Source organism: Algoriphagus sp. 4150, assembly GCF_031457395.1.
Lineage (GTDB): Bacteria > Bacteroidota > Bacteroidia > Cytophagales > Cyclobacteriaceae > Algoriphagus.
This window is the reverse complement of the sequence record NZ_JAVDWS010000001.1, coordinates 1-57,671: the sequence shown is the minus strand read 5'-3', so window position 1 is coordinate 57,671 and position 57,671 is coordinate 1. Positions and strand designations below refer to the sequence as shown.

49 protein-coding genes, 1 tRNA gene and 1 pseudogene (1 of these 51 running past the window's edge) are annotated in these 57,671 nt (G+C 39.8%); 15 read left to right on the top strand and 36 right to left on the bottom strand.

All coding sequences use genetic code 11. From position 1 onward, the window contains the following. The 6 genes in view from J2X69_RS00255 to J2X69_RS00230 are tightly spaced (at most 13 nt apart) and all read right to left on the bottom strand, a layout consistent with a single transcriptional unit that may run on beyond the window. Positions 1 to 338: the beginning of a glycosyltransferase family 2 protein gene (locus tag J2X69_RS00255; RefSeq protein WP_310096667.1), read on the bottom strand. Its footprint begins 532 nt before the window's first position; 338 of the gene's 870 nt are visible here — the first part of the coding sequence; its start codon is at positions 336 to 338; its stop codon lies off the left edge, out of view. After that, positions 325 to 1,245 (bottom strand): glycosyltransferase family 2 protein, encoded by a 921-nt coding sequence (locus J2X69_RS00250; RefSeq protein ID WP_310096666.1) that lies wholly within the window; start codon positions 1,243 to 1,245, stop codon positions 325 to 327. The genes J2X69_RS00255 and J2X69_RS00250 overlap by 14 nt, the downstream gene beginning before the upstream one ends. Positions 1,246 to 1,247: 2 nt before the next feature. Then, positions 1,248 to 2,153, bottom strand: coding sequence for an NAD-dependent epimerase/dehydratase family protein (locus tag J2X69_RS00245; protein WP_310096665.1), 906 nt, complete (start codon positions 2,151 to 2,153; stop codon positions 1,248 to 1,250). Positions 2,154 to 2,157: 4 nt separating this feature from the next. Next, positions 2,158 to 3,135 (bottom strand): glycosyltransferase, encoded by a 978-nt coding sequence (locus J2X69_RS00240; RefSeq protein WP_310098425.1) that lies wholly within the window; start codon positions 3,133 to 3,135, stop codon positions 2,158 to 2,160. Positions 3,136 to 3,148: 13 nt separating this feature from the next. Continuing rightward, a complete protein-coding gene (locus tag J2X69_RS00235) occupies positions 3,149 to 3,892 on the bottom strand; it encodes a methyltransferase domain-containing protein (RefSeq protein WP_310096664.1) in 744 nt (247 codons plus the stop codon). Then, positions 3,885 to 5,123: an ABC transporter ATP-binding protein gene (locus J2X69_RS00230; RefSeq protein ID WP_310096663.1), complete on the bottom strand. Its 1,239-nt coding sequence runs from the start codon at positions 5,121 to 5,123 to the stop codon at positions 3,885 to 3,887. The genes J2X69_RS00235 and J2X69_RS00230 overlap by 8 nt, the downstream gene beginning before the upstream one ends. Before the next feature lie 1,477 nt (positions 5,124 to 6,600). On the opposite strand from J2X69_RS00230, the gene J2X69_RS00225 reads away from it, so the two are divergent. Together J2X69_RS00225 and J2X69_RS00220 are read left to right on the top strand one after the other, a co-directional pair. Further along, on the top strand, positions 6,601 to 9,234 hold the full coding sequence (locus tag J2X69_RS00225) for a valine--tRNA ligase (protein ID WP_310096662.1): 2,634 nt from the start codon (positions 6,601 to 6,603) through the stop codon (positions 9,232 to 9,234). A 451-nt stretch (positions 9,235 to 9,685) separates the two neighbouring features. Further along, the gene (locus tag J2X69_RS00220; protein WP_310096661.1) at positions 9,686 to 10,327 is read left to right on the top strand and encodes a hypothetical protein; all 642 of its coding nucleotides are present in this window, start codon (positions 9,686 to 9,688) and stop codon (positions 10,325 to 10,327) included. A gap of 1,073 nt (positions 10,328 to 11,400) precedes the next feature. On the opposite strand, the gene J2X69_RS00215 is transcribed toward J2X69_RS00220, so the two are convergent. Continuing rightward, positions 11,401 to 13,935 carry a phosphoenolpyruvate carboxylase gene (locus J2X69_RS00215; RefSeq protein ID WP_310096660.1) on the bottom strand — a complete coding sequence of 845 codons (2,535 nt, stop codon included), beginning with the start codon at positions 13,933 to 13,935 and terminating at the stop codon, positions 11,401 to 11,403. Between the two features lie 174 nt (positions 13,936 to 14,109). On the opposite strand from J2X69_RS00215, the gene J2X69_RS00210 reads away from it, so the two are divergent. Next, positions 14,110 to 15,249 (top strand): lactonase family protein, encoded by a 1,140-nt coding sequence (locus J2X69_RS00210; protein ID WP_310096659.1) that lies wholly within the window; start codon positions 14,110 to 14,112, stop codon positions 15,247 to 15,249. Here the strand turns inward: J2X69_RS00210 and J2X69_RS00205 are convergent. Beyond that, positions 15,246 to 16,328 (bottom strand): o-succinylbenzoate synthase, encoded by a 1,083-nt coding sequence (locus J2X69_RS00205; RefSeq protein WP_310096658.1) that lies wholly within the window; start codon positions 16,326 to 16,328, stop codon positions 15,246 to 15,248. The genes J2X69_RS00210 and J2X69_RS00205 overlap by 4 nt on opposite strands. Positions 16,329 to 16,487: 159 nt before the next feature. Between J2X69_RS00205 and J2X69_RS00200 the strand changes: the two genes are divergently transcribed. After that, positions 16,488 to 17,699, top strand: a complete 1,212-nt coding sequence (locus J2X69_RS00200; protein WP_310096656.1) for an S-adenosylmethionine:tRNA ribosyltransferase-isomerase — start codon at positions 16,488 to 16,490, stop codon at positions 17,697 to 17,699. A gap of 44 nt (positions 17,700 to 17,743) precedes the next feature. On the opposite strand, the gene J2X69_RS00195 is transcribed toward J2X69_RS00200, so the two are convergent. Beyond that, positions 17,744 to 18,004, bottom strand: a complete 261-nt coding sequence (locus J2X69_RS00195) for a hypothetical protein (protein ID WP_310096654.1) — start codon at positions 18,002 to 18,004, stop codon at positions 17,744 to 17,746. Positions 18,005 to 18,311: 307 nt separating this feature from the next. Here J2X69_RS00195 and J2X69_RS00190 point away from each other — a divergent pair. The 5 genes and pseudogenes from J2X69_RS00190 to J2X69_RS00170 all read left to right on the top strand — a co-directional run bounded on the left by J2X69_RS00190 (position 18,312) and on the right by J2X69_RS00170 (position 21,293). Continuing rightward, positions 18,312 to 18,400, top strand: a tRNA-Ser gene (locus J2X69_RS00190). A gap of 280 nt (positions 18,401 to 18,680) precedes the next feature. Beyond that, positions 18,681 to 18,908: pseudogene (locus J2X69_RS00185) on the top strand (tyrosine-type recombinase/integrase); the annotation flags it as partial. A gap of 71 nt (positions 18,909 to 18,979) precedes the next feature. Continuing rightward, complete coding sequence (locus J2X69_RS00180) at positions 18,980 to 19,210, top strand: hypothetical protein (protein WP_310096652.1); 231 nt, start codon at positions 18,980 to 18,982, stop codon at positions 19,208 to 19,210. 270 nt (positions 19,211 to 19,480) lie between these two features. Further along, a complete protein-coding gene (locus tag J2X69_RS00175) occupies positions 19,481 to 20,467 on the top strand; it encodes a type IV toxin-antitoxin system AbiEi family antitoxin (protein WP_310096650.1) in 987 nt (328 codons plus the stop codon). After that, positions 20,403 to 21,293 carry a hypothetical protein gene (locus tag J2X69_RS00170; protein WP_310096647.1) on the top strand — a complete coding sequence of 297 codons (891 nt, stop codon included), beginning with the start codon at positions 20,403 to 20,405 and terminating at the stop codon, positions 21,291 to 21,293. The genes J2X69_RS00175 and J2X69_RS00170 overlap by 65 nt, the downstream gene beginning before the upstream one ends. Positions 21,294 to 21,475: 182 nt before the next feature. On the opposite strand, the gene J2X69_RS00165 is transcribed toward J2X69_RS00170, so the two are convergent. The 3 genes from J2X69_RS00165 to J2X69_RS00155 all read right to left on the bottom strand — a co-directional run bounded on the left by J2X69_RS00165 (position 21,476) and on the right by J2X69_RS00155 (position 24,590). Then, positions 21,476 to 21,694 carry a hypothetical protein gene (locus J2X69_RS00165; protein ID WP_310096645.1) on the bottom strand — a complete coding sequence of 73 codons (219 nt, stop codon included), beginning with the start codon at positions 21,692 to 21,694 and terminating at the stop codon, positions 21,476 to 21,478. A gap of 473 nt (positions 21,695 to 22,167) precedes the next feature. Continuing rightward, entirely contained in the window at positions 22,168 to 23,019 is an 852-nt protein-coding gene (locus J2X69_RS00160) for an RteC domain-containing protein (protein ID WP_310096643.1), read from the bottom strand. Further along, positions 23,016 to 24,590, bottom strand: coding sequence for a terpene synthase family protein (locus tag J2X69_RS00155; RefSeq protein WP_310096640.1), 1,575 nt, complete (start codon positions 24,588 to 24,590; stop codon positions 23,016 to 23,018). The genes J2X69_RS00160 and J2X69_RS00155 overlap by 4 nt, the downstream gene beginning before the upstream one ends. Before the next feature lie 305 nt (positions 24,591 to 24,895). On the opposite strand from J2X69_RS00155, the gene J2X69_RS00150 reads away from it, so the two are divergent. Together J2X69_RS00150 and J2X69_RS00145 are read left to right on the top strand one after the other, a co-directional pair. Continuing rightward, entirely contained in the window at positions 24,896 to 25,312 is a 417-nt protein-coding gene (locus J2X69_RS00150) for a MauE/DoxX family redox-associated membrane protein (protein WP_310096638.1), read from the top strand. 1,567 nt (positions 25,313 to 26,879) lie between these two features. Further along, positions 26,880 to 27,134 (top strand): DUF6520 family protein, encoded by a 255-nt coding sequence (locus tag J2X69_RS00145; RefSeq protein WP_310096635.1) that lies wholly within the window; start codon positions 26,880 to 26,882, stop codon positions 27,132 to 27,134. 58 nt (positions 27,135 to 27,192) lie between these two features. Here J2X69_RS00145 and J2X69_RS00140 read toward each other — a convergent pair whose 3' ends face one another. From J2X69_RS00140 to J2X69_RS00125, 4 genes are all read right to left on the bottom strand, one after another. Beyond that, positions 27,193 to 28,569: a RagB/SusD family nutrient uptake outer membrane protein gene (locus J2X69_RS00140; RefSeq protein ID WP_310096633.1), complete on the bottom strand. Its 1,377-nt coding sequence runs from the start codon at positions 28,567 to 28,569 to the stop codon at positions 27,193 to 27,195. A 102-nt stretch (positions 28,570 to 28,671) separates the two neighbouring features. Then, on the bottom strand, positions 28,672 to 31,854 hold the full coding sequence (locus J2X69_RS00135) for a SusC/RagA family TonB-linked outer membrane protein (RefSeq protein WP_310096631.1): 3,183 nt from the start codon (positions 31,852 to 31,854) through the stop codon (positions 28,672 to 28,674). 13 nt (positions 31,855 to 31,867) lie between these two features. After that, a complete protein-coding gene (locus J2X69_RS00130) occupies positions 31,868 to 33,583 on the bottom strand; it encodes a thioredoxin family protein (RefSeq protein WP_310096629.1) in 1,716 nt (571 codons plus the stop codon). A 478-nt stretch (positions 33,584 to 34,061) separates the two neighbouring features. Then, complete coding sequence (locus tag J2X69_RS00125) at positions 34,062 to 34,268, bottom strand: hypothetical protein (RefSeq protein ID WP_310096627.1); 207 nt, start codon at positions 34,266 to 34,268, stop codon at positions 34,062 to 34,064. Between the two features lie 346 nt (positions 34,269 to 34,614). Between J2X69_RS00125 and J2X69_RS00120 the strand changes: the two genes are divergently transcribed. The 3 genes from J2X69_RS00120 to J2X69_RS00110 all read left to right on the top strand — a co-directional run bounded on the left by J2X69_RS00120 (position 34,615) and on the right by J2X69_RS00110 (position 37,038). Continuing rightward, the gene (locus J2X69_RS00120) at positions 34,615 to 35,175 is read left to right on the top strand and encodes a hypothetical protein (RefSeq protein WP_310096625.1); all 561 of its coding nucleotides are present in this window, start codon (positions 34,615 to 34,617) and stop codon (positions 35,173 to 35,175) included. 172 nt (positions 35,176 to 35,347) lie between these two features. After that, a complete protein-coding gene (locus J2X69_RS00115) occupies positions 35,348 to 35,929 on the top strand; it encodes a hypothetical protein (protein WP_310096623.1) in 582 nt (193 codons plus the stop codon). Further along, positions 35,926 to 37,038 (top strand): cysteine desulfurase family protein, encoded by a 1,113-nt coding sequence (locus J2X69_RS00110; protein WP_310096621.1) that lies wholly within the window; start codon positions 35,926 to 35,928, stop codon positions 37,036 to 37,038. The genes J2X69_RS00115 and J2X69_RS00110 overlap by 4 nt, the downstream gene beginning before the upstream one ends. Before the next feature lie 166 nt (positions 37,039 to 37,204). Here the strand turns inward: J2X69_RS00110 and J2X69_RS00105 are convergent, their stop codons facing one another. The 12 genes from J2X69_RS00105 to J2X69_RS00050 all read right to left on the bottom strand — a co-directional run bounded on the left by J2X69_RS00105 (position 37,205) and on the right by J2X69_RS00050 (position 50,767). Then, positions 37,205 to 38,119, bottom strand: a complete 915-nt coding sequence (locus J2X69_RS00105) for a hypothetical protein (protein ID WP_310096619.1) — start codon at positions 38,117 to 38,119, stop codon at positions 37,205 to 37,207. 4 nt (positions 38,120 to 38,123) lie between these two features. Next, a complete protein-coding gene (locus J2X69_RS00100; RefSeq protein WP_310096617.1) occupies positions 38,124 to 39,236 on the bottom strand; it encodes a hypothetical protein in 1,113 nt (370 codons plus the stop codon). Positions 39,237 to 39,238: 2 nt separating this feature from the next. Further along, a complete protein-coding gene (locus J2X69_RS00095) occupies positions 39,239 to 40,930 on the bottom strand; it encodes a hypothetical protein (RefSeq protein ID WP_310096615.1) in 1,692 nt (563 codons plus the stop codon). Continuing rightward, positions 40,881 to 42,005, bottom strand: coding sequence for a phosphoadenosine phosphosulfate reductase family protein (locus J2X69_RS00090; RefSeq protein WP_310096613.1), 1,125 nt, complete (start codon positions 42,003 to 42,005; stop codon positions 40,881 to 40,883). The genes J2X69_RS00095 and J2X69_RS00090 overlap by 50 nt, the downstream gene beginning before the upstream one ends. Further along, positions 42,002 to 45,220 carry a hypothetical protein gene (locus tag J2X69_RS00085; RefSeq protein WP_310096611.1) on the bottom strand — a complete coding sequence of 1,073 codons (3,219 nt, stop codon included), beginning with the start codon at positions 45,218 to 45,220 and terminating at the stop codon, positions 42,002 to 42,004. Before J2X69_RS00085 ends, J2X69_RS00090 begins: the two co-directional genes overlap by 4 nt. Continuing rightward, entirely contained in the window at positions 45,213 to 46,073 is an 861-nt protein-coding gene (locus tag J2X69_RS00080; RefSeq protein ID WP_310096609.1) for a DUF4007 family protein, read from the bottom strand. The genes J2X69_RS00085 and J2X69_RS00080 overlap by 8 nt, the downstream gene beginning before the upstream one ends. 133 nt (positions 46,074 to 46,206) lie before the next feature. Further along, the gene (locus J2X69_RS00075; RefSeq protein WP_310096607.1) at positions 46,207 to 46,779 is read right to left on the bottom strand and encodes a hypothetical protein; all 573 of its coding nucleotides are present in this window, start codon (positions 46,777 to 46,779) and stop codon (positions 46,207 to 46,209) included. Positions 46,780 to 46,973: 194 nt separating this feature from the next. After that, complete coding sequence (locus J2X69_RS00070) at positions 46,974 to 47,876, bottom strand: hypothetical protein (protein ID WP_310096605.1); 903 nt, start codon at positions 47,874 to 47,876, stop codon at positions 46,974 to 46,976. Positions 47,877 to 47,999: 123 nt separating this feature from the next. After that, positions 48,000 to 48,647, bottom strand: coding sequence for a hypothetical protein (locus J2X69_RS00065; protein WP_310096602.1), 648 nt, complete (start codon positions 48,645 to 48,647; stop codon positions 48,000 to 48,002). Continuing rightward, entirely contained in the window at positions 48,619 to 49,248 is a 630-nt protein-coding gene (locus tag J2X69_RS00060; RefSeq protein ID WP_310096600.1) for a hypothetical protein, read from the bottom strand. The genes J2X69_RS00065 and J2X69_RS00060 overlap by 29 nt, the downstream gene beginning before the upstream one ends. Before the next feature lie 183 nt (positions 49,249 to 49,431). Beyond that, the gene (locus J2X69_RS00055; RefSeq protein ID WP_310096597.1) at positions 49,432 to 50,355 is read right to left on the bottom strand and encodes a hypothetical protein; all 924 of its coding nucleotides are present in this window, start codon (positions 50,353 to 50,355) and stop codon (positions 49,432 to 49,434) included. Then, a complete protein-coding gene (locus J2X69_RS00050; protein ID WP_310096595.1) occupies positions 50,342 to 50,767 on the bottom strand; it encodes a hypothetical protein in 426 nt (141 codons plus the stop codon). Before J2X69_RS00050 ends, J2X69_RS00055 begins: the two co-directional genes overlap by 14 nt. A gap of 601 nt (positions 50,768 to 51,368) precedes the next feature. Between J2X69_RS00050 and J2X69_RS00045 the strand changes: the two genes are divergently transcribed. Next, a complete protein-coding gene (locus J2X69_RS00045; protein WP_310096593.1) occupies positions 51,369 to 51,617 on the top strand; it encodes a hypothetical protein in 249 nt (82 codons plus the stop codon). Positions 51,618 to 51,763: 146 nt separating this feature from the next. Here the strand turns inward: J2X69_RS00045 and J2X69_RS00040 are convergent, their stop codons facing one another. The 8 genes from J2X69_RS00040 to J2X69_RS00005 form a co-directional block, all read right to left on the bottom strand. Beyond that, the gene (locus J2X69_RS00040; RefSeq protein ID WP_310096591.1) at positions 51,764 to 52,261 is read right to left on the bottom strand and encodes a ClbS/DfsB family four-helix bundle protein; all 498 of its coding nucleotides are present in this window, start codon (positions 52,259 to 52,261) and stop codon (positions 51,764 to 51,766) included. A 122-nt stretch (positions 52,262 to 52,383) separates the two neighbouring features. Then, positions 52,384 to 52,851 carry an OsmC family protein gene (locus J2X69_RS00035; protein ID WP_310096588.1) on the bottom strand — a complete coding sequence of 156 codons (468 nt, stop codon included), beginning with the start codon at positions 52,849 to 52,851 and terminating at the stop codon, positions 52,384 to 52,386. 9 nt (positions 52,852 to 52,860) lie between these two features. Next, positions 52,861 to 53,580, bottom strand: a complete 720-nt coding sequence (locus J2X69_RS00030) for a peroxiredoxin (RefSeq protein ID WP_310096586.1) — start codon at positions 53,578 to 53,580, stop codon at positions 52,861 to 52,863. A 583-nt stretch (positions 53,581 to 54,163) separates the two neighbouring features. Next, a complete protein-coding gene (locus J2X69_RS00025; protein ID WP_310096584.1) occupies positions 54,164 to 54,616 on the bottom strand; it encodes a hypothetical protein in 453 nt (150 codons plus the stop codon). Positions 54,617 to 54,643: 27 nt separating this feature from the next. Next, positions 54,644 to 54,820 carry a hypothetical protein gene (locus J2X69_RS00020; protein ID WP_310096581.1) on the bottom strand — a complete coding sequence of 59 codons (177 nt, stop codon included), beginning with the start codon at positions 54,818 to 54,820 and terminating at the stop codon, positions 54,644 to 54,646. A 545-nt stretch (positions 54,821 to 55,365) separates the two neighbouring features. After that, entirely contained in the window at positions 55,366 to 56,208 is an 843-nt protein-coding gene (locus J2X69_RS00015; RefSeq protein ID WP_310096579.1) for an alpha/beta hydrolase, read from the bottom strand. A 602-nt stretch (positions 56,209 to 56,810) separates the two neighbouring features. Further along, a complete protein-coding gene (locus J2X69_RS00010) occupies positions 56,811 to 57,041 on the bottom strand; it encodes a hypothetical protein (RefSeq protein ID WP_310096577.1) in 231 nt (76 codons plus the stop codon). 5 nt (positions 57,042 to 57,046) lie between these two features. Next, on the bottom strand, positions 57,047 to 57,583 hold the full coding sequence (locus J2X69_RS00005) for a redoxin domain-containing protein (protein WP_310096575.1): 537 nt from the start codon (positions 57,581 to 57,583) through the stop codon (positions 57,047 to 57,049). Between the last annotated feature and the right edge of the window lie 88 nt (positions 57,584 to 57,671).

The window sequence follows — 57,671 nt, the reverse complement described above, 5'->3', positions numbered from 1 at the left end:
ACATGAACCTTAGTTGTAATGCAAACTAAGTCCCAAAAATCAAAAAGCCAATTCGTTTCAACCAAATCATCACTATCCAAAAAAACCAGATATTTACCATTTGCCATTGATGCCCCATAGTTTCTTGCAGCAGAAACACCTTTGTTTTCTTGATAAAAATAGAAAATCCTATTATCCTTCAAATATGGCTTTATCACCTCCTTAGTATCATCTCCACTCCCATCATCCACTACAATCAACTCCCAATCTTCATAGGTCTGGTTCAGCACACTTTGAATTGCATTGGGCAATACATGTGAACGGTTGTAAGTTGGAATGATTACACTAATCGTGGGCATAGGTGTTTTTTATTCTATCCAACGCTTTTTTCTTGAAAAACCAGTTCAAAAAATAATTAGAATAGAAATACCCCCTTCTAATCCAATGGTTTGTATAATTTTTACTTTTTTGTCTCCAAATTCTGGTATATAGCTCATTTACTTCAAAGCCTTCAAGATGTTTCAAACCTATATTATCTATTTGAACCCCAATCATTTTTATATGAGTCATCCAGCTTCTTTGTGTAATACTATTTTTAGAATGTCTTCTAATTACAGCTACTGGATTTTGCCATTCGGCGGCATAAAAATTACCTATTCGCATTAATCTATTCCAAAGCTCAGAGTCTTCGTGAAGCTTTAACCTTTCATCAAAGCATTTTCCTTTTTTCAAAAAATGCGTTTTAATGGTTATACTATTTGTATGGAATAAAACTGCTTGATTTTCAATTTTCTTCTGATAAAAGCCCATAGGGTCCTGAGGCTTTCCCCGAAGGGGATTTGGATCCGATTTAATTCCATACCGTTTTTCAGCATTGCCAAGATCTTCCTCCAAAATGGCACAAGAGTAAGCTACATCTACATCAGGATAGTTTTCAAAGATCATCTTATCTTTTTGAAAGCGATGAGGTAAATACCAATCATCTGCATCTAAAAAGGCGATAAAATCGCAATTTGATTTTTCGATTCCCAGATTCCTACTGGCACTTATTCCTTCATTCTTCCCCTCTGAATGTTGAAATACTGATATTTTAGCATATTGATCCTTCAATCTCATACAAACCTCTAAGCTGTGATCCGGCGATCCGTCATCAATAAGTAAAACCTCAGCTACCTCAGGTAGGTGAACAGCTGATTCTACAGCTTGTTCAATGAATTCCGCCACGTTATAAATAGGAATTATAACAGAAACCTTGAATTCATTCATTCTTAATCAGATTTGTAAATATTATTAATTCCAGTTTCTAAACTAGTCTTCATTTTCCAACCAGTTTTTGTTTTCATTTTTTCAGATGATATATTTACAGGCACATCAATTTTTGAAGCATCTCCTATCTTGTTGTCAATGGATGCATATTGACCGGTCACTTTGAAAATAGTATCAAGAATGTTTTGGATGGTATGAGTCTGTCCAGAAGATAAGTTGTAAACTCCCTCAGTTTGATTATGGATTAATAGTATTACTGCATTCACAAAATCATCAACAAACAAATAATCTTTTGAGGTGGTCAACGATACCCAAATATCGGTTGATCTATTTCTAACAACATTATTTACCAAGGTGCTAATCAAACCCTGCTTACCGATGTCGTGATTTTTCTTACCGTAGATATTTGATGGTCTTAAAATCAAGGCTTTAATTCCAAATAAATGCTTGTAGTATAATATATAATCTTCCATGGTAGATTTGACTATTCCATAGGAAGAAATTGGAGATTTCGGATGGTCTTCAACTATTGGCTTTCCATTACCAACTCCATAAACTGCCCCACCTGAAGAGCAGAAAAGTAGATATTTTTCAGTATTTTCCTTTAAAAAATTTAATACAGGAATCAGTGGTAATAGGTTTGATTTAATGTCATGGGATGGGTCTATATAAGATGACTTAGGGTTAGTGGTTGATACAAAATGATAAATATGGTCTGCCCATTCCAAATGAACTCTAAGCGTCTCAAAATCTTCTATATAACCTCTTGCAGCTTCAATTCCTTCTGATTTCTTAACTTTCTCGGCAGAAGGAGAATAAATACGCACATGATAAATTCTTTTTGATAAATTTTCTGCTAAAGCACTTCCCAAAAAACCGGTTCCACCTAAAATCAAGACTTTTATCATAATGTTACAGCCCAATTTGTTTTTTTATAAACCACAGATGCACCTTAGGCTCGAAAAATCTGAAAACAAACGGACCCTTTAAAAAAATTAAATAAGAAAACACACCTTCTTTCTGCCTATCCGAGCATATAACTTTCCATTTCCTATACAGAAATCTACTTAAATATATCTTATCAAAACCAAGTTTGATGACTTTTTGATAAAAGACCATAAAAAAAGAAGCCACTCGTTTCATTTCTTCACTGCTGCTTTTATCAATTTCCCTTTTAAATATTTTTAAATAAATGTTTTCTTGATCCTTGTTTATCTTTATTCCCAAATGATCCAAATATTCAGTTTTAGCATTAAAAGATGAGTTTTTATTCCCTTCCACAAAAACTTTGGTGTATTGCAGATCATGTTTTCTATATAAAATTCCCACATCCTTGAGATTTGCCAATTCCCCCTTGAAAGAGAGATTCACCCATAGACCAAAATCTTCCGCATGAAAATACTTCATATCATATTTTAGATCATTTTGAATTAATGTATCTCTACGGATCATCACAACTGGATGAATAAAAGGAGAACCGAAAAACAAAAATGTTCTAATTTGGAAATCTTTTTCAGGCAACTCTATTTTTTGCTCTGTGCCAAGAACCAGTCCCTGCATCCCACAAATTACCACCTTCGGATTTTTTTCCAAGAAAATCACTTGCTTTGAAAATCGTTCCGGCAGAGAAATATCATCTTGATCCATCCTGGCAATGTATTTTCCCTGAGCTGCATCAAGTCCTCTATTCAGACTACCTATCAAGCCCAAGTTAACTTCATTCTCGATGTAGCGAATCCTTTCATCATCGAATAGCCCGATTACTGATTTAGAATCGTCAGGAGAAGCATCATTGACCAAGATCAATTCAAAGTGGGAGTAACTCTGGTCAAGAATACTTTGGATAGCTTCTTTCAAGTATTTTTCTCCTTTATAAATGGGAAGTACCACGGACACCAAAGGATTATTTTTGCTTTCTTCCAAAATAGCGTAGACTTTTAATTATTCCTTTAATATAAAATCCAAGCCCTACTCTACCTGATCTGATGCGCCGGATTTGATTCTCTAAATTTTCAATTCGCCGAATCTTCTGATCCCAGAAATCCGGCAATACAATATCGATGCAATTAGCTTTAGGGATATCCAACTCATTCTTAGAGAACAGCAATATATTTTGTCTGTACCATGGCTCTATCTTTTGGTCTTTCCAAAATACCAGTCGAAATGGATCATACACATGGTATCCATGTCTCTTGAACTTTGCTTCCCAATAGCTTGGCCATTGTTCATTGATATGATTTTGACCACCTTGTCCCGGAATAGCAGCAGAAAAAATCACGGTATCCGCATGCCTACAAATACTCTCTACAAAAATATCGGCTGAGGAGGCTTTCAAATGCTCCGCAACTTCCACGGAAATAGCCAAATCAAATTTTCTTTTCAGATCAAATGGTTTTTCCAAGTCACAGGATTTAAAATCATCAGAATCAATATGTTTATAGAGTAAATCCCTATCAACATAATCCCCATCTATTCCCATTAAATCCTTTACCCCAAATTGAGAAAATATATTCAGCCATGTTCCAATTCCACACCCTACATCCAAGACTGATCTTGGTTTTATCCATTTTATGATTTCGGGAATAATGATACTGGAAGCTTCAGTATTGTGAACCTTTTCATTATGTACGTATGCCGTATTATTCATAAACCTCTTCAATGAATTTCCAATCAAAAAATTTATCAATCGATCCTATATTCTTGGGGTCTGGTTTTTGGGTATATTTCTTATTTGAAACATACTCAAATATCAATGTATCCAGCTTTACATCATAATCACCTATTGAATCCCCCAGCCATACAGAAATTTTATATATCCCAGAATGCAATTCCGGATTATTCACAACTGCTTCAAATATCCCTTTTTTAGTTTTATTTGGTATTGATTTCGATTTATGAAACCTTGGATTTGATCCAAAAACAGGACTGCCAAACTGATTGTAGACAACAATCCCTATTGAAGGTTCATTTAAAAGAAAAGGACTCTCAAAAACTACACGAAATTTTAATTCATTGTCACTTTGAAATAACTTTACCTCCAAAATAGATGGTTTCACTAAATCAGAAGTAAAGGTTATTTCTGATTTTAATGCCAATTTGCCCATATATCTTTCAAGACCACCCTGTACATCTCCTTTTATATCAACTGTTCCTCTATCTAAAACTAAGACAGACTGGCATAGTGAATTAATTGCATCCATTTGATGACTCACAAAAAGCACCGTCCTTCCTTGATTTTTACTTACATCTTCCATCTTCCCTAAGCACTTTTGTTGGAATTCATAATCCCCCACAGCAAGTACCTCATCGATAATCAAAATCTCGGGCTCCAGATGGGCGGCCACGGAAAAGCCCAATCGTACTTTCATTCCGGATGAGTAGAACTTGACCGGTGTGTCGATAAATTTCTCCACTCCGGAAAAATCGATGATCTCATCCAGCTTGGAATCAATTTCTTTGCGGGTCATTCCAAGAATGGTCCCGTTCATATAGATATTTTCTCTTCCTGAGAGCTCTGGATGAAAACCGGTTCCTACCTCAAGAAGGGAAGCCACTCGACCATGAATTTCTATTCTGCCTGAAGTAGGCTCGGTAATTTGAGAAAGTATCTTTAGCAGGGTAGATTTTCCCGCTCCGTTTTTGCCGATGATTCCAAGCACTTCCCCCTCTTTCACTTCAAAGTTGACATCCTTTAATGCCCAAAAAACTGATTCATCCTCTACTCCAAATCGACTCATCTCACGAAGTCGCTTTAGATTCTGCCAAGGGGATTTAATCAGATTAGCCACTTGACCCGCTAGAGTTTCGGCTTGTTTTTCTTTTAGTCCAATTCGGTAGCGTTTAGAAAGGTTCTCTACTTTTATTACTGTTTTAGACATTACCGGTTAGGGAGGAAAGGGATAGGGGGGGGTAAAGGTTAAGGGTTTAAAAGATTAAGGGTTAATAGGTTAAAGATTAAGAGTTTAAAGGGTTAATAGGTTAAAGGTTAAAAATGGGTACGGGACTTACTTCTTGTCTCTAGAATCTTGCTTCTTGATACTTTTTGCTTTACTCTAATGTAAATGAGATTGCTTCTTCGTTCGTACCTCACTTATCGCAATGACGAACCTTGACTCTAGAATCTTGATACTTGATACTGTAAGGGTTAAGGGGTTAAAAGTTTAAAGGTTAAAACCGATGTCAGGGATTCTCTACTGAGCGTACCGGTGATTTCAGATTATCATCGACTCAACTTTCTTCTTGTCTCCTGATTCTTGTCTCTAGAATCTCGCTTCTTGATACTTTTTGCTTTACTCTAATGTAAATGAGATTGCTTCTTCGTTCGTACCTCACTTATCGCAATGACGGACCTTGGCTCTAGAATCTTGATACTTGATACTGTAAGGGTTAAGGGGTTAAAAGATTAAGGATTAAAGGTTAAAAATGGGCATGGGAATTAATACTGAATATGCCAGTCATTTCAGATTATCATCGACTCAACTTTCTTCTTGTCTCTTACTTCTTGTCTCTAGAATCTCGCTTCATCTTGATACTTTTTGCTTTACTCTAATGTAAATGAGATTGCTTCTTCGTTCGTACCTCACTTATCGCAATGACGGACCTTGGCTCTAGAATCTTGCTTCTTGATACTTGCTACTAAAAAAAACAGCTTCGCCCGCTCAGTCCCTTTTAGAACTTTCCAATGACTGAGTAATAAATTTACTCGGTAAGTTTAGAAATGCAAATAATTGCCAAGAAAGTTGGAAGTTGGGATGCTGATTTGTTAAATGGTTAATTTGTTAAGGGTTAATGGACAACTTTAAAGCCGCGCTCTTTGCGTTTTCCTTTGCGACCTTGGCGGTTAAACCTTTTACAAGTCCAGCTTCCGGAGAAGCAGGACAACCTTAAAGCCGCGCTCTTTGCGCTTTCCTTTGCGGACTTTGTGGTTAAAACCTTTTACAAGTCCAGCTTCCGGAGAAGCAGGTCAACTCTAAAGCAGCGCTCTTTGCGCTTTCCTTTGCGACCTTGGCGGTTAAACCTTTTACAAGTCCAGCTCCGAAGACGAAGGACAACTTTAAGCTGCGCTCTTTGCGTTTTCCTTTGTGGACTTTGTGGTTAAATCTTTTACAAGTCCAGCTTCCGGAGAAGCAGGTCAACTCTAAAGCAGCGCTCTTTGCGTTTTCCTTTGCGACCTTGGCGGTTAAAACCTTTTACAAGTCCAGCTTCCGGAGAAGCAGGTCAACTCTAAAGCAGCGCTCTTTGCGTTTTCCTTTGCGGACTTTGTGGTTAAAACCTCATTATTCCACAATTGATCCGCCAATCATACCTCCGAAATTGGCTTTTTCGCTATTTTTGCGGCTCAAATACTTATCCAATATGTCTATTGCCAGCAAATACGATCCGGCAGCTACCGAAGCCAAGTGGTACGCCTACTGGATGGAGCACAAGCTTTTTTCTTCGAAAGTTGACCCGAATAAAGAACCTTACACCATCGTAATCCCTCCGCCAAACGTCACAGGCGTCTTGCACATGGGACATATGCTGAACAATACCATCCAGGATGTACTGATCCGCCGCGCCAGAATGCAGGGTAAAAATGCTTGCTGGGTTCCCGGAACAGATCATGCTTCGATCGCTACGGAAACAAAAGTGGTGAACTTGCTGAAAGAACAGGGAATAGACAAAAAGTCCCTGACCCGCGAGAAATTCCTGGAACATGCCTGGGAATGGAAAGAAAAATACGGAGGGATTATCCTGGAACAACTCAAAAAGTTAGGAGCTTCCTGCGATTGGGACCGAACGGCTTTCACCATGGATGAAGGACTGAGCGATGCGGTGATTTCCGTGTTTGTGGACCTCCACAAAAAAGGCAAAATCTACCGTGGCATCCGTATGGTCAACTGGGATCCTAAAGGAAAAACTGCCCTGTCTGACGACGAGGTGATCACCAAGGAAATTGCATCCAAACTATATTACATCAACTACAGGATCGAAGGATCGGAGAATGAATTCCTTACCATCGCTACCACCCGACCGGAGACTATCATGGCCGATGTGGCGATCTGCGTCAATCCAAATGATCCACGATTTACTCACTTAAAGGGCAAAAAAGCCATTATTCCATTGATCGACCGTGCCATCCCGATCATCGAGGATGAGTATGTGGATATGGAGTTCGGTACAGGCTGCCTGAAAGTGACTCCTGCACATGATATCAATGATTACGAACTTGGACTGAAGCACAAGCTTGAGGTAATCGACATCCTAAACGATGACGGAACACTGAATGAAAAAGCTCAGATTCTAGTAGGAGAAGATCGCTTTGTCGCCAGAAAAATGATAGGAAAGCGTCTAAAGGAAATCGATCAGTTGGAGAAAATCGAAGATTACAAATCCAATGTGGGCCATTCGGAAAGAACGGATGCGGTGATCGAGCCAAAACTTTCCTTACAATGGTTCCTGAAAATGGACGAAATCACCAAGCCGGCACTTAGCTCCGTGATGGATGATGTGATCCAGTTATACCCCCCAAAATTCAAGAACATGTACCGCTCTTGGATGGAAAATGTGCGCGACTGGTGTATTTCCCGTCAGCTTTGGTGGGGACATAGAATCCCGGCTTATCACCTTCCAAATGGGGAGTTTGTAGTCGCAAAAACTGCTGAGGAAGCCTTGGCCATTGCCAATGAGAAATTTGACGGCAAATTCACCTTATCGGATTTACAGCAGGACGAAGATGTTTTGGACACCTGGTTCAGCTCCTGGCTTTGGCCAATATCTGTTTTCGATCCGGAGGTCTTCACCACCGGCAAGCCGAATGAAGAACTGAAATACTACTTCCCTACCAATGACTTGGTAACTGCTCCGGAGATTTTGTTCTTCTGGGTAGCACGGATGATCATTGCCGGATACGAGTACATGGGTGAAAAGCCTTTCAAAAACGTGTACCTAACCGGAATCGTACGGGATAAACTGGGCAGAAAGATGTCCAAATCTCTGGGCAACTCCCCTGACCCGCTGGATCTGATAGCACAGAACGGAGCTGATGGGGTACGTACCGGAATGCTGTTCTCCTCTCCTGCCGGCAATGATTTGCCTTATGATGACAAGTTGGTGGAGCAGGGAAGAAACTTTGCCAATAAAATCTGGAATGCGTTCCGTCTGGTAAAAGGCTGGGAAATCGATCCGAATCTGGACGGTTCGTCCAATGCTTCAAGTATAGAATGGTTTGAAAACCGATTCAACCAAGCCTTGGTAGAGATCAATGAACATTATGAGAAATTCAGAATTTCCGATGCGTTGATGACTACCTACAAGTTGGTTTGGGGAGACTTCTGCTCCTGGTACCTGGAGATGATCAAGCCCGAATATCAGCATCCAATCGATCAGGCGACCTATGATAAGACCATTGTGCTTTTCGAAGATATCCTGAAAATTCTTCATCCATTTATGCCGTTTATCTCCGAAGAACTATGGCATCAGATTAAGGAAAGATCAGTGGAAGAATCTCTGATATTAGCCTCTTGGCCTGAAGCAAAAGGGTTTGACACCAAGATTATCGAGGAAGCCAATCAGGTCTTTGAGGTGGTCTCCCAAGTAAGGAATCTCCGTGCATCCAAAGGCATGTCACCGAAAGAATCCCTTGACTTAACCATCAATGCCAAAAACGAAGGGTTATATGGTCGATTCGAAGCAGTTTTGAATAAGCTGGCCAATCTTTCTTCTCTTAATTTCGGCGAGAAAGTAGCCAATTCGATCAGCTTTGTGGTGAAGTCTGACGAGTGCTTTGTCCCTATGGGTGACTCGATCAATGTAGAAGAGGAAAAAGAGAATATCCGGAAGGAGATTGATTACACCAAAGGGTTCTTGAATTCAGTGATGAAAAAACTCAGCAACGAGCGGTTTGTGGCCGGAGCTCCTGCACAGGTTATAGAAATGGAGCGTAAAAAGCAAGCTGATGCGGAAGGCAAAATCAAGGCTTTGGAGGAGAGTTTGGAGAAGCTGGGATAATAAAGCCGGTCTCCCGCAAAGTGCAAAGGCGCAAAGTCTGAGTTTGTTTTCTCGCGGCGGCGTGGCGTTGAATCTTCGTGTTGTATTGAAAAACTTAAAGGTCCAAACTATGTAAAGTCCTGCTTCCGGAGAAGCAGGACAACTTTAAAGCTGTGTTCACTGTATTTCCCTCGGCTGTTCGTGACACGAAGAGCGGCGAAGGTTGGGCCTTTTACAATGGACTCTCTGCGGATCCGGCTAAAAAATCTTAGGTTGGACACCCTTCAGGGTCCTTTTAACACACTTAAATACTTTTACCAGGGGTTGCACCCCTGGCTATTGAAATGTTTGATCCCTTCAGGATCACCTTTGTGTTATCCTTTGCGAACTTTATGGTTAAACCCCTATATAAGTCCAGCTTCTGAGAAGCAGGTATTTTCTGAAATTAAAGATTTTGCATATCTTTGTTAAGATGCAAAATCATCTAAAAAATGAACTACGCAATATCATTTCAGGAAAGAGTGAAGTTAGGTTTGGAGCAACTATCCAAGCAGTTGCCAATTACCTTAGAGATGGCACGGATTCAAGCCCAAAAACTCAAGATGCAAAGCAAATCAGAGAACAAGAAACAAAGAGGCTAGAAAAATTAGTTTTTGAAAAAAACCTTTGGATTAATAGTATTGATTTTTCCCTATACGTAAGCGAAGGTGCCGAGCAAAGAGTGTTTCTGAAAGATTCTGATCATGTTCTCAAACTAAATGATGCCATTTATTACGCTTGCTGGTTAGATTATTTCCATAACTTACTTTTTCACAACTTCTTTTTTCCGGATACAGCATACGAACTCCTTGGTTTTACAGAGGATAACAACACACTTTATGCGGTAGTTAAGCAGTCTTATGTTGCCATCACTCAACCTACTGATTTGAAACAAGTAAAAATCTTTCTTGAATCAAATGGTTTTATTAATAATCGCAACCATGATTATTTCAATCCTGATTTAGGCATCATTTTAGAAGATTTACATGATGAAAATGTCTTGACAAGAAACGACATTTTATATTTCATAGATACAGTATTTTATACAACAAAGGAGTTTTGGTTAAAGGAATAAAACTATTTACGACTAACCATTAATAAGCTGTTCGTGAGGCAAACGGTGGCGTAAGCACTTTGTAAATCCCGCAAAGGCGCGAGGGCGCAAAGTTTGAGGTTGTTTTCTCGCGGCGGTGCGGCGTTGAATGTCCGTGTAGTTTTGGAAAGCTTGAAGGTTGAAACTTCAATTTTACCAGAAGAAACAGGACAACTTTAAAGCCGTGCTCTTTGCGTTTTCCTCCGTGGACTTCGTGGTTTAAATTCAAAAACAAAAGTCTGAGTTTGTTTTCTCGCGGCTGCGCGGCGTTGAATGTCCGTGTAGTTTTGGAAAGCTTGAAGGTCCAAACTTCTATTCTATAAATTGGTAATTCCTCTTATCAGAAATATGTAAAGTCCTGCTTCTGGAGAAGTAGGACAACTTTAAAGCTGTGTTCACTGTATTTCCCTCGGCTGTTCGTGAGGACACGAACAGCGGCGGAGGAAGCAGTAGAACTCTAAAGCCGCGCTCTTTGCGTTTCCCTCTGTGGACTTGGCGGTTAAACCCTTCGACTTTCATGCCTTCGGCAGACTGGCTGCTCAGGGTGACAATCCTCTTTCAATGGACTCTCCGCGGATCCGGCTAAAAAATTTTAAGTTGGACACCTTTCAGGGTCCTTGTTATAAACTCAAATGCTTTTACCAGGGGTTGCACCCCCGGCTATTGAAATGTTTGATCCCTTCAGGATCACAAATCAATTTTGGAAAACACATTTCTGGAGAAGCTGTTCGTGATGACACGAACAGCGGCGAAAACAGTGATCTCAGCGTTTTCCTCAGCGACCTTGCGGTTAAATCTTCCAAGCCGGGCTTTCGGAGAAGCAGGACAACCGTGTCCTCTGCGCAAACCTTTGTAAACTCTGAGGTTTACAAAAAACACCCTTGAATTAGAACTTTACAAACGGTGATGAAAGTAGCATGTAATCATTTAAAAGATCAGCGCACATCAGCGACTTTTTCTGCGCGTATCAGCGGGAACTATATTTATATGCCAGAAAAAAAATCCCGACTGAAATCAAATCCAGCCGGGCTTTTCCATAGCTATTTATACAGGGATTACGCTGCGTTTCTTGCTGCATTAATAATCCCAAACATACTTCTTAAGATCAATTTTTGAAGCACTTCTGTGGACTTGCCGGTTTCGAGAATTGTCTGAATAGCGTACTGCTGTACCGTAATTAAAGGCAATACAATACGCTCACGGATTTCTATTGATTTTTTAATGACTTTGTTGTCCCCCATCAGTTCATCCATTGAAGATACCTCTTTGAGCTTCTCTATTGATCTGAGGTACTCATCGTACATAATCTCCCAGAACTCACCATAGTTTTTATCCTGCTTCAGATAAGCCGTGGCCGGATAAAAGCACTTGGTGAGTGACTGCATGGAATTGCCCAGAAGTGCTCTAAAGAATAAGCTGTTGTTGTATAACTCTTTCAAGTCATTCAATTTCCCCCTCTTTTCCAAAACTTCCACCGCTGCTCCCACCCCGTAAAAACCGGGGATATTCTGCTTCATCTGAGCCCAGGATCCTACAAAAGGAATTGCCCTTAGATCTTCGAACTTCAAGCCTTCTCCCTTGCCTCTTTTTAATGGTCTGGAACCGATATTTGTCATACCGAAGTACTTGAGCGGTGTCACATGCTCCAAATAAGGAACAAATTTCGGGTGGCTTTTGAATTTCTTATAGGCTTCATATGCCTCTCCTGCCAGTTCATCGATCAATGCCCGCTGATCGGCATTTAGGTTTTTGTCTTCACCGGCGTAAAGATGATTCTCCAAACCTGCACTGAGAAGCTGCTCAAAATTGTAGGTACAGGAAGCCACTTTTCCATAATTAGCCGAAATAGTCTGCCCCTGAATGGTAATCTGAATCTCTGAATTCTCTACTTTCTCTCCCAAGGAAGCATAGAAGTTATGCATATTTCCCCCACCACGGGCAGGAGGCCCACCTCTACCGTCGAAGAAGACGACTTCTATCCCATTCTCCCGGGAGACTCTGGTCATCTCCTCTTTTGCTCGTAGAATAGACCAGTTGGCCTGTAAGTATCCACCATCCTTGGTTCCATCAGAGAAGCCAAGCATGATAGTCTGTTTATTTCCCCTGAATGCCAAATGCTCTTTGTACTCAGGAAGTTTGTAAAGACTGGTCATGATTTCAGGTGCTTCTGCCAAATCATCGATCGTCTCGAAAAGCGGCACAATGTCCAAAGGAAGATTTTCCTTGTCCGCACCCAGGGTCAGCTTTGCCAATTTGAAAACTTCCAACAGGTGCTTTCTGGATTGGCAATTGGAAATGATGTAGCGATTGAGAACTTCCTCGCCACTCTCCTTCTGTACTGAGTCTATCACACCCAATGACTGCAGTATCTCTTGGTTGAACTCGTCTTGAAATGAAGCTATTTCCGGGAGTTCTGTCAATGACAGAATTTGGGCAATCTGCTCATCTTCCGTACCCTCAAGTTTCTTACCCTGAAGCTGAAATATTTCGTCTATCAGCGTATCGTGCTTGCGGCTATCCTGACGCATATCCATGCATGCGAAATGAAAACCGAATATTTTTACTTTCAGAATAAACTGATCCAGCACATCCAAGAAAAGTCCTTCATGATAGGTGATCAAGCCTTCTCTGGCAGACAGAAGATCGGCAAGTAACTGATCCTTGGTCTTATAGACCGGATCGTTTTCAAATAAAGTAGCGTAAAGTCCACGTTCTATATTAATCAGAATTTCTTCCACGTGCTTGAAGGTCAGCCTTCTTCGGACCTTACGTACATCACGGTAATAACATTTTAGAACCCACTTTTTCAGGCGATCTGCCACTTGCTTGGTGATCGTATGTGTCACAAATGGATTGCCATCCCTGTCTCCGCCCGGCCAAAAGCCAACCTTCAGCAAGCCCGGATTCTCCCAATCATGAAGAGGGATATTCAAGGCTCCCAATAAGCGAATCATGATATCAGATATACTCTGATAGAATATATTTTCAAGAAACCATATCAAACTTATCGCTTCATCGTAAGGCGTTGGTTTCTCCCGTTTGGTAAACCCTGTCTTACCCAATTGCTGCAGCAATGAATTGATCTTACCTATGTCATCCGTACGGATTGCATTCTCCAGATCAGTGATAATGGCCAGGACATTGCCCGGATAAAATTGGGTTGGATGGGCAGTCAGCGTGAGACGCACGGAAAAAGTTTTCAATTTTTCGACAAGCTCTTCCCGCTTGTTGTCATTGTCTGTACGGTCTATCAAAGCTTTGATCGTACCCTTTCCATTCAGGTCATGGATCTTTTCATAGGCTGCATCTTCTATGGAGTCAAACAAAACGACCTGCCGCTCTACGTATTGTATCATCTGGAAAAGCAAATCAGATTGCTGGGATTCCGTAGAATCAGGCATTAATTCATCGAAAAACCCTGCAATAATTTCCTTGGGAGTCAATCCTTTCTGGAAACCATTCTGACATGCCGTCCCCAAAATCGGAAGCAAGGTTCCTGTCCGGTAAATGTCATTGAAGGGAAGATCCAAAAATAAACTGTTGTAAATCGTGAAGCGCTTGGCTACTTGGGTATCATAGGTTTTGTACATTATTCATCTTCCGTTTTAATGGATTAGCAAATTAGTGAAAATTCTAAAAACTGAAATAACTATTGAGTATTCATTAACAAATAATCTTATTTTCTTCCTTTTTATTAATCAAACAGGCAATTTATCGATAAAAACACAAAATCAACGTTTCAGATATTTCAATATCTTTCCAAGATGAAACAATCATTTTTACCTGCCATACTTCTCGCAATCTCTTTCGCCTGCGCATCCGAAAAAACAACTGAAATGACCGAAACACCCATTACCTATTCTTTTTTGGTAGGAACTTACACGGACGAAGAAAGTCAGGGCCTTAACCAAGTTGACTTTTCTCCATCAGAAAATAAACTGGAAGTACGTACTATTTTTCCCGGCATTCAAAACCCCTCCTTTGTAGTAGCTAACTCAGCAGGAGACAAGGTCTTCACGTTGGAAGAAATAGGCAATGTCCCGGGCGGAAATATAATCAGCTTGAGCCGCTCTATAGAAAATCAATCCCTTACCAAACTAAGCGAACTGCCCAGCTACGGTGATCATCCCTGCTACCTCGCGCTATCCCCAACAGAGGAGTTTTTGACCGTGGCAAACTACAGCGGTGGCAGTTTAAGTGCTTATAAGGTTGGCAAAGCAGCAGAATTAACACACCTTCAGACGATCCGGCATGAGGGAAGCAGTGTCAATAAAGCGAGGCAAAACTCTCCCCATGTTCACAGCACGGTATTTAGCCCGGATGGAAAATTCTTATTGGCAGCAGACCTTGGCACGGATCAGGTTTATGTATATGATTTTGACATGGATGCGCCTGAGCCGCTGACGTTGAACAACACGTATAAAGTCACTCCCGGCGATGGACCCCGACATCTGCTTTTTTCAGAAGATGGAAAAGAGCTCATGCTGGTCGAAGAGATGACAGCCATGCTCGATATATTCAGTTTTGACGCAGGAAAAATCAGTGCAAAACAGCGTATTTCCTTAGTCACGGATGGATTTGAAGGAGATGTAGGAGCAGCGGAAGTGAGATTGTCTCCCGATGGCAAAAACATTTATGTATCTAACCGTGGGGATGCAAACACGATTTCTGTAATCAGCAAAACGGCTTCCGGTGAATTCGACTTCACCCAGCAAATTTCCTCCGGGGGAATTATGCCAAGGAATTTCAATCTGACTGCAGATGGCAAGTATTTACTCTCCGCCCATCAGGCAAGCAATTATATTGTGGTTTTTGAACGGGACGAAGAAACAGGGAAACTAACCCAAACTTCCTGGAAAGTTGAAATCAACAAACCTGTTTACCTCTTCAGACTAGGCGATTAAGCAGGTTCCTCCCAAGCAATAGCCTGATTATAATGAATCTGACCCCGATCTATTTCCAAGGGGGATTCCAGATTATTCATATAGAGCTTTCCTGTACCCAGACCTTGGGGAATCTTTGTCTCCAAGCTATCGGCAAGCTGCGCGATGGCGTTCAGCCCAATAGTACTCTCCAAGGCCGAGGTCATCCACCAGCCAATACTTCTAGCCTCGGCAAGCTCAATCCATTCTTTGGTTTCCAATATCCCGCCAAGCAAAGTCGGCTTTAGTATGATATGCTGGGGCTCAATTTTATCAAGAAGTTCAGCTTTGCCCTTTACACCGATTAGTTCCTCATCCAGTGCTATAGGCAGTGGGGTAACTGCACATAGCTGCTTCATCGTATCCCAATTGCCCGCAGCAATCGGCTGCTCAATGCTATGCAAGTCGTACTGAGCCAAATGCTGAAGTTTGCCAAGTGCATCTTCCGTAGAAAAAGCACCATTTGCATCCACACGAAGTGTAACCTGATCTTTGGAAAATTTAGACCTGATGTAATCCAATAAATCCAATTCCTGCCGGAAGTCAATCGCACCTATTTTCATTTTGATGCAGTCAAATCCCTGCGCCAACTTTTCATTGATTTGCTCCAGCATAAAATCCTGATGCCCCATCCAGATTAGTCCGTTGATAGAAATAGCCTTTTCCCCATTATAAAAGCCGCTGCCAAGAATTTTCTTTTTACCTCCATTTATCAAATCCAGAATGGCCGTCTCCAAGGCAAAACGAATGCTGGGCAGCTCAAATGGAATTAACTCCCCTAACTGTCTCAGGACATCCGCTTCATTCTTTTCAAAGGATCTTCCCGACAGCCCTACCACTATTTCTCTGAGAACATGCTCAAAATCTTCCCTGTCGTCCAGGCTCAACTTCACCAAAGGCGCGGCTTCACCCCACCCCAGCAGTCCGGGACGCTCAGCATGGAAAGCTTTGATCCAAAACACATCTTTTGTTTTCAACACTCCTCTGGAGGTACCTGCGTCAAACTTAAAAACCAAAGTTCTTTTTACGTAGTCAAAGTTGATTTTGGAAGAGTCGGACATAGATTATGAAAGGTTTTGGAAGGTACTTGAAATGCCCATGAGAGAACCTTTCTCAAACAGGGGATGATTATCTGGGGCATTCCATCTGACCTTTGAAAAACAATTATAATCATATGAAATGAGTTGGGCTATATTTGCAGGCAGAATCACACCTATTTTATGCAGATCCCGGCAATTGATTTAACCGCGTACGAATATACATTACCCCCTGAAAAGATTGCGAAATTCCCCTTGGCAAAGCGGGATTCTTCGAAGCTATTGCATTACAAGGATGGTCAGATCTCCCATCTGGACTTTGGCCAAATTCCAGATTTACTTCCGGCAGACACCTTACTTGTCTACAATGACACCAAGGTCATCCCTGCACGGTTGATTTTCCAGCGGGAAACCGGCGCGAGAATAGAGATTTTCTTGCTTCAACCCATTGCTCCCACTACGATGATTCCCGAGATTATGCTTGCAAAGCATCCGGTAATCTGGGAAACCATGATAGGCAATGCCAAAAAATGGAAGGACGGAGAGGTGTTGAAAGGTTTGGTCCCGTTTCAGGATACTACGATCACACTTCAGGCCAGATTAATCGACAGGGAAGCACGTCAAGTGGAATTCTTCTGGGACAGTACAGAGGTGGCTTTTGTGGATGTAGTAGAGGCTAGTGGTGAGGTTCCACTTCCCCCTTACCTGAACCGTAAGCCTGTAGAGGAAGACAAATCACGGTATCAGACGGTATATTCGGAGAAAGAAGGCGCTGTAGCAGCCCCCACTGCAGGACTACATTTCACACCTGAGATTTTTGGTCAGTTGAAATCAAAAGGCATCATACAAGCGCAAGTCACCCTGCATGTAAGTGCCGGAACTTTTCAGCCGATCAAAGCAAAGGAGGTAACAGAGCATCCCATGCACAGTGAGCAAATCCATGTCAATCGGGAAACAATCGAACGGATCAGCTCGCACCTGGGCAAGGTGGTCACCGTAGGAACTACTTCTGTCCGTACGTTGGAAAGTTTGTATTGGTATGGTGTGAAATTACTCGAAGGAAAAGGCGAAGATTTGAAAATCGAAAAACTGTTTCCTTATGAAGAGCGAAAAAGTCTCCCTACTGCCCGGGAGTCCTATAAGGCCATTCTTGCATTAATGGATGCAAAAAGTCTGGAAACAATCATGGGTACCACAGAGATATTTATTTTCCCCGGATATGAATTTAAGGTAGTCAAAGGCCTTATCACCAATTTTCATCAGCCCGGGTCTACGTTAATCCTCTTGATTGCGACGATTCTTGGTGAAGATTGGAAGCGTGTCTATGGCGAAGCTTTGGCAAATGACTATAGATTCCTGAGCTATGGAGACAGCAGCTTACTGTGGATAGCTTAGTATTCCAAACCCAAAAACGGAACATACCGAAAGCAAATGAAATTTCAGTTTTTGAAGGTTTTGAAACTGAAATTCCCAAATTCGGAATAATCAATCTCTTTTACCATTAGAATCACTGCATTTGCAAATTCCTGCTTGCAGGCAAGAACCTCGTAAGCATAGGAGAGTTCATTGGTTTCCTGAATTTCTAAGGACCCAAAAAAGCGATGGAGTTCCTCTTGGGAATTAGACCGGATAGAGACGCATCCATGCTTGGAATCAGAATTCTCAATCAAAAAACTTGCGGTGGAAGTCTGGATTATCATAGAGTAGGCTTTTAATTAAAAGACAAATTTAGCTTCCACATATAAGATATATATACCCTGTACAGGGTATTTTTCAGGTTTCAGGAAACTAATTGTCAAATTATTTAATTTGATTTTCAGACCATTAGGCAAAAAAATTCAATCATTGAATTCCTATCTGTTAATGATTTGTTAAAATCTGATCAATTGACTTATATTTGCATCGATTTACGAGGTGGAATAGGCGAATAGATCGACCCCTTCTTAAAAAAAAACACCGAAAGGGAGTTTTTACAAATCGAAAAAAGCAAGCCAAATTAAAGTATCTAGAGAGTTGGGTGAGTGGCTTAAACCAGCAGTTTGCTAAACTGTCGTACGTGTCAAAGCGTACCGGGGGTTCGAATCCCCCACTCTCTACCGGTAAACCACTGAAAAACCGGCGAGTCAACAATCCTAAAAATTGTTGACTCGCTTTTTTTATTGCCTATTTTGGAAAGGATGTAAGAACAACAAGTGAACATAAGAATGAGTATCAATCACTCCTTCTTCATCACCAAATGCCCCAAAGCTGGGATCATTCACTAGCCTATCCATTTAAGTCTGGATAATATCTCTGAGATCCTGCTTAATATGTAGATAGTTTCGTTGAACGATGGTATTATCCAACTTTCGGATGTCAAGGATAGGCACATAGTTATCCTACTCCTTTTTTATCGCAGATGTCTGTGAGATCAATAAACCGCTCACTTTCCATATCGCACGGCACACATTTGCCACAACAATCACTCTAGCCAATGGAGTCCCTATTGAAACCGTATCAAAAATGCCAGGGCACAAATCCCTAAAGTAAACGCAGCATTACGCCAAAATTCTGGATGCGACGATAAGTTTTGACATGAAGGCTCTAAGGGAGAAATTACAATGAAATCGGGACTGATTTCTTTTTTTACTGAAACGGCTGAAACCCGTAAATGAATCTTAAATTGAACAACAACAATGGATAATAAAATCGAAATATACCAAGGACCAAATGGCCAGACTCAAATTGAGGTAAGATTTGAGAATGAAACTACCTGGTTAACCAACAGCCAGTTAGTAGAGCTTTTTAAATCGAGTAAAGCAAACATCAGTGAACATATCAAAAACATCTTCGAATCGGAGAAGCTAGAAAAGACTCAACTGTTCGGGATTTCCGAACAGTTCAAATGGAAGGTAAAAGAGCTGTAGAAAGAGATAAAGCACATTATAGCCTAAATGTGATAATTGCTGTCAGTTGGCGGCTGAATTCAAAATAGGTACTTCAGTCAATGGGCAACCCAACGACTCAAAGATTTCCTTGTCTAAGGCTATAAGTTCAATGAGGCAAGACTATCCTAGAACAAGGAAATCACCCAGACAAAATTAATTAAGTATAATTCTGTAATGAAATCATAAAAAGAATAAATTGTTCATAATTTTGTATTGTTCACGAAGAATGAACAAGTTATATTTGTGAACATGGAAGAGCGAGAAATTATAGAGACAGCATTAGCCAACCTAAACAGGACTCTGATGGTACAAGGATACTGGGATGGATTAAACCACAGAGAGTTGGACGCCTACATAACCTTATACTTGCCCGAAAGACCAATCACGTTTGAAGCAGAGGTGAAATATGAAATAAGGGAAAGTATTCTCAGGAATCTTAAACTTTTGGCAGAAGAAAATTCTAATTTCTTGTTGATAGCCTATAGACTGTACCCGAAGTACAAGAAGTTGCTCCAGGAAATGGGCATCAACTATCTAGAAGCCAATGGTAATGTATTTATTAAAAAACAAGGCACCTTTATCTTGATTAATCAATACCCTCTGCTTAAAGAACCGGAAAAAGAAGCCAACAGAGCAATTACCAAGACAGGACTCAGGGTGTTTTTTCAACTTTTGGTAAGCAACGAAAATCTATTTAAGACCCAAAGAGATTTGGCCGAACAAGCAGGAGTAGCCTTAGGAAATATTCCTTTGGTGCTAAAAGGTCTAAAGACTTTAGGGCTTTTGCTTAAAAAAAATGACTTAGGATATCAATGGGCTAATAAAGATGAAGCTGTGGACCAGTGGATTACCGGATACCGAGATACCCTTAAGGCAGCCCTATACCAAGGCAGGTATAGGCTTCCAAAAGACAGACTCTGGACAGAGATCCATCTCCCAACCCCAAAAACACGCTGGGGCGGTGAACCTGGCGCAGACCTTCTGACTAATTACCTCAGACCGGAAAAATTCATATTATTCACTGACCTCAAAAAAACAGAATTTATCAAGGCAACCCGCCTGATGCCCGATCCAAATGGAGAAATTGCAGTTTATGAAACCTTCTGGGAAAAAGGGAACGAAAAAGAAGGGTGTGCCCCTCCACTTCTAGTTTATGCCGACCTAATCATCAATGGAGACAAAAGAAGCCTTGAAACTGCCAAACTTATTTATGAAGAATATCTCACAGAGCTATAAAGAACTGGGGCTTCCCCATTTCAAGGAAGTGTTTGATTTGCTTGATGAGACATTCAAGTCAAGAGGAATTCCATATTATCTACTTGGAGCCACTGCTATTTCTTTGGAACTATTAAAAGATGGGATAAAACCTTCAAGAGGCACAAAGGACATTGATTTCGCCATCATGATAAGCTCTATAGCAGCGTATGAGCAATTTACCAGAGAGCTTGAAGGCAGAGGATTCGTAAAAGTAGCCGCTCCATGGACCTTCAGACATCCTCAATATGATGTTGTCGTAGATATTCTCCCATTTGGAGAAATTGAAGAAAACTACACCGAGAATTTTAACGAAAGGCATACCGACCTACATGTCCTTGGTTTTAAAGAAGTCATGTCTAGGCCAACACAAGTAGAAATAGAAAACATCCTAGTTAATATTCCAACGTTACCGGGTATGATTATTTTAAAATTGGTTGCTTGGTCAGACCGTCCTGAAGAAAGAGAAAATGACTTAAATGACATTCTAATGATCATTTCGCAGGGTTACTGGCTAATGAATGACTCAATAATTGATGATCACTCAGATCTGTTGGAACTTTTAGGGAACGATGGTAAAATCAGCCAACGAATTGTTGCTTCGCGAGTATTGGGAAGAGAAGCAGCCAAATTCCTGCAAATTTCAAACAAACTGAAGGAGCGAATTCTTGGTGTAATTGAACAAAATATCAAAGACCAATATCAATCAGCCATAGCAAAAGATTGGGCCGTAAAACTAGATCAATCCATTGATCATACCCTTTCCATATTAGAATCATTTTTGATCGGAATCAAAGAACGCATTTAAGTTTTAGACTTGCTTTTACTACCGCAGATTCTAAAAGCAAATAGCTGGATAAATGCTTGATCTCAAGCCGCTTTCTGAGTATATACTGGCGTACTGCTAATCTGGATTTGTTCAATTGAAAGCGTTGGTGTACTCTCTGTGAGGCTAAGTCCATTAACTATCTATTTATACTTTATAGGCATCTACCCCTTCCTTATAACCAAATGCCTCTGCGCCGGATCATTTACCAGCCTATCCATTTCAGCCAGAATGATATCCTTTATATCCTGCTTAATCTGTAGATAGTTTCTCTGTACAATAGTATTGTCCAGCTTACGGATTTCAGGGATTGACTGATAGTTATTTTGCTCCTTTTTCAATGCTTTATGGTTGTTGATTATTTCAGAATGAAAAGCTTTCATCGTCAGCTTGCAGTCCGGATTATCCGCCACCATTCCTACAACCTCACCTGATGAAATCGAGCTTGCCTACCGTCAGGCAGACATGATCCCGTACCTACGGGATCACACACTGAGATGATTATCCCACACGTGAGATTCCATGTGGCCTTTAAAAAACAAATTAAACACATGAAAGTGATGAAACTGTGGAAGGCGGGACAGCAGATTCCAGTTGTTTTGATTTGCTGATGGAGGTATCGGCACTGTTGATCGAAAGACTCTGTCTGTCCTACATAATCTTCCCTATCCTGTCTGACAATTGCTTTGCCGAGTCCCCGGTCACCTGCCCGGAAACAATGTTCCCGACTATGCCCATAATCACATCTGAAAGCTCTCTCCCATATTTATATAACCCAGGCACTTCCCGTCTCTCAAATCAGGCAGCACCCTTTTCTATCAATCACATCCAATCTCCCCTCTGATCCGGGCAACTGTCAACCTGCATCTTTTTCTTCCATATAAGCTTCCAGCTTATCCCTACACGCATCCAAAAAAACTGTCCTGTTTTTCTTCCGGGATTTGATCTGAAGAAATATCCTGTAACAGTCTTTCAGCTCCGTTCCAAATACCTCACCGAAGACCAACACCAGATCCGATAAATTCACACTTCCCTTATTTATAACAGAAGCGGTCTTCAGAGCATAGACCAGTTCTACCAACTCAACCTTGCTGCCTGTCCACTGCAAAACAGGCAGCGGATCCTTCCGTCTTGATTTTTGATTTGGCATCCTTATACCGGAATGATCCATTGCCGCCAAATAATTCATCAGACGGATCATTGCTTTGAGCCGGGCAAAATGAAGGGTGTAAACCGTGCAAAACCTGGTATCCAGCGTCTGATGTACCAAATCGGGATAGATCAGGGGCGCTTCTGAGTTCCTGAGAAAGTATACCCTGTCCAGATATGTCTTCTCCATCACCAGATAATTGTTCAAGGAAGCGTAGCGCTGGATATACTCCTGGATATCATCCATTTTTTCGCCATAATAGGAAGTCTGTGTACTCCTTTTGTTTTTAGGCCTGTCAGATTCAATAAGGAAGAGTTCTGAATAAAAGATAGATTGGGACAAGAGTGCCGTCATCCATATTTTAAAAAATTCGATTTCTTCATCCTCGCTTTTAAAGTGATAGCCACTGAGAATTTCCTTCAGTTGATCAATAGTTTTGTCGATCAGGTTAAACGAGGACTCTATCATCAGGAGGCCGTTATCATTTCCCAACGGAAATTGATCCAGTTTAAGCTGAAGCTTTTCCATCAGGTCTTTGGCAAACTCATTGCAGTTCATCGTAGCTGTATGTTTACCTGTTTCTCAATGCCATCGTATCGTATGGTATCCTCCAGCGACCAGGCTACAGCACCTGCCACCTGATATTCCAACTGCGAGACCAACTCCCGTTCTATCCCGTTCTTCCTGACAACCGTGTTGGCCAAGTGGGTGAATTCCTCTAGAATATCACTGTGTATCCTCAACACTGCATCACGGGATTGATGCTCACTGAATTTTTTATGGTGCATTTTCAACAGCACCAGATTGTGGAAGTCGTTCAACTGCTTTTCCTTTTCAAAAGAAAAAAGGTCATTGGTGAGATAAATAAGTTTGGAAGCGCTCTCTTTGAGCCCGGTCACTGATTTAAAAGCCTTCCGGGTATCGGAATACGGATGGTTCAGACCTAAAGGGATCAATGCAATGGAAAGGTTCCCCCCTGAGAATAGCGGCCGTTCATACTTATATCTTTCCAAACTTGGTATAGCTTGATTATCCCGGTTTTCAGCCTCCCAGCGGTTGGAGGCCAGATAAATTTCCACCTCTCTTTTTAACATACTGATGTAGTCGGAGTCAACCTGTGCCAACTCTCCGATGGTACTCCATAGATCCGCAAAGCCATCACAAAATGCCTGTATCCTGATGGTATAGGAACGGGTTGGCAGCCCATTCAGTATACTGACTATGCCCCCTTCTATTTCTTGCCAGACCTTGACCTTCATACCGTCCGGCACCCTGTCCGAAAAATCATCCATTGCAAACAACAGTATGTACAGCCTTGAAATCCAGAATATACTTTTCCATTCCGCATCGGGATACAATCTGGCAGGCAGCCAGGTAAAGTGCATCTTTGAATAGCGCTCTACTTCTCTGCTGTCCCAGATCACTTTATGGATCACTGATGCCCACACAAGTGTATCTGCATCAAGTTTTTTGACTGCCTGATGGACTTTTGATTCAAAGGGATAGCGCAGAAACTGTCTTAATTTGGCTACCATCACCTCCATCTTGTTGGCATAGTGCTGCCGCTCATTATCCCTTGCAATTGTCTTGATATTTACGCCCAGCAGACCTGCCAGTGACACCTGTGTAATGAGGGATTCAAAACCGGGATATCTTTTATTCAAAAGACTCCGTGCCTCCTTGTAAGGCAATCTGCGAATGGCCATCCATTCTTCCTCCTTGTGTCTTGCCAGACGGTACAGCTCTTCAGAAATACCAGTAAAATGGGGATGCCTATCCAATATTATACTTTCATTTTTATAGCTCAGTCTTGAAAAGGTACAATCCTGAATTACCCGGAGTTCAAACCTGCTGGCCACTTGCTGGGCATAGGAATCCATTTCCATGCAGATATCCCCTTCCACATATAGCCTTATGAGCGCACCCTGCAGGTATTTACCCACTATACCTTTGAGGATCAACCTTGATTCGATCTCCGTATGACCCGGGGCAAGAATTACATCATTCCGCTTTTTTGTGCCTAATTCAACGTACGGCCTGAGTTCTTCATAGGCCGATTCTGGCATTTTCTTTAAATGGTCCAGCACCGGCTTCAGTGCCACCGGTGACCATTCCTCTTTCTTATTCATAACCAATTCATTTAGATTAAAAATTTCCCCCAAAGCTGTCTCATATATGATCAGACAGGGGGGATTCTGAAGGTCATCTTGGATAGCCAATCCTTTGCAATACAGCGCCTTTCCTTTCAGAAACAATAAACTAACAAGTATAATATAGAATCTATGAATTCAGAAATGCAAGAATATCTTCGATTTTTTGTGCTAAAACATGCAAAATCAGGACATTGTCCATAAAAAAAATAATTTTTCACACCTTGTGAATTTTAAATTTTTCAATCCGCGAGTTTTGATTCATCAATCCGGTATAAAAAATCATGGACAAATCAGACAGCATAATTTCATTAATCCTGGTGCTGCTATGGACCTATACCGGCTTGGACAAACTTATCCGCTGGGAGTCCAGCCGTAAGGCATTCCATAACCAGACCTTTCCTGCGGAGCTGGCGGAAATACTGGCTTATGCAATACCAATGGCAGAGTTGCTGATTGCCCTGCTCCTGCTCTTTTCAGTCACGAGATGGTGGGGATATCTCTCAAGCATCCTCCTCCTTTCCATCTTCACTACTTATGTAGGCTTGATCTGGGTGGGAGCTTTTCCAAGAGTGCCGTGCAACTGCGCGGGGATCTTAGAGAGTCTAGGGTGGGCAGAACACTTCTGGATGAATCTGGGGTTTATCGGGGTGGCGGTGTGGGGGATGGTAGCAAGTGATCACAAAGAGAAAAGAGGTTAAGGGTTAATAGGTTAAAGGTTAAAAGATTAAGGGTTAAAGGTTAAGGGGCACAGAGAGACACGGAGGGAATGAGAGATACACAGAGAGATTGGAGGTTGGAAGCTGGAGGTTAAGAGGTTAAAAGTTAATCTGCTAGTTGGTTACCGGAATTCAGAATGGTCAGGCTGAGCGAAGTCGAAGCCTAGCAGGGGAATATAGGTTAAGAGATTAAAGGTTAAGGGGAGTTGGGTGTCGGATGACGGGTGTTGGGTGATAGTTAAAGGTTAAGGGTTAAAAGGTTAAGGAGCACAGAGATTCACAGAGGGAATGAGAGATACACTGAGAGATTGGATGTTGGAAGCTGGAGGTTAAGAGGTTAAAAGTTAATCTGCTAGTTGGCTACTGGAATTCAGAATGGTCAGACTGAGCGAAGTCGAAGCATAATAGAGGAATATAGGTTAAAGGTTAACCTGTACCCTGTGGGAAGAGAATTTAGATTGATTTATTGCTCAAATCCGGCAGAAACAAAGCAATGCCGTAGGCATGTCAGATTTTATACTTGTCCGCCGTGGCGGAGCACCGGGTTTTAACCCGGCGTAAAAAAGACCAAAAGGCCATTGCCTCGGATATGAGATACAGTTATATGAAGAAGGTTTGTCCCGAGGTGGTCATTAGAGTCGGTAAAGTGTCGGATTAGAAATCCTACGAGAGGATTACAAATCCCGAACAGCTAAGTAAAGGCAGTCAGGAGACTGCATTATCCACCGCACGAGTCTGGAGACTTGCGCGAGCTGATTGAATGATTTCCAAAATCTGGCAGAAATGAAGCAATGCCGTAGGCATGGCAGATTTGTAGCCTAGGGTTTTAACCCTAGGTTGAATAAGGAAACAAGGCCATTTCCCTCGGACATGAGGTATAGTGATAAGACGGAGGCTTCTCCCGAGGAGATCTGCAGAGTTTGTGAATTATCGGATTAGAAATCCTACGATAACAGCGCAACACTTATCGGGAGTCGAGCAGCAAGTAGAATTTGAATTGTAAAGTTTACCTATCAACTAAAGGCAGTCAGGAGACTGCATTATCCACCGCACAAGTCATGAGACTTGCGCGAGCTGAGTCTCTGATTCTTTGAGGATTTAAATTATCCGATTGGAAATCCTAAGGGAAGAGCCCGGCAGTGTCTGGCATTTACGGCCTTTACCAATACCCGGCAAAAAAGCCCAAGGCGGATGCCTCAGGCTTTTAACAGGTTGTTAAGCTTTAATTGATATAGAAACATTGTGCTTCTATGGAACAAATTTACCCAATAAACCTGATTAAGCACTAAATGCTAATCAAACATGAAATAAAAACGGGCAGGGACATTGGTCAGATCCCCACCCAAAAAATAGCATTACCGGAGGATCATTTCTCTTACCGGCTTGGGCTAAGAGACAAGCCAACGCCGATGAACCTCCGCAGGGAGATGCCGAAAACCCTTGAACAGAGTAGGCATTTTAACCACGTCCCGAGAGAATGCATTACTGTTTCCTCTCGGAACCCCAAACGGTTTCCCTGTTTTTGAACTGTTAAAAAACAGGACATTATATGAAGAAGCTCGAGGGCAAATTGCCCCTAATAGCCTTTGTAGTAGCTGCCTTCGCGGCAGTTGCGTTTACAGGACCGAAAGAGGACGAACAACAAGAACGATGGGCCATTATAGATGGTGAATTTGAAAATGTCACTCAAGCAGTGGCAAACGGTCAGTATGATTGTGACAGCGCACCTGATGGCTATTGCCTTTATGATGCTGAAAACGGAAACCCGGTAAGTCCTATCAGAACCATGTATGTTCCACTCTAGTGTCAAACCAAGTTCAAAATAAAGATAGCCCCATAGAAATTCTATGGGGCTATCTTTATCAATCATTTCTTTGATTCTGGGAAATTGGATTCATTGAAATCTCATTGTCAGGTATAGGGTATATATATTTATCACTTGCCGGATCAAGGAAAAAATACTCTCCTTGATAGATTCGCTCAATTGTTTTATGCATGCCAGGTTCTTTATTAAGCCTTTTCAGATCAGCCCATCTAATCCCCCTTAATACCAGTGATTTCCTTCTTTCTGCCAGTACTGCTGTCAAAGCATCCGGCACATTGTCGGCTACCAACGGCTCAAATGATCCTTCTTGCCAGCGGGTTTGTAGTAAGTGGTTTAAAACCTCCATGCCTTTATCTGTTTGGTTTATTCTAATGTAGGATTCTGCAAGAATCAAATATATTTCATCCAAAGCAATCCCATTGAACCCTCTAAAACCGCTGGAATAACTTCCCCTGAAAGTTGATTTATTACCTTCTGAAAGTCGATCAAAATACAGGTGCTTCCGGAGATCTTCTTTTTGATATGAATCAATGAGTTCTTCCGATATAATAGTCGTCGGTAACCTAATATAGGAATAGGATATCATCAAGGAATGAAAGATTACCTCGGAATTAAATTGTGGAAAAGGATACCTAACTGTTGAATCCAAGCTATTGTAGTTTAAAAGTTCTCCTCCAAAATCAATGCATTGTTTTGCTTTATCAATCGCCTTTTCATAATCACCCATTTCAAGATATATCCTCGCCAGTAAACCTGTAACCGACTGTTTGCTAGGTCTAGTCGGGTACTCCCTAGGCAAATCCGGCAGAAGGATTAATGCTTCTGCCAAATCTTCTATAACCTGACGAAAACTTGCCTCTACAGTGGACCGTTCTACCTCCATCTTTCCTGTCGAACTTAGCCTTAGTGGTATTCCCAAATCCGATGAGGAAGTCATTGGATCATATGCCTTTGAAAATATCCTTAATAAATCATAGTAAGAATAGGCTCTAAAATATAATGCGGATCCTTTTATGGTTTCCCATGAAGCCCTATCGGCGTTTGTTGTTGAAATAGCTTCCAACTGCTCCAATACGATGTTGGCATAGAGAATAGCGGTATAATTGGAACTCCATTCGCTGAATCCCAATCCTTCCAAAATATCCTCTTTCCACAGATAGGAATTCCCTTCGACAATAGGATTGGAAAGTGCATCAAGAGCCCCGTCCTCAATGTAAATATCGTCTGTACCAATATCGCTGATCCCTGAGTAGACATTCATCCTATTTCCGTTGTCCAACAGGGCTTGAAGGTCTGTCAATGTAGAGGGTACCACAATCGCCTTTTCAGGCTTTGCATCCAGAAAATCGCCACAGCTTGATTCAGCCATACAGCATGCGATAACCAGTAAGTAGAGTATCGGTTTATTTTTCATGTTTTTAAAATTGATTTCTTATGGCCACATGTCATCTTGCATGGAAAATAACCTTCCCTGCCCATGTGTTTATAGTTTTCAATTGTTGTGATTTTTCTGTTTTCAAAATCTGATGTTCATTCCAACCGCAAGACTCCGCAAAGGCCTCATCGATCTAAAATCCGGATCCAAGGGATCTTTAGTAGCTTTCCATAGCATTGCCACGTTATCAGCAAATGCATAAAAATCCACCTGTCGGACAGGTAACCAGATACTTTTTGACCTGTCTAGCAGGTAGGACACACGAACATCCTGAAGCCGGATATGGTCTCCTTTTTCCACCAGGTTGGACCCTGAACTGACCAGTCTGTTTCTGTTGTTGTTATTGGTTTCAGGCATCGACGGCACCTCTGTATGCTGTTCATCACCCGGTTGTTGCCATCGTTCTGAGAAGTCAGAATGGCTGATCCTTCCCGCCAACACTTCCCCATAATTGACAGTTTGTCTTCTATAGTAATAGCCCATTCGATAAGTGACATTCACTGAGAAGCTGAAGTTCTTCCATTCAAAATTATTCGTAAGGGCTCCAAAGAAAGTAGGCCTGGAGGGACCATGGTACAGAAGATCCTCAGCCGTAAGTGTAGAAAATATGGCAGCATAATCAGATGAAGATTCACCGTTCAGATATCCCAAAGGATTTCCTGATGCGGGATCCAATCCTGCAAAAGGAATACTATAGATAGCAAAAAGAGGCTTCCCTTCTACCGGGACAGTTCTGATAGCTCCTTCCAGGTAATCATATATCGAGGTTTCCCGGCCATAGCTACTCACTTGCTCTCTTACGTGGCTTAAAAGCAAACGCGTGTTCCACTTCAGCGCTCCCTGGAGATTCGCAGATACTAATTCCAAATCAATTCCATTTGTTTTTGAATCCGCAAAATTTCCCCGAAAATTGGGTACACCCAGAGATGGGGGAACGGAAGAATCCCCAATCAAATCTGTACCTTTTTTTTGATAAAACTCAAGAGACATCCGCAACCGGGAGTCTTGAGTCTCCACGTCCAAACCCACATTGAAAATCCCTATCCGCTCCCATCTCAAGTCGGGATTCGGCGGATTGACAATATCCGCATAAGGAAGGCCGGGAACCATCCCAAAGGGGTCGGAAAAAAACCTCCCTGTGGTATATGCAGAAATAGATCTGTCTATATTCCCATTATAGCCGTAAGTCGCCCTTAATCTCACAAACGGCATATAAGTGAAATCTGCAAACTTTTCCCCGCTGATGATCCAAGAGCCTCCTATTGACCAAAGCGGTACTGCTCTCTGATTGGCATCCACACCAAATAGATTGGAAGCATCCCGCCTTGCACTGCCTGTAAAAGTATATTTCTGACTCAGCGTATACGAAGCATTGACAAATCCTGAAATAAAACGGTCGATGGTGCCCGTATGCCCATCCCCGAATGGAATGCTGCTTAAACTATTATTATGAAACCGCCTATAGGTATTTTTGGTATCCACCGGCATGTTGATCCCAAGTTCGTCATTGTAACCGTAGTACCGGGTCATGCTTGATATAGCCGACAGATCCTTTATTTCAAATCCGCCCATCACCTGTAGATCCGAGCGAGGTGAAAAATCTCTTGAGTAAGAAGCCTGAGCCCTGAAGTTATGACTGGAAGAAGTTCCTCCCTGATAATCCAGAATATCTCCCGCAGGAATGTTATGGATGATATTACCCTCTTCATCGTATTGGGAAAACTGGTTGATGAGATCACGGACAAAAAAACTGTTCTGATTTCGAAGATTTCTACCCACTGAGTTGTTTGTCCAATATTGGTGGGAGACGCCGAATTTGAGATCCGGAAGGATCTGATAAGAGAGTCCGATATTCAATCTCAGATCCGAAGCCTGTCTTCGGTTTCCCAAATTTCCGAGCTCATCAAGCGGATAATAGTTCCAGTCCAGCAGAGCCTTCACTTCCTCGCTTTCAATATACCTGCGGCTGTAGGTTTTGTTTACCGGAAGATGGTTCCCTTCACCATCTGCCAGTAGGTCGTAACTATACAGTGAAGGAATCTCTGTATCCCCGACCACATGTGAACCTGCTACATACACTCCCAAATCCACCTCCAGCCTATTACGGTCAAATTTCCACTGATTTCTGGCATTCAGGGTGTACCTGTTGTTGTGGTTTCCCTCCACAGCAGTCTGCACCTGATCATAACCCATAGAAACAAAATAGCTGGAATTGGCTCCTCCTCCGTTAACTGAAAGAGCATATTGCTGAGCCAATGAAGAAGTATAGAAATACCGCTGCAAATCTCTTCTAGAATCCTGCTGCCTATAAGAATCAAGACGGTTATCCGCTTCAGCCCCGGTGAGCGCTCCATCACGCAGGGCGATAAGCGTTTCTACCACCGGAGAGAGTACTGTTTTATTGTTGGATCGTTCGGCACTGTTATAATATCCTCTTTCAAAAAGCATCCGCTCTACCCCGACCATTTCCGCACTTGTCATCTGCGGATCATAAAACAAATCCGGTGATTCTGTGCGGTTGAAATTCATATTGAGGGAAACCTGCATGGGCTGGTTGATTTTCCCTCCTTTAGTCGTAATCACGATCACCCCATTCCCTGCTCTTGCCCCCCATATGGATGCCGCAGCAGCATCTTTGAGAACGGTAACACTTTCCACATCATTAGGATTGATATTCTCTATAGGTCCATCATAGGGGAAATTGTCTACTACAATCAAGGGCATGGTATTGGCAAAAATGGTCCCTCTTCCCCGAATGCTAATCGGATCATTTGCCGAAGCTGATCTATTGAATACCAATCCGGGGGTAATGTCCTGCAATCTATCCAGGGTATTGGTACTGACACGCCGGTCTACCAGCTCCTGATTTAGGAAAGCAAAGGATCCTGTGGTCCGCTCTTTGGGTAGCTTTTCGTATCCTGTAGAGACTACCTCCACCTCACCAAGCCCAACCTCCAATGGAGTCAGGATGATATGAAGCTCATCAGTGAGAGGAAACCGTACCCTATAGTCAATTTTCTCAAACCCTATAAATGATACCTCCAAAAGGGTATCAGATGAAGTGAGCTGAAGTTCAAACCGGCCATCTTCATCCGTAATTGTTCCAAGGCTGCTCCCTTTGACACGGATATTCGCTCCGGGAAGCGGCAATTTATCCTGTGCTGCATACACGCCCCCTATTACCGTAGCTGCATTTTGGGCATCTGCCGTGCCTGACAGAAGTGCAACTACCAATGAAATCAATAAACTTACATACGTTTTCATAGCTAAATGCTTTTTAGAGGACATCGGAGAATTCCATTTCAAGTGCTTCTTCTATCAGGCTGATCATGGAATCCCTGTCACGGTTGAATCCGGAAAGCCTGAGGATCTGACCGTCTCTACCCAGTAGGATAAATGAAGGATAGCTTTGGATACCATAGCTGTAAAGAGCCCCAAAGCCTTCTTCCAGTAGGAATAAATTTTCGGAATCGACAGAACTGTAGGTACCGATACTGCTTTTCCAGCGGTCTATATCCTTATCCGCCGAAACTGACACCATCTCAAACCTCTGCTCCCCGTCAAAATAAGTCTCCAACGGCGCTATGATTTCCTGATAGGTACTATAGCATGCACCACAGCCGGATATCCAGAACTCCACCAATACAACTTTGTCTTTCCAGTGATTCAGCGGAACCTTGGTTCCATCAGCAGCTAGGAATTTTACTGGAGCAATCCGGGTCCCTACGGATCTGGCGGACTTCACTGCCTGAAGGTTATTATGCACCAGGGAATCAGAAACCATAGCAATCCCTTTTTCCAATTGGGTGTCAAAATCACCCAGGGCTTTTCCTTTTCTCAAAAAATAGGACTCTATCAATATATCCCGGGAATAGCCTTTTTCAACCCTGCTGATCCATTGGAGCGGTGCGGTATTTTCATAAATCCACTTCGCTTCAGCCAACCCTATCCAGAAATCCACCCCACCGCCAGTAACCAAACTTTCATCAAATCCTTTCATATAGTGAGCGGTAAGCATATCCAACAGGTGTGTTGCCTTTGCATCCCCAGCCGGATCGGAATGGCCATCAAGTATTCTGCCCAGCTTTCTGGATAATTTGGCATAATACTTCCCCAGAATATCTGCACGGTAGAGCAGGAGTCGGTCTTCAGGGATGTCATCTCTATATACCTCCAGCTGCTTATCAATCTTCTGAACCAAAACGGAATCTGATATTCTCTTATCCAAAACATCCATCTGCTCCCTTCCTTTCTCAACCACTTGAAGAAACCTCCCAAACAGCTTACCGGCTGAATGAAGCTTGGCATCCGTACCCCCGTTTGAGAGATACCGGGACCGGTCTTCGACCACGATCAGTTGCGCAGGAGTGAATTCATAATTGTCCAGGAGGGTAGCCAGCACCTGCTGTAGCTCAGCTCCCCGGCCTTGGGGTCCTGCGAACAGGGTTTCTGATCTGGCTGTATTGTACCGGATTAGTATAGAATCTCCCGGAAAGGCCAAAATGGGAGGCATCACCTTGTGATCTCCTAAGTTTAAACCGATGTATTCCGGCTTGGCGATAGATTCGACTATAGTATTGGAAGCTGCTGAAATAGTCGGCAACATACCACGGAAGAAATCCGGTGAAACGGTTTCAAGAATATGGGATTCGGCTTCTTCCTTCTCAAAACCAAGCCCATTGTAGCGGCTCCATCTGGATAAAACCAGTGGTTCATCCGGAAGACTTCCCTCTATTTCGATATAAATCCACACCTTATCCTCGGAGGCGGCCGGGTTCTCCACAGCTCTCTTATTAGTAGTCCTATCAACTCCGATGGACAGAGTATCGGGACGGATTGCTCCGCCCCGATGGGAGTCTCCCGGATCAGGGGAGACGCTGGGGCGCGACCTATGAAGAAAATCCGCCCCGGGTGAATCGGCAACTTGTGCTGTCGTGGTGCTTGTGGGTACGCATAGGTATCCCAGTAAGCAGATGAGTATTGTTTTTTTCATGCTTTTAGTGTTTATGCTGGAAGACGGGAGACGGAAGTAGGGTGACCGATGTGAGTACCGTCATTGCGAGGACGAAGGACGAAGCAATCTCAAAAGCGAAGTACTAATCTCCATGAGATTGCCGCGTCAAGCCACACTCCTATCGTCGTGTACCTTTCCTCGCAATGACGTCTCCGAACAAGACATAGTAATCCCACCTCGCCCCAACCGACCAACCAGCAAAATGAATAATATGATGTACCGTATATGTAGTAGCCGATCTGCTCAGAGGCGCGCGCTGCCTCCTTTCTCGGCCAGAACCTGGAATATGCATTAGCAAATCTACTGCGGGCTAAAGTTGCTTTATAATCAGTCGCTTCGCTGCTGTTTTCGAATTCACCATAGCGGTGCTATGCCTCATTCTCCAAACAGCCTGATTCTCTTGCAACTTGAACCCTCGCTACGAAAGCCAATGCAAAGTCCAGGTTTACCGGAACCCTTAGATAGGATTCTTGGGCTTCAGGGGATACAGGCGATCTACCGCGGCGATGCCGTGTTCCTCTGGAAGGATGTAATAGATTCCGATAGGTATCGGAAGAGAACAAACTGACCCGCTTACCACCAGAGCATACCCTCCCACCCTGTGGATCCTACAGGATACTGTCTGCAACAGAAAAGGAAGTAAATCAATCATGCTCGTTTTCATTAGTAATGAAAAATGGTAAAACGAGTCTTTGAAGATTGAGGGGAAGCTATGACGGGGCTCCTATCAACCGCATCGCAGGGTTCCGACACCTCATGAAACGGAATATCGATAGGTGCCCACAGTCATAGCTATGCAAATATAGCATAACAAGACTATGAGCAGTTACCTACCGTCTCGTTCATGATAACAAAGGTCGGAATTTGCGATCGAGACTCTTAAGTAATTGCTCTTTTAGTATTCCAAGAAATTGACTCTTAGAACTCTGATGATCTAAATCTCTACAAATAAAATTTATCAAACAAGAAAAAGTTTACTTTTTAGAGTAAACTTTTTTATCCCTTCGGGGATGGGAAAATTAGAAGGTATAACTCATCAGCAAGCAAAAAAGCGCTTGTTACAATTAATCAAAAAGGCTGGAATGTCATATTTAGGGTTTGAAGTCCTACTAGGATATACCAGTGGTGGGAAGTATATAAGCGCCATTATGAATGGAAATAAACTAGTAACTAACTCAATGATCAATTGCGTTACCGAAAAATTTGGCTTTGAGGAAGGTGATTTTAAAAACCTCGAATTAGAATTTGATGAAATCAAAATCAATAATACTTTAGAGCAATTTGAAAAAGATAACATTAAGACTGATGACTCAAAATTCTATGAAACTGAAAATCAAACGAAATCAGCTATCAAACTACTGATTAAACAAGGTTTTTTTGAAGAAAAAAGAAAAACTAATGACATCCTTGAAAAATTGAAAGAATTGGGATTATACTACACTAGCAACGACCTTTCCAGAGATTTAGCAAATATTGTCACGCAGGAAATTCTTGCAGCTGAGAAAACAATAAACATACGAAAAGATGGCTCTCTTGGAAATAAAAAGGTAAAAGAATATTGGGCACCTTAAAGCCAAGCAACTTTAAAAGAACCGATGGAATAGCTTTGCATCTTACATGGGTAAAGATGACCAATCTCGAAAATACCGAAATAGTCTGGATCGGAGATATGCGGTGACTGCGGAGGGGAAGAAGGTGTTTTGATTTTGGCCATAAAATGTCAAACGATGCTTATATTAGCACATGGACTCATTTAGACTCAGCATTTTTGATTTGTTTGGAGCAATTATTCCGGGAATCCCTATGCTGATTCTTATAATAAGCCTATTTAATCAATCACCAACCAATATTCTAAACTTGATTGAGAGAACAGAAAACCTTTCTCTTAGCACTTCTCTTCTCGCACTTCTTTTCGCCTATTTGATTGGTTTTTCCACTCAATACTTGTCCTATGAAGTTTTTAAGCATCTTGTTCCACTTTGGGGCAAAAAAAGAACAAAAGGTTTTCCTGTCAGTTTTGGAAAAAGGGGCGAAGAAGTCTCATTGATAAGAGAAAAAGCTCCTGAAAATTACAAAGTACTGAATACGTTTTTTGCACACAGAACCATGTGCTATAATGGATTCTTTTCTCTTCTTCTTTTTGGTATTGGAATCCCAATTTCGAACTTCATTAAGGGAGGGCTTTCTGTAGATGTCGTTGGATTAACGCTTGTATCCTTAATATTTTCGTTTATACTTCTTAGAAGAGCAGTTAGCTTTCATGAATGGAGCCATGATCTGATTACTGATTCTATCTTTGTCATTAAGAAAATGAAAAAACATTGACTGACTCACCAATCTACCTTGACTACGCCTCCACCACCCCACTAGACCCCCGTGTTTTTGAGGCAATGACACCTTACTTTTTGGAGGATTTCGGAAATGCTGCCAGCACTACGCATACCTATGGAGAAAGAGCTGCTAAAGCGGTCAAGGAATCCAGACAACTTATCGCTGATGCGATAAATGCATTACCGGAAGAAATGCATTTTACTTCCGGTGCTACAGAGGCGATCAATCTGGCACTAAAGGGCGCGTTCTTTACCCACGGGCATCAAAAGCCTCATATTATAACTTCACAAACAGAACATAAAGCAGTTCTTGACACCTGTGCTTACTTAGAGGAAATTGGAGCGGAAGTAACCTACCTGCCAGTTGATACGGATGGCTTAATTGATTTGGCGCAGCTTGAATCAAGTATAAGAAAAGACACGCTTTTGGTAAGTATTATGATTGCCAATAATGAAACGGGGGTGCTTCAAGAAATTAAAGAAATCGGAAGAATATGCCATTCAAAAGGAGTCTTGTTTTTCACTGATGCTACCCAAGCTTTTGGAAAAGTACCTATTGAAGTTTTAAATACTTCAATAGATATGCTTTGCTTTAGCGCCCATAAGATTTATGGCCCCAAAGGAATTGGTGGACTGTATGTTAAAAAGGGGATACAGCTTACTCCACAAATTCATGGAGGTGGTCATGAATTTGGACTACGATCCGGGACGTTGAACGTCCCAGGAATAGTTGGCTTAGCGAAAGCAACCCAGCTTTGCCTAGAAGACATGGAAGAAACTTATTGGAGACTCAAAAATATCAGAGATGAATTTGAATCAGAGTTGGAGATAGCGGGAAAAATTAAGGTAAACGGGAAGAATGCACCAAGACTCCCTCACTTCAGTAATTTCCAGTTACTAAATGAAGAAGCAGAATCTTTTATTCTACGCAACCGAAATAAAATAGCTGTGGCACAAGGCTCAGCCTGTAATTCGGCTTTAATTCAGCCGTCGCATGTTCTTAAGGCTATGGGGTTGAATGATAGAGAAGCAGAGAATTCGATAAGGGTTTGTTGGGGAATAATTGGAAAAAACCCAATAACGATCTCCAAATTATTTAAATGAAGAATAATTTATACGTATATACTTTTTTAGGTTCTACTAGTAAAAAGATAATAACATCGGTCTTCATTAACATTTAGGTGATTCGTTCACCTGTCTTAAGTCTTGGTAAATAAGTAAATTAGTGCTTTTGGTATAATTGCAGATAATCAATATTTTTATAAAGTATTTAAATTGTGCAAATATCACCCCATTTATATATCTTTTTACTTTTGATCATTTCTCTAGTGAGAACTATCTTTCCGAGCAATGTGTCTGAATTTGGAGTTGCTTCTAACTCAAATACAGAATGGTAGTTTTTAATAAGATTAAATACCTCGTTATGCTTTTTACTGTTTTTTTCAAAATATTGCCAACTTAATTTCATAGAATTAAACTCCATCCTATCTAAATTATTAATCAACGCAGTAATATTATGTGCTAGTTCCTTTTTCTCCCTTTTGAATTTAGCATTAACTTTTTCAGCATAAAAATTTCTCAAACAAGACTTTAAATCAGAAATCTGTGTAACATATTGGGAATGTAATTCGCTCAAGAAATCATCTAGCATCTTTACAGAAAATTTATCATCTAACCAAAAAAGTAAAATCAGTAAATCTACTGAATCCTTAATATGTCCTATTTGCTGATAATTAAAAAATGTAGAAAAATAATCTTTTGCTGGATAATCGTCAGTATAAAAAAAAATTTTGTTCTCATTCATTCTACTTAAATAAAGAGCATGCGCTGTAGAACATAATTCACCATTTGTTCGTTTATTATATTTAGTTAATTCAGCAATTTTGTTGAAATAATCACTTCCCAAATCACGAAATAATTCTTGATTATTATTCTTTTTCCCTCGAAAAAAAGATAGTTTCTGGTCAATATCCTTCCTCACTTGACGTAATTCAAGTTTATTAGAATATTTATCCATTTCCAAATTCAAAATTCTATTGTACACATTGTCTCGAATTTCACTAAAAACTATATCATTTATGTGAATCTCAAGAGAACTCAATTTTTTTAAAAGAGAATCATCATTATCAATATAAATTAGGTTTATTACTGTACAGGCATCTAATAAACAGCATATATTATTCATAGATCTAATCCTTATGCCAAATAATCTCTTCCTTATATTCTTCAAACACATTCATATCTATCGGGCTTTTCTCGTCCATATCAGAAAGCTCAAGAAGTAAAGAAAGCGATTCATTAAATTGTCTAAGAGAGGCACTCCCTTGCTCACGAATTATTCTATCAATTACATTTTCCTCAAATGGAAAAAAGGGATTTTCATCTTCCCCCTCTCTGAAATAACTAAGTAAATGAATTAAATAATCTTTAAAAACTTTCCCTGAAGGTAGATCAAAGCTAATTCTCTCTTTTATTCTAGACCTAACACTATCATAAACATATTGACCTAAATCCTCAACTGAAATTAAAGCTGACTGAGTTAAATTTAAAAATAATAATAAATTATTAGGTACGCTATCCAAAATTTCACGGATATAATTATTTATTTTATCAATGTTTGTATTATTCAATACTGCAATATCTTCAAACTCATCTATCCAAATAATAATACAAGAAAACACCTCTTTATTAAACGTCAAACAAGAAAATAAACCAGCGATTACCGCAGAGTAATCACTATCATCTCTTAACACTCTTAATATACCAGAAGCGCTCAAGCCTTTAAATTCACTTGAATTCATATTTCCATACAAATATTTCTTAACCTCCAAATATGGAATAGAAGAATTAAATATTGCCTTAATTACATTTTGAATATGAATATTCGAACCAATTGATTCTATAAATTTATCTAAATCCCCTTCTTTTCCTGCGAATTTCTCTCTAATATCCTCGATATTAAGTTTATCAATAATTGCTATGTATATACTATACACAGGCTCCTTACCTTTAGGTAAAGAAATCACCATAGAATAGGGGATAGATTTTTGAGCTTTTGAAGCCAATCCAGACAAAACCTCAGATTTGGAGAAATATCTAGCTGCGTGAGTTTTCCCACTTCCATACTCTCCCCAATTAAGGACTAATGTTGAATTAGGAATTCTTATACTTCTCTCAATTCTCCTTTCAAATTTAACTTTAATTTCCTCAAAACCAGCCCAAACCAGCTCCTTAGGGTTAGTAGCAGGAGTAAGACGGAATGGATTAGTTGTAAGTTTGTATTTTTGATTGAATTCAGTCATAATTAAATCTTTTTTTGTATGTAACCATCCTGATATTGTTCTTGATATTTAAAAATAAATCCACTATTCTCATCATTTGCTAATATTCTTAAAATAAAGTCATAACCAACTTTAATTTTATCACAAAAGTACAACATGTATTTGGCATAGTTCGCAGCTTGAGATACAGTAACTCTATTGGGAGCTAAAGTCTTAAACAAATCAAAACTATCATTAATATGTTTATAAACCGACTTAGTAATATATTCATAATCATTTGGATTATTGACCCTACTCCCATTATAACAGTCATCATATAGATGAACAATAAATTTATCAATGAAAGAATCAGGAGAAACTACTTTTGAGGTATTAATATCGTTCCAAACAGCCAAATGAGTAAAAAACTTAGTCCCAATATCTGTTAGACCAAATTTATTCCCCTCCGCAAACTTTATAATCTCTAAATCCAGCATCCAGTTCAATCTAGGCATCAATATATGTTCTAAATACACCTTTGCCTTTTCCCAATTACTAATTCGATAATTTATGTCATTAAACTCACGCACTACCTTCATATCCTCATTAAAAATACTCTCTTTATACTCATCTAAACTTGACAATAATTTAACTTGAAAAAAGTCTAACAATTGGGAGTAACTTATCTCTTCTTTTAAAAATATCAACTCTAAAAGATTACTAAAGTAGAAATAATCATTTTTCAATATTCTTTCTATAAAATATAATTTATCAAAATCACTTAACTCAAAAATATTTTCATTTTTTGAAAGGCTCTCCTGAAGAACATGATATACCTTAAAAGATTTACCAATGTAAAACAAATTATTAATTTTTGTTAACATTCCCAAATTAATAGCAACATCAATATAGGGTTTAGCAGAAATTCCAGTTTTTGTTTCAATAACCAACCCCCTCTTAAACTTACTTGTATTTAATAAAGATTGATATTTTAGACAAAAATTTTCAAATTTTTTATTTATTGAATATATAGGTATTCGATTTAACTCGCCAACAAATAAAGATAAAATTTTAAAATAGCCCAATCTTCTAACCTTAGTATTTGTGGAAATAATAGATATTTTTTTATTATCTCTTATTAATTTATTTCTCCTAAAATGGCTAGTATATAAATTAGGAACTTCATTAAGATTCTCATTTTCTAATATCCCTATTAAAAATCTGGCAAGACCTAAATCCCACCATTTATCTTTCACGATCTCAATTGAAAAATAATAGTTACCTGGACTGTAGCACATTGGATCGCCATAATCGATATCAACTAATGTGCAACTTATAATATTAGGCTGAAATAATTCAATTTTTTTTATACAAAAGAACATTTCACTCGTAATCGACCTTCCACTTTCACAATACTCTCTATCACCCAAAAACTCAATCCCTCTTATTGAAAATGACTTGAAATTTATCTTTTGAAGCCTAAGTTTTTCAAAATCTTTTAATGTATCTATATGTACGAAGGAGTAATAATCATCCTCATATTCATCTTCTAAATCTTCATCATCTTCCTCAGTTCTCTCGAACAAATAATAAATAAAGTATTGATTAAACTCAAATACTAATTCCCCCTCATGAACCCATGTACTTTTGCAAATCTTAAAATAAAATTCAAATATTTCTAGCATTTCAAATAAAGCAACTTGCACACCCCACTCCTTCAGCGGCCAAAATATCATCTTGCCAATTATTGGCAGATTTACTTTGTGTGCGGTGGGTTCTTAAATAATGTTCTTTTTTGATGGCGATTACCCGCTCAGGCTGAGCGAGTTCTTCCAAGGTCTCTTCTTGCATCCAAGTATAGCCATCAACCTCATAGGCCATAGCCTTCCTGAAAAGTTGTGGGTGTTGCTCTAAAAGCCATACCCACTCGATCTTTTGCTGATAGAAGCAGAAGAAACAGCCGGATCTACTTCTTGCATACACTCCCTTCTTTAGCTCACCGTCTATCTCTACTTCATAGACAAGCTTCTTATAATAGCCAGGGGCTCCTATTCCTGTATCTTCTAAAATTTGGAACACATCATTCAATCGAATGACATCATCGTTGTCAACCAGCGGAAACGAATCTAATTTCCCTACGGGGTACTCTGTAGTTTTTAGAAATTGAAATACAACCTGATTGAATGCTTTCACTCCTATTCTTAAAAGCGTTTCCAGTTTCTGCTTTTGTGTAAACCGAAAATTTATCGGTTTATATAGGTATTTAATAACGTCATCAAGGTCTTTTCCATCAATTACATGCTTATACAATTCAATTAGCTGATCTATATTTTGATTGGAAAGTACTTTCTTGATCACATCCTCGCTCCAGATATTTTCACGGAAAGGAAATATGGACTGCACATTGGCTTTCTTGGAAATATATCCTTCCCTGTCTTCGTCTCCACGGATGCCCACGTAAGAAATGGTAGGCTCCTCCCCAATATATTCTTCAAAAGGCTCCAGCTTCAGTTTTTTGGTACACCACCTTGCCATGGAGCTGGGAAGATATCCTCCATACAATTCAAGGAAATGATCAAAATTGCTCTCCGCATTGGTGTGATTCTCCTCAATGGGCTTTATCTCAGTGATGCCCCTGCCCAGCGCACTTTTTAATCGCTCAATAAGGGCATAGGTTTCATCAAGCTCTCTGCCTGTATCACTGGTATAGTATTCGATGTCCAGTTGAGGATATAGGTCACGGAGATACAAGGCTAAGGCAGCAGAATCCTTACCCCCAGATATCCCTAAGACGTGTCGCACGTTCTTCATTTACAAAAATCTTTCAACAATCTAACTAAAGCCGCCTTATTAAGCAACTTTTCATTCTTGTTTAGTAAAGTATTCAGCTGCTCATAAAGTTCACCAACTTTCTTCTGTTCATCCGGATTCAAGGTGACCTTGTCATGAAAGACTTTACCAGTCTTATCAATCAGATCAAATGTATAAGCCTCATTTTCTTCCTGTTCCAAAAATTTATGAACCTCCAGCACACGATCTAAATTGGAAAATGCTTCCTTGAAACTATCCAAAAGAATCATCTCCTCCTGATCAGTTATTTGCTCTATGGACTTACCCATGAGTTGATCTGCCAATGATTTAAGCCAACTGTCCCGGTCGTCCAATTTAGACATCAACCGGGTATGAAAGACTTTGAACTTTGGAATCAACAAATGGGATTTGACTCCCTTGTATTTTGACTGTAATACCAATTTGTACTTGGGGAAATCATATTCTTTTGAAGAAGTCACTTTGAGAAGACTGGCCTCAATACGATTCAGCAGTTCATCATACGCTGTCCTAAGCTCATAGATTGCACCGTTCAGTTGGTCTATAAACCCCTTGAGTACGGCACTATCTTCTTCAAAGTTAATTTTCCCATACCCCAGTGCCATTGGGATAGACTCAAATAAGGCCGTTGCCGGATCTTCTGCTTTTTGGATAGCATTTCTAAATCCTTTCGCCTGATCCGTTAACTTATTTGTCTGTAAGGTATATGCCGGTAGCTTTCGATAAAAGCGTACAAAAGCACTAAAGATCCTAATAAAGCTAGTCCCCTGCCCTACACCCTCAGCCATAGCCGTAATCTCCCGATACTGATGAAAAAGGTCAATCTTAACCCCTTCGATCTTATAAGACTTGACACTATAATCAGCTGGTTTCTTATGGATCAAGTCCAATACGTCACTATCGATGTAGGGTACATAACCCCGTTCGTTATGAAAAAGGGCAAAGTCCTCTTTTTTGATAATGAGGAAAATCGGCACCCAAAATTCCACAAATCCCTTTTTCAGTTTGAGGCCACCTGATTTCAATTGTTCGTAGAGCTCATTGAGATTCCTCTTGGAAAAACCCGCAGATTCCATAAATGCTATGCTCTGCCTCCAAAGTGGCCTATAGCTTTGGTCTGTTGGAGCTCCAAGCCCGTAGAGGGAATCTTGAGCGCTATGAATTCCCGTATCTTTCAGTAGGGATAAATAGATGGTCTTTTGGGGAGGGAATCGATCTCTAGGATAGCCTAGGTCTTCCAAATGCGCATTTTCAAGCAAATCCGACAGCAGTGCTTTTCTGGCTGTCATGATCGGGGTACTCAGGTGCTCACGGTTTGCCAGTTCGTTTCTGAATTTGGGAGTAAGCCCATATTTCCCTTCACAGTATTGTGAGATTTTTTTATTGAAGTCCGTCTTAGAAGTGATCTTGATTTCCTCACCATCATAAATCCAATATGAATCCGGGGAACTGGAAAAAAGGTAGCTCTCTATCAATTCGGTAATTTCATTCTCAAGATAGATGAGTTCCTCTAATAGAATATCCTGCGCCTGTATATCATCCTTCGCATCAGATTCCATTACGGTTTTGATCTTGTCAACCTCAAGCAGTAGGCCTCTGATCTTATCCAATGAATTCACCACCACAAAGAGCTGGGGATACTTCAGATTTTTCGAAATCTCAGATAGCTGCTTTTTGATTTCCTTATCCGTGAAGAGAATATTCACATAGCCATCAAGCTCTCCTTCAGGTTCGGAGAAATCAAGCTCTTCTGCAAAGCGGAACTTAAACAGCCTGGGAGTACCAAATATATATTGGTACGCTTTTGCCTGAACGATTGGCAAATCAATGTATCGCTTCAGCTGACCCGTAATAGGCAGTTCCTTGTTTATATTTTTGTCAGCATTCTCAATCGCCTCCTCAATATTAAGAGTCGTCCCGGTCGTAAACTTGAATTTATTGGAGGCATAAGAAAAGAATATTACCCGCTGATTCTTAAGTGTCGTAATCAGCTTTTGGGGATCGGCAATCCCCATGTTCAATCTGGCGTATTTAGAAAGTATCTCCTCATCCCAAGTCCCAAATTCCCGTGCAAATAAATTTACGAGGAGAATTGTCTTGAGCAGCTCTACCAGCTGTACAAGTTCTTTACTGTTGGAAGCAACTAGACTTATTTTTTCAAAAGCTAAAAAAGCTCCTTCCCATTGGGTTTTGTCCTTGTTAAACTTTCTATCCAAAAGGTAGCTGGACAGTGTGTTGTAGAGGTAGTCGTAAACTTTTCCCAAGTGAAATCCCTCGCCACTATTGAGATCCAATCCTTTCAAACCCACCTTCTCATTTGAAGAAAGGAAGGTAAACAAGGAGCGTTCGTTTTGACCATAGCGTGTCAAGGCATTTACCAAAACATAGGCCGAGAGGTAATCCAAAGGATACAGTTTCCGGGCAAGGTCGCCATCGAGGATACCTGTATTATTGATCAAGTTGGATTTTTGAAGGAGGTGCTTCAACTCATCAAACCTACTTTCATCCTTAACCTTGAAACCCATCTCCTGCTGTCGCTCGGCAGCGAGAAAAAGCAGTTGCTCGATTGGCTCGTTGAAACTAACATCCAACAGTCTACCCCTTACTTTTTCCCATTCATTCCGGTCATTGGCTTTGAGGTTGTAGAAATAGGAACCAAAATTCTGATGAAGTGCGGTAATCAGCAGAATATTGTGATCAGGACTATTGGCAAACTCGGCCAGTTCTTGGATGAAATACAATTCAGATCCGGGATCATTGGCGACTGCATATTCCAGAAATTTACCGAATTCATCTATCAGGACAACTACACAGGTATTTGCTTTGGTTTTTGCTGCCAACTGCTGTAAAATAGCCTTGGTAGTATCTTTTTTAACTCCCAGTCTTTCTGCAAAAACTTCTTTAAAGGATCGGCTTTCACCAATGAAATTGACGAACTCAAATGATTTGATCCCATTAAATTGGCCATTGACCGATCCAAAATAAGCATCATTTTTTCCTTCAAGATTTTGCTCCAAAGCCCAAAGAAAACTGGACTTACCTGTCCCATAGGAACCGATAATATTGAAGGCTCTGTGTCCAGTCCTAAAGTTATTGGCAATGCGCTCAAAAACCTGCTTGGCATTAGGCGTGGCGATATAATGAATATCCCTAGCCTGATCCCGAATAATATTGGTAGAAACTGAAAACTCAGTCATTGTAATATCTCTCTAAAATTTCCCACTTGTCCAAACCGGGATCAAGCTGTACTTCTTTTCTTCCCGCATCTTCCTTGAATGTTACTTGCCCTGGAAACAGCTCGCAAAGCAACCCTATATGCCGCTCCACACCCTCATTGGTACAAGCCAATGCATCTCCTACAGTATCAATAATCTCTTCAACAGCGATCGATTCCCGATCCGGAAAAGAATCCAATATGCAATACAGAAAAGCCAAGGAGGGGATCTCCTTCTTATGATCGACTCGAACCTGATAGGTGATTTCCTTGCTCGCATTCGGAACCTCAGTAATCAGATTCAACTCTACGAACATGGAAGAAAGATCATCTTCGATTCCTTTGCCTACCTTATCCTCAACTAGGTACATCTTAATAAATACCTTGATATCGTTTTCCAGGGTTTTGGAGGCAACCTTCCCTTCCGCCTTAAGATTGAGAAACTGTTGTAATTGGGACTTTTGGAATTGATTTCGGTGTCTTGACTTTCTGAACTCCTTGAAGAAGAGTGAATAGATACTCGCTTTCCCCAATTTCACTAAGTGGTATTGCCAAATCCACAGACTTCCGGGGAATTCCAAATATTCGTCCCATCCTCCTCTACTCAGCATGCTATTAGCAAGTTCTGATATATTACCCTCATCATCTTTGACACCAAAAGCCTTGAGCCAAAAGTGGATAGCTGCCACCATATTTTTCCCGACTCCAAGTTTCAGAACTGAGTTTTCTGCTCCAAAATCCCCGTTATCTTCCAGAAAATCAACTCCTTTCTTGAGCCAGAAACTTCGGCAGTGAAAGGTATCGTGTCCGGTGAAGGTGAGTTTTTCGGTGTGCATTGGTAAGTAAAATCTGTACGTATTTTCGTACAAAATAAAGGAAAACAGAGTGAAAATACGGTTTTGCTATATTTATATGTAAATGGAATATCGCAAAACCCTATTAGAGGACTTTAAATCAGAGTTGTAGGGATTAACGGATTGTTTTTTTGGCTCCGACTATATTCCCTCCTCCATTCTTAACTTCAGCAGGCACTTTATTCATGTGACATAAAATATCTTCAATATCAGCACAGCTGATTCTAGGATTCTGAAAAACGGCTGGCAACTCATATCTTTCAAGTGTAGCCGTCTTAATCTTTCTCCCCAATAGCTTTTCAGCGCCAAGTCTAGTTCCGGTATGCAAATAGATTTTTTCGGGAAAAATTTTAAGGTAAGCACCAATACGGGTTGCCGTATCGTAAAAAGTCAGTGAGCCAATATCCGGGACTTTGCAATCTCCCACAATATTCAGTAGCTCGTGAAAAGATTCTGCCTTACTTATGCCATCACTCTGACCTAATAGTAGCCCTGCAAATTTCTCTAAGGCTGTCTTTTGTCTTCTGTACTGGTGAGGATGCCTTTTGCCAAGATGATTTTCTGCCAAAGCTGCAAAGGCTATTGCATCCCGAAGGTTTGGTTGATTGGCGCAATGAATTAGCCAAGAATCAGGATTTCTCGATTTACTTTCGAGAAAATGATCTATTTGAAGTTTTAAAAAATTCATTGTGAGTAAGTTATGATTTTTATGAAATTTCCTTCTCCTTAAATTCTTTTTAAAAAAGAACTAGGGAAACTACCCGTTTTAAGTGCAAGAATTCGCCAACCTCAAGCATTTTGAAGTGGGGTCTTTTCAATTAGGTATGCTACGATTACGTGTAATGTAGATACAGCAAAAAGCTTCATAGAGGCGGTAAATATCTACTTATTATGAATCTTAATTTCATCGTTTATTAGGGCTAATCTTTCATAGGAATCTTTCATTTCCTTTCTTAATCCTTTCAATTCGCTGGAAAACAAAGAGGCATTCACTTTCATATGATTAAATCTAACCAAAGCCTTGCTAGTTAAATCAATTAACTCATTAAAAAAGCTATGATTTAAAAATCTATTCCTCAAGTCCTCTCCAAATGGCACAAGAAAATCTTTTTCATAGTTCCCAATATTTGAACTACCCTCAACTAATTTCATATATTCCCTATGGCTATGAATCAAAAAGCTATAAAAATCAGGATCTTTCGAAGGGTCTTTATTTAAATCATTAATCTTTAAATAAATAACACTTGACAAATAATCAATTTTCTCTTTAATAAACATCTGATCTCTGTATGTAAAGTTCACAGTCTTATCCGCTGAATCGATTGCTTGTTCAAGTCTAAGATATAAAAAATCAATACAATTATAAATATTTTTATAGTTCTTTATTTTCTCATCGCTTTCTGGTATTACTAAGTGATAAGCATGAAACACTTCCTCAGTATCCATATTTTGCAGTCGTTTCAAATTATCACTAGCCTTAATCTTCAATTTGTGTTGTTCAGTTGGATATTGACTTATGTCATTAGCTAATTCTTCAAAATTATCCAGTTGATTACTTAACATTAATAGTGAATCATCCACTAATTGACTCAAGTACTTCAGCCTATCCTTATATCGGTCTTCTTTCGCTTTATTTTCCTTATAAACTTCCTTTCTATCAGCTCTATTGTATATTAAAAATGCCCCCAAAAAACCTAACAAAGTACCTATTACCGTTACCAAAAGACTAACCCAAAAAGAGCTAGCTTCATTGACTAAAGTATCTATTCTATAAAATTCAACCATGTGCTATTTTCATTTAAAGTATCTATTCATAACAATCAAATTTTGCTGAAAACTGAATTCTATTTTTAATTTACTTTCGTCCTTGAAGAATTTATCTTTCGTATTAGAAATAATACTTATATTTTAAATTTCGGTCTTGTTGAAATTTGCATTGTCAATATTTATTTGGTTGATTGGATAAACATAAAGTATATATAAATAGAAGAAGGCAATGGAAACCACTAGGATAACCAATCCAATTATTGATGATGTAATTTTAACCCCATTGCTTATTGATAATTCGATCTCAGTTTTTTCAGCTGGATCTAACTTTGCAAGTTGCTCAATATTTTCAGCATTTGCTAATTTATACAATGCGGCCGTCTGTTTTATAGATTGATAAAACTGAATACCAGAAAACAAAAGACCACATAATACAATAATTATTACAGTAAAGAATATCAATTTTGTTGAAAAGAGCTGCCAATCAAAAGTTTGCTTTCTATGTTTTAGATTCTCAGTGAAATATTGGGAATATTGATTTTCAAAATATTTTTCTCTTGCTATCTCATATTTAAGCTTTGTTATTTCTCTTAAATCTCCATAATAAGATAAAGAATCAGAAAGTGAGGATTTTTCTTTTTTGAGAAATTCATCAAATTCTTCCTCAATCTGTAGAGTAGTATCTTCTTGCATTCCGCAAGCTGATGAAGTAAGAGAAAATAAAATCCAAAAAAAGAATAAATTTCGGTTAACTGATATTCTATTCAATGTAGACATAATACTTTTCATGTAAGAATTTTAAAAACTTTTTACGAAAGACAAACTTTTCGGAGGAGGTATTGATATTTCTACTTACCTCTAATCTTAAATACTTTTCGTAACTCCAACCTTGAAGAACTTCTTGATTTGCAGTTATTAATTTCTTAATAGCTTTACTATACAATTCACAGTCCTTCTCGAGATTTCCTGTACGTTTTGGGAAAACATCTAAATCACTTGCAATACTCCTACAATAAAAGCTAACTTTCTTCTTAGCTCTTAATACCTCTATGTTAGGAATTTGATCTTCACTATTTAATTTTGAATATTCCTTGCAATAAATTTCTGAAAAATCAAGATTAATCACACCATTTTTAATATCAACAGATAGTTTTTTGAATTTTAAAAGATGGATTCTATCTAAATAGTTTTCAAATTGCAGTAACGAATCGAGTTGAAGTAATTCTTGTATAAACTCTTCTTTTTCATTCTCTATTTCTTCAAACTCAGAAAAAGGTCTTAATATATTTGAATCAATAAACGTAGAGTCTTGATTAACTTGACCAAAAATTTTATTGTTATTTAATAACAATATCACATAAATTATCATTAGGAATTTTGTATTCTTCATAGTTTTTGTATCATGTCTAGAAGTTTGAATAAACGCAGGGCGGCTTACTCCGTGATTTTGTGAAGTACTGAAATATTTCTCTGCATTCACACCTTTTTATTACCAATTAAAGTTGGTATTGTCTACATTATCCCCCCTCCTTATTAAATAGAAGGCTACAGTCCATTATTCAAATCGCGCCTTCTATTTAATAATAATTTTGGCCTTAACTGATAATGTGCGATACTGTTGATCATCCAATCCCTTGAGAGGATCAGCACCATTGATCCAATCATGAGCAATACCTAAGCTATTCTGATCATCAGAACCGAATGGTAAGTTTATACCAACTTGAAAATTGAATTGAGAATTTAAATCCCTGTTCGCATCACCAATAAATTCGTTTCTTCCATTGTAACTAAATTGAGCTTTGAAAAGATCAAATCTTTCTACCCATAAATCTGAAAGTATTGGAAGAAGAAATAAGTTAAATTCAAAATCAAATTGTCCCAAAACTGCATTTTCACCTCCTAAATAGGCTAAACCAAAATTATGATTATGCGAGAACATAAAAACCTGAGGGAGCCCTTTACCATATGCTGGAAATAGAGACTTTGTTCTAAATACTTGTGCTCCAACATACCTGTCGAAAGATAATCCAAGAATAGCTTGCAACTCCTCCGTATCCTTAATTTTATCTTCTGACTTTTTGAAATTAAGGGTTACAGGCATTTCAAGTGAAGAGGAACCTATTGGCTCTCTTTGAAGAACGAAGACTTTTCCTACAGAAACCCCAAATTGTCTAACATCTTGTTTCTTTTCAATCAATGTGTTTCGATGCAACTCAGCCGTCAGACCAAAACTCCATCGGCTTATGGCTGTCCCTACACTTGTTTCTATAAAAGCATTCGTAAGCCAACTATTGCTAACTGTATCAGAGGAAGGGAATGTCCCAATAAATTCCGCAGATTGTCCTTTTGTAAAATCATTGTCTGAAGCCTTTGCTATTGTTAATTTGAAAATGACACTATCTCTTGGTTGATTTTGATGAGATTGGGCTGAAGTACTAGATATACTAAGGAGGACAGTGAATGCTAGTGTTATAAACAGAATGTTATGACTTTTCATAGTGATGTTGAATTAGATTAATACAATCATCAATTGTTATTAATTTTCCTATTTCGGTCATAGTAATTCCACTTGGAGTTTTACCAGGTTTGTGAGTATTAACTAACACCTTCAAAATATAGCTTAGTACATAATGCATGCCTTGTGAACTCTCCATAAAATTTTGAGATATTCCAAGGTTTATAATCAACTTAGAAGAAGCTAGAATAGGGTTTCCATTTGTATACGGATGCAAATAATTAATTAGCTGCTGAAAAATAGAGACTCCATTCTGGATATCTTCCTGAATCTCTTGAATAACCTTTTGCAAAACTTCAAAAGTATTTATGTCAAGTGCTTGCGATGCAGCATGTTGTAATGCAGGGACTAAGACATTAGCGTCCGAATCATTTATTTCAAATTCTATTTTCATGAACGTTTTTGTTAAGAAGTTAAAATATCATTGTAAAAATGGGTGATAACAGCAGTCCCGTTTCTGGGTGTAGTTAGATCATTCTGGTGACTGGGTTGAATCCAAAATCCCTCCTAGATATTCATGGCAATTTATAATTGGCTTTTCTACCTCCTCCCATCCTTCCCGAATTGCTTCGTTCTCCTTTAGGAGAAGGCAATAGGCTCTGCTATCATTTCACTATCAGATTCAGAATTAAGTGGGTTTCCGGATTTAAGCCCGGATGGGTGCTATAAAAGTTGGCTGTTCTACCTACCTCACCCCTCCCTCTCCTTAAAGAGAGGGCGATCGATCCTGATCCAGACGTGGATCAGAGATAAGAAGTAAGTTGGTTGTTCTCAATAATTAAAAGGCTTGTGCAATAAAGGGAATAAAATGATAGGAAAACATACCCTATACAGGGTATTTTTTTGGGAAAATGAGAGAAAAATGAGGAGAATTTGAGGTTTTTGGGAGCGGGAATGAAAATCAAAACCTGACACAACTTATCACATCTCCTACTTGGTCATTTTCTTTTAGTCCAGAAACAGCAGATCTTTGTCACTAAGTCAATCCCATTCATATGATGTACAACTGGGCCGAAATCTGCAGTGAGCTTAAGGATCTGGAAAAGCGGGTAGATGCGAAAATAGATGCGATTATTTCTGAGAATGCAAATCCATTTCCCCATGCAAGGATTGATAAGGCTAGACAAATCGAAACTCTTTCCCGGGCATTGAGGCAGTTTATTGAGATGGAACAGGAAAAGGATGCCATGGTGATCCTGCATATGTTAAGGGATATGGGGGTAAAGCTGAAGGCGATGAGGTAGATGTATTTAGCTCAGACCCTAAAATTTCCTCAATTCCATAGGAACTTCACCTCCCGAATGCTTTTGGGAAGTGATTCATTGTTTCCCGAAATATCGGGAGAGGCAGTGCCGCGCACGCAACGAAAGCTTAGTTGTTAGCGGTAGTTTTACTTCATGGCTTTCTTCATAAGTTTTAACGCCCAATCGTAATGACTGGAAGTAGCAGAAACCAAATAAGCTCCTAATGAAGTTGTTCCTGTCCATTTGTATTTTTTCTTTTGAAAAAGTTCCTCATTGGAATGATTATTAATAATTCCTTGAACATCATTAAAGGATTTATCAAGTGATTTTCTGACTTTTTTCAATTCCGTTGTCCTGTATGTTTCCCAAATCTTTCTGTTTAACTCAGGAGTTGTTTTCCAGGTATACCCTTGTGCAGGCATCTCAGGTTTATCACCTTTCATTCCAATAGTGTACCACGCTATCATCATTAAATGCCAATGATATAAGTGAGCGAGAACATCCCTAAAATTTCGGTTCATTGTTCCTTTGGGAAATTCTTTGTTTTTGTCTTCTTCCGTGAAAGAATCAACAAAATCGTTCAGGTCTTTAAAATTCTTTTGACTCAGTGTCAATAAGTCCTTTTTGTCTGTTGGTCTTGGCATAATTCTACTTTAATACAGTAGTAATATCTCTCAAATGTTTTGTAATGATTCAACTATTTCATTTTATCTTGCTGGGGATAGTCCGGCAAAATCGAGGCAGTGGATGAATACATGTAGTTTTTTCATTTATATTCAATTAAATAAGGAGCTACCTCAACAGTTATTTCCATTGTGATTTTTGACTTAATCGAATGGGTAATCAAACAAGCGTTTTCCGCCTTTTTTATAATTCGTGTTGCCTTGTCCCTATACTGTTCACTATGGATAACCACAGTAGGTTTTAGCAGGATTTCGCTCATCATCAAAACTCCTTCCACGGTTTCTAATTTTCCTTTTGCCTTACAGCTAAAGCTTGCAAACTCCAGTGTTGAATTTTCCGCAATGGCTAAAAAGGTAGTCATTAAGCAACCGCTTACCGCAGCTACAAACAGGTGCTCCGGAGACCAAATTCCTTCCATACCTTTTGGGAATTCCGGCGGGGTGGCTACTTCGATGCAAAGCCCGTTTTTCCTGTTCAATTCGGGAGAACAGACAATGCCTTTGCGACTGTTTTCCCAATTGATATCTACATTATAAAAGTGGGGTTCCATGGTTTGTCCTTAATTGCTATGAGCAGGATTATTAACTTGCTCCAAAGAGAGCTTTTTGGTGCAGAAAAACCAATCAGTGCAGGTAATGCCTTCTTCTTTGGTCTCCATTCTATCATTGGCAACGCCACAAGAGCCTGCAGTTGGCACGATCACATCATCACCCGGTTGCCAATCCGCAGGTGTTGCAATGTTGTAGGCATCGGCCGTTTGCATAGCGATAAGCGCTCTTTTTAATTCATCAAAATTTCTACCCATTGATAGTGGGTAATAAATAATGGCACGGATCATTCCTTTTGGATCGATATAGAAGACTGCACGGACTGCTTTAGTGGAACTCTCTCCCGGTTGTATCATTCCATATTTTTTCGCCACCGACATGGTAATATCTTCAATCAATGGAAATTTGACTTCCATGTTTTTCATGCCTTTGAATTCAATTTTGTCTTTAATGGTCCTGAGCCAGGCAATATGGCTGTATAAGCCATCTATGGACAAACCTACCAACTGACAGTTCAACGCTGAAAATTCCGGCTCTAGTTTGGCAAACGTCATAAACTCTGAGGTGCAAACAGGCGTAAAATCTGCCGGATGACTGAAAAGAATTACCCATTTACCTTTATAGTCTGCAGGAAAATTGATTTCTCCCTGTGTGGTGATGGCTTTAAATTCAGGAGCCTTATCTCCTATGCGAGGCATGGCCACTGCTACTTCTTGTTCTAAGCTTTCCATTTTTTGTTTTTCTTATCCTTGTAGATTTTATAGTAATGTCACATACAAGGGTACAATGATTTAGATGCATTATCTATGATCTTAATCATATGGACAGAAGACCACAATCAGCAACCATATCGTAATACAATCCAAACTGATAAGATCAACTGTACTTTCGCCGTATTTGACTACTGTTGGCCAACTATGAACTCACGCTCGAAGGTTACAGGTACGGCTTCCGTCACGGAAAGAATATCCATAAGGAAATAACACAAGCTCTTGATAGGTATTCGTTCAGCTTATTACAGGATTGTCATACTCAATTTCGGTGATGTAAAATTTTGCATAACTGAAATCGCCCTTTTCCAATCTCCAAAGAACTTCAAAGGTTGTCCTTCCGTTAAAATGTGGTTAAAATATCTTTGCACCGGTTCTGGCAAACCGTCTATTTGGCTTTTGTGAAATTGTTGTTGAGATATACTTTTTGATAAATAAAAAAGTTCATTTACTTGTTTACGAAATTTTATGGATAAGTTTATTTTGCCAATGATTAAGACTACTAGTATAAGTCCGAGAATTGAAAATACAATTACCATAATATTCATTTTTTGTAAAGTGTTCTGATCTGGGGCAACAGTGCCACGAAAATGATAGGTATGGCATATAACATGTAGAAAGTTTGTAGCCAGCTTGTGCCCTGTATGTAAATTGTTTCAACTTGTATCCAAATAATTAGTGCGAAAGCTATGTAAATACTGAATGACCAACCCCAATACATATCTTTAAAGAAGTTGAAATATTCAGCAAATCTGTTTGAAGGCTTTTTAAGTAAAGCTACCGCCAAAAGACATGGGGAAATCCCTAAAACCAAAAACAGAATAATGCCAGGTATTAGAAAGTCATTGAAAGGTGATTGGTCTAAAATTGATAAGGGCAAACCACCTAATAATTCTCCTGATGGTGAGATGATGAGCAATGCACCACCACCTAAGGCGCCTACGCCTAGAAATAGTAATAAGAAAATAAAAATAGCTCTTGCAGTTGCTGGCTTCATACTTTAAAATTAATTTTGATTTTTCCCTTAAGCCTCAACTTCATCAAGCCACTTTTTTCTTTTCAAATCATCTGATGATTTCACAGGGGCAGAGGCAGAAATTTTAACTGGTTTTATGCCACAAAATTCCAAGACACCGGTTTTCATGGCGTTGTGTCCTGCATTTCTGTTCATTAACCAATAATACCATTTAGACGTGTCCATGGTCACTGTTAATTTTGCCGTTTTTCCTCCTCTAGGTGTAGTCAAAACGCTCGTGGAGACAGGGTGAAGTTTGCCTGCCCTACAAGCTGGCCCTTCGCTAGATTAGTCCACCGGACTAATCCTAAACGCTCAGTCCTCCTACAAGCTGGCCCTTCGCTAGATTAGTCCACCGGACTAATCCTAAACGCTCAGTCCTCCTACAAGCTGGCCCAAGGCTAAAATCTTTCGTAGGAAAATTTCTTACGGCTTGTCCTACCCTAATATTCTTACCAATTTGTAATTGGCTGACGACCTCACCCCAACCCTCTTCCCGATTCTCGGGACGGGCTCTGAAGAGAGAGGGCGATCGTTTTGTACTATCATCCATATATCAGTTTCAAATGGTGCTTGATGGTTTCCGGATTTATGCCCGGATGGGTGATAAAAGTTGGTGTAGTCACTTCGCTCCCTAACCGTATACGTTCTCGGGATTAAAGGTATAGGAAAAGACATCTTTACGGAAACTACTGACCGCACCATGTTTTCTTAGGTGCTGTTGTGCCCAGTTATCTTATATATCCAAGTCCTTTTAAAAATAAATCTATCTGGATAAATGCTTTTTTTGAAATCTCCTCGTCTGGTTTTGGCCATCCATTATCCGGTAAGGGAGTAAACAAATGTCCAACACTATCGTATACATGAAGCTCACAGATATTATTATTTTTAATCATTTCATCCCTGAATAATTCTGAATTTTTTAAAGGAGTTACAGAGTCATCTCTACCGATCACAATGATTGTTGGAGGCATATTCTTTTTAATATGCTGGGCAGGAGAATAGTCAATCGGCTTACCTCTTTCTAAAAGTAACTGTTTAAACCATTCATCATTCAAAATTGAAACTGCCGGAGATTGAAGAATCAGCGCATTTGGCTTACTTGATATAGATGAATCTGAAGTGTATTTGGGAAAAACAGCGGCACCGGCAACTAGGTGTCCTCCAGCAGACCACCCAAAAGCTGCAATACTGTCTTTATTGATATTCAATCTATTTGCATTTTCTCTTGCCCAAATAAAAAAATCCCTGGCATCTTCCATTGCATCTATCGGAGTAATGTTTTCTTTATTGGAAATTCTGTATTCTACAGAAATTGAAACCATTCCCAATTCTGCATATTTATCAGCATATCCAAAACCCCATGAAGGTTCTCCCATTGCCCAGCCTCCTCCATGGAATATTGCAATTGATGGTCGTGATTCCTTATCAGAGATATCTTTGGGTAAAAAGACATATGCTTTTAAGGTATCAGTTTCAATGGTTTTGTAAATAAACTCAAGTGGAGAAGAGTTCTCTTGAGCTTTAGCTGTTCCATAAAGAAGGATAAGTAATATCAAAATTTTATTTTTCATGTGTTTATAATTGATTTTTAATGGTCACATGGAATCTCGCATGGCAGATAATCATCCCAGTGTGTGATCCCGTACGTACGGGATCATGCTTGATTTCATATGATTATATTTTTTTCTTAAAGGTCATATGGAATCTCGCTTCACAGATAATCATTCCTCCGTGTGGCTCTCGAGTCATGCTCGATTTCATGTGTTTATATTTTGATTTTTAATGGTCATAACCTGTCCCGTGACGAAGGAAACGGGATAGCCTGTCCCGTCCGCCGCGGCGGATCGGGAGAATCTCGCACGGTGAATAATCATCCCACTCCCGAAGCAAGCTCGGGACAAGTTGTGTGTTCCCGTAGGTACGCATGCCTGGCCTCAGGCGGGCTCGATTTCATCTTATAAATATTAAATTCTTGAAATGGTGTTTTTCGTTTCGTTAATTGGGCACAACGGCCAAGCATAAAAGCACCAGTGGATTTCAATGCGATTACCTGTCCGTTACTACCAAAGTTTATTAATTGCGCAAACCTCAAATTTCCCCCTTTACCCGCTATTGCTTTTATACAATTTCGTAACCAGTTTACCTTTAGAAAGATAGAAATATTAAATCTTATTCATTTCATTTTTCCTTTCCGGTTTTTGCTCATTTCTTCTAATTGAAGACCAATACTTTCTTTCCAGTAGACATTAGGGTTATAATCTAACGTCATTTTCGACAAGCTGCTACGACTGCATATTCCAAGCTTGGATTGTTTTGCAATGCTTCCACCACATGACTGCCTGTTATTCTGAGCGAAAAGATGCGAAGACAGAAGTACCAAAAGCGTAATTAAGATAGCTTTCATAGTGCTTATTTTACAATTAAAAAAATAGATTCAATAGTAGGATGGTCCCCAAAGTGTTTGCCGTAATATGCCATCTGAATGATACCATCAGGATCTACCAGAAAGCTTGCAGGCATCAATTTTGGGTCAGCATCAACTTCAATGTTTTTATGCTCGTTTCTGATGGCATTAACTATTAATTGAGGATGAAGCAGGAGTCTAACAGCTCCAATAAATGAAGATTCTGTAACCCCATAAGCCTTATAAATGCTCTTATTCTCGTCAGAAAGCATGGGGAAAGGAGATTTTTCACCTCCTGCATGATTTAGGAGCTTATATTTGTCAGAAGGCCAAATAGATATAACTTCAATAGTGTGTTTCTCGAAGAGTTCATAGTTCCGTATCAATTCATTTGTCCTCAAATTGCAAAACGGACATGCTGCAAAACGATGAAATGATAAAAAAATCCATTTGTCATTTGCCGGTACACTGATTTTGTGCCCCCATAAATCAGTTGTCTGAATCACAGGAGCGGTGTCTCCTACCTTGATCATTCTTTTCATATGTTTATAATTTTTCTGTCACTTCATTTTTATATTTTTAGGTAAGGGTAAGAAAACGCTAAGAAGTTAAATTTTCATATTCATGCTC

Coding starts and splice junctions, on each gene's coding strand:
- J2X69_RS00035 (WP_310096588.1), bottom strand. CDS start 52,851: ATGGAACCCCACTTTTATAATGTAGATATCAATTGGGAAAACAGTCGC.
- J2X69_RS00080 (WP_310096609.1), bottom strand. CDS start 46,073: ATGCACACCGAAAAACTCACCTTCACCGGACACGATACCTTTCACTGC.
- J2X69_RS00095 (WP_310096615.1), bottom strand. CDS start 40,930: ATGATATTTTGGCCGCTGAAGGAGTGGGGTGTGCAAGTTGCTTTATTT.
- J2X69_RS00135 (WP_310096631.1), bottom strand. CDS start 31,854: ATGAAAACGTATGTAAGTTTATTGATTTCATTGGTAGTTGCACTTCTG.
- J2X69_RS00055 (WP_310096597.1), bottom strand. CDS start 50,355: ATGAAAAGTCATAACATTCTGTTTATAACACTAGCATTCACTGTCCTC.
- J2X69_RS00060 (WP_310096600.1), bottom strand. CDS start 49,248: ATGAAGAATACAAAATTCCTAATGATAATTTATGTGATATTGTTATTA.
- J2X69_RS00175 (WP_310096650.1), top strand. CDS start 19,481: ATGGAAGAGCGAGAAATTATAGAGACAGCATTAGCCAACCTAAACAGG.
- J2X69_RS00085 (WP_310096611.1), bottom strand. CDS start 45,220: ATGACTGAGTTTTCAGTTTCTACCAATATTATTCGGGATCAGGCTAGG.
- J2X69_RS00025 (WP_310096584.1), bottom strand. CDS start 54,616: ATGAAGCCAGCAACTGCAAGAGCTATTTTTATTTTCTTATTACTATTT.
- J2X69_RS00115 (WP_310096623.1), top strand. CDS start 35,348: ATGGACTCATTTAGACTCAGCATTTTTGATTTGTTTGGAGCAATTATT.
- J2X69_RS00130 (WP_310096629.1), bottom strand. CDS start 33,583: ATGAAAAAAACAATACTCATCTGCTTACTGGGATACCTATGCGTACCC.
- J2X69_RS00005 (WP_310096575.1), bottom strand. CDS start 57,583: ATGAAAAGAATGATCAAGGTAGGAGACACCGCTCCTGTGATTCAGACA.
- J2X69_RS00245 (WP_310096665.1), bottom strand. CDS start 2,153: ATGATAAAAGTCTTGATTTTAGGTGGAACCGGTTTTTTGGGAAGTGCT.
- J2X69_RS00065 (WP_310096602.1), bottom strand. CDS start 48,647: ATGAAAAGTATTATGTCTACATTGAATAGAATATCAGTTAACCGAAAT.
- J2X69_RS00050 (WP_310096595.1), bottom strand. CDS start 50,767: ATGAAAATAGAATTTGAAATAAATGATTCGGACGCTAATGTCTTAGTC.
- J2X69_RS00040 (WP_310096591.1), bottom strand. CDS start 52,261: ATGCCAAGACCAACAGACAAAAAGGACTTATTGACACTGAGTCAAAAG.
- J2X69_RS00225 (WP_310096662.1), top strand. CDS start 6,601: ATGTCTATTGCCAGCAAATACGATCCGGCAGCTACCGAAGCCAAGTGG.
- J2X69_RS00100 (WP_310096617.1), bottom strand. CDS start 39,236: ATGACTGAATTCAATCAAAAATACAAACTTACAACTAATCCATTCCGT.
- J2X69_RS00205 (WP_310096658.1), bottom strand. CDS start 16,328: ATGTCCGACTCTTCCAAAATCAACTTTGACTACGTAAAAAGAACTTTG.
- J2X69_RS00180 (WP_310096652.1), top strand. CDS start 18,980: ATGGATAATAAAATCGAAATATACCAAGGACCAAATGGCCAGACTCAA.
- J2X69_RS00215 (WP_310096660.1), bottom strand. CDS start 13,935: ATGTACAAAACCTATGATACCCAAGTAGCCAAGCGCTTCACGATTTAC.
- J2X69_RS00230 (WP_310096663.1), bottom strand. CDS start 5,123: ATGTCTAAAACAGTAATAAAAGTAGAGAACCTTTCTAAACGCTACCGA.
- J2X69_RS00235 (WP_310096664.1), bottom strand. CDS start 3,892: ATGAATAATACGGCATACGTACATAATGAAAAGGTTCACAATACTGAA.
- J2X69_RS00090 (WP_310096613.1), bottom strand. CDS start 42,005: ATGAAGAACGTGCGACACGTCTTAGGGATATCTGGGGGTAAGGATTCT.
- J2X69_RS00145 (WP_310096635.1), top strand. CDS start 26,880: ATGAAGAAGCTCGAGGGCAAATTGCCCCTAATAGCCTTTGTAGTAGCT.
- J2X69_RS00105 (WP_310096619.1), bottom strand. CDS start 38,119: ATGAATAATATATGCTGTTTATTAGATGCCTGTACAGTAATAAACCTA.
- J2X69_RS00150 (WP_310096638.1), top strand. CDS start 24,896: ATGGACAAATCAGACAGCATAATTTCATTAATCCTGGTGCTGCTATGG.
- J2X69_RS00140 (WP_310096633.1), bottom strand. CDS start 28,569: ATGAAAAATAAACCGATACTCTACTTACTGGTTATCGCATGCTGTATG.
- J2X69_RS00120 (WP_310096625.1), top strand. CDS start 34,615: ATGGGAAAATTAGAAGGTATAACTCATCAGCAAGCAAAAAAGCGCTTG.
- J2X69_RS00045 (WP_310096593.1), top strand. CDS start 51,369: ATGATGTACAACTGGGCCGAAATCTGCAGTGAGCTTAAGGATCTGGAA.
- J2X69_RS00210 (WP_310096659.1), top strand. CDS start 14,110: ATGAAACAATCATTTTTACCTGCCATACTTCTCGCAATCTCTTTCGCC.
- J2X69_RS00170 (WP_310096647.1), top strand. CDS start 20,403: ATGGAGACAAAAGAAGCCTTGAAACTGCCAAACTTATTTATGAAGAAT.
- J2X69_RS00160 (WP_310096643.1), bottom strand. CDS start 23,019: ATGAACTGCAATGAGTTTGCCAAAGACCTGATGGAAAAGCTTCAGCTT.
- J2X69_RS00165 (WP_310096645.1), bottom strand. CDS start 21,694: ATGAAAGCTTTTCATTCTGAAATAATCAACAACCATAAAGCATTGAAA.
- J2X69_RS00015 (WP_310096579.1), bottom strand. CDS start 56,208: ATGAAAAATAAAATTTTGATATTACTTATCCTTCTTTATGGAACAGCT.
- J2X69_RS00020 (WP_310096581.1), bottom strand. CDS start 54,820: ATGGACACGTCTAAATGGTATTATTGGTTAATGAACAGAAATGCAGGA.
- J2X69_RS00155 (WP_310096640.1), bottom strand. CDS start 24,590: ATGAATAAGAAAGAGGAATGGTCACCGGTGGCACTGAAGCCGGTGCTG.
- J2X69_RS00010 (WP_310096577.1), bottom strand. CDS start 57,041: ATGAAAGCTATCTTAATTACGCTTTTGGTACTTCTGTCTTCGCATCTT.
- J2X69_RS00220 (WP_310096661.1), top strand. CDS start 9,686: ATGCAAAATCATCTAAAAAATGAACTACGCAATATCATTTCAGGAAAG.
- J2X69_RS00030 (WP_310096586.1), bottom strand. CDS start 53,580: ATGGAAAGCTTAGAACAAGAAGTAGCAGTGGCCATGCCTCGCATAGGA.
- J2X69_RS00200 (WP_310096656.1), top strand. CDS start 16,488: ATGCAGATCCCGGCAATTGATTTAACCGCGTACGAATATACATTACCC.
- J2X69_RS00075 (WP_310096607.1), bottom strand. CDS start 46,779: ATGAATTTTTTAAAACTTCAAATAGATCATTTTCTCGAAAGTAAATCG.
- J2X69_RS00250 (WP_310096666.1), bottom strand. CDS start 1,245: ATGAATGAATTCAAGGTTTCTGTTATAATTCCTATTTATAACGTGGCG.
- J2X69_RS00070 (WP_310096605.1), bottom strand. CDS start 47,876: ATGGTTGAATTTTATAGAATAGATACTTTAGTCAATGAAGCTAGCTCT.
- J2X69_RS00125 (WP_310096627.1), bottom strand. CDS start 34,268: ATGAAAACGAGCATGATTGATTTACTTCCTTTTCTGTTGCAGACAGTA.
- J2X69_RS00195 (WP_310096654.1), bottom strand. CDS start 18,004: ATGATAATCCAGACTTCCACCGCAAGTTTTTTGATTGAGAATTCTGAT.